Consider the following 57531-nt stretch of genomic DNA (forward strand, 5'->3'; position numbering starts at 1 on the left):
GCGGTGCTGCTCGGCGGCAACGTGCGGGTCGGCCTGGAAGACAATTTGTGGCTGGACAAAGGTGTGCTGGCGACAAATGGCCAATTGGTTGAGCGCGCCACGGAGATCCTCAGCCGCCTCGGTGCCCGGGTGCTCACACCGGCAGAAGGTCGCAAAAAAATGGGCCTGACCCAGCGCGGCTGAACCTCACCCTTTCTCCCTGTGAACATAATTTTTGTGGTGAGGGGATTTATCCCCGATCGGTGGCGAAGCCGCCCCAAAACCTGACAACCCGGGGCATCAGATAGACCGATAGCACAGGTTTTACGACTTCTTCGCCACCGATCGGGGATAAATCCCCTCGCCACGAGAACAGAGTTTCCACAGGGATCACCGAACTCTTCAGGACATCACCATGCGCTTTATCACCGAAATCAAAACTTTCGCCGCTCTGGGCAGCGGTGTCATCGGCAGTGGCTGGGTCGCCCGCGCCCTCGCCCACGGCCTCGACGTGGTGGCTTGGGACCCGGCGCCCGGCGCCGAAGCGGCATTGCGCAAACGCGTGGCCAATGCGTGGGGCGCGCTGGAGAAAAACGGCCTGGCGCCGGGTGCTTCGCAGGATCGTCTGCGCTTTGTCGCAACCATCGAGGAATGTGTGCGTGACGCCGATTTCATCCAGGAAAGCGCCCCGGAACGGCTGGAACTGAAGCTCGACCTGCACAGCAAGATCAGCGCCGCCGCCAAGCCCGATGCGCTGATCGGCTCCAGCACTTCAGGCCTGTTGCCCAGCGAGTTCTACGAGAGTTCGACGCACCCTGAACGCTGCGTGGTCGGGCATCCGTTCAACCCGGTTTATCTGTTGCCACTGGTCGAAGTCGTCGGCGGCAAAAATACCGCGCCGGAAGCGGTGCAAGCGGCGATGCAAGTCTACGAATCCCTCGGCATGCGCCCGTTGCATGTGCGCAAGGAAGTGCCGGGTTTCATCGCCGATCGCTTGCTTGAAGCGCTGTGGCGTGAGGCGTTGCACCTGGTCAACGACGGTGTCGCGACGACCGGCGAGATCGACGATGCAATCCGTTTTGGCGCTGGTCTGCGCTGGTCGTTCATGGGCACGTTCTTGACCTACACCCTGGCCGGCGGCGATGCCGGCATGCGCCACTTCATGTCGCAATTCGGTCCGGCGTTGCAGTTGCCGTGGACATATCTGCCAGCACCGGAGCTGACCGACAAGTTGATTGATGACGTGGTCGATGGCACCACTGATCAGCTCGGTCGGCACAGCATTTCGGCGCTGGAGCGCTATCGTGATGATTGTTTGCTGGCGGTGCTTGAGGCGGTGAAGACCACCAAAGAGAAGCACGGAATGAGTTTCAGCGAATAATCCGCCACCTGATCGTTCCCACGCTCTGCGTGGGAATGCAGCCCGGGAACGCTCCGCGTCCCAGAAGCGTGACGCAGAGCGTCACAGGAGGCGTTACCACGCAGAGCGTGGGAACGATCGCCGCCAGGAGAAACCATGCCCCACCTCACAACCTACCAAACCACCATCATCCCCGACTGGGTCGACTACAACGGCCACCTGCGCGATGCCTTCTACCTGCTGATCTTCAGCTACGCCACCGATGCGCTGATGGACCGCCTCGGCATGGACAGCAGCAACCGCGAGGCCAGCGGCCACTCGCTGTTCACCCTCGAACTGCACCTCAATTATCTGCACGAAGTGAAACTCGACACCGAGGTCGAAGTGCGCACACAAATCATCGGCCACGACAGCAAGCGCCTGCACCTCTACCACAGCCTGCACAAAATCGGCGATGAGCAAGCGCTGGCCGGCAATGAACAGATGCTTTTGCACGTCGACCTCGCCGGCCCGCGCTCGGCGCCGTTCAGCCCCGATACGTTGCATCGCTTGCAGACCATCGTCGCGGATCAGACCGACCTGCCCGCTCCCGCTTACATCGGCCGCGTGATCGCGCTGCCACCCGCTCGGTAAATCCCCCCATCGCCAAGGAGCCGCCATGAACACCGCCGTCGCTGTTGCCGATTTTCGTACTTATCCGTTGATCAGCGCGCTCGGTGGCGTGCAGGGTCTGGCGGATCGCGTTGTCATCGAATGGGCTGACGGTCGTGTCAGCCCGTTTCACCACGTATGGCTGCGCGACAATTGCCCATGTGATCAATGCGTCTACAGCGTCACTCGCGAACAGGTCTTCGAGAGCGTCGACGCCGCCGAGGATTTGCAACCGCTGGCCACGCGCATCGACTGGCAGGATGGTCACCTGAGCCGCCTCGATCCGGGCTGGCTGCGCGCTCATGCCTATGACGACGAATCCCGCGCCGAACGCCTGGCGGGCAAATCGCAGCCCCGTTTGTGGCACAGCGATCTGCAGTTGCCGGTGTTCGACTACACCGCGCTGATGAACGACAACGCCGCGCTGCTGCAATGGTTGCTCGCCGTGCGCGACATCGGCCTGACCCAAGTGCGCGGCGTGCCCACCGAGCCGGGCTCGCTGAAGCTCATCGCGCAGCGGATTTCCTTCATCCGCGAAAGCAACTTCGGCGTGCTGTTCAATGTGCAATCCAAAGCCGACGCCGACAGCAACGCCTACACCGCCTTCAACCTGCCATTGCACACGGATTTGCCGACTCGCGAGCTGCAACCGGGGCTGCAATTTCTGCATTGCCTGGTGAATGATGCCGAGGGTGGCGAGAGTATTTTCGTCGATGGTTTTGCGATCGCCGACGCCTTGCGTCTGGAGGATCCGCAGCTGTTTGAGGCCCTGTGTGAAATACCCGTGGAGTTCCGCAACAAGGACCGGCACAGCAACTATCGCTGCCTGGCGCCGGTCATCGCTTTGGATGCGCTGGGCCGGGTGGCGGAGATTCGCATGGCCAACTTTCTGCGCGGGGCGTTCGATACGTCGGTGGCACAGATGCCGCTGCTGTATCGCGCCTATCGGCGCTTTATTGCGATGACCCGCGAGCCGCGATTCCGGCTGATGCAGCGGCTCAAGCCGGGCGAATTGTGGTGCTTTGACAACCGCCGCACGCTGCATGCGCGCAATGCCTTTGATCCAGCCACCGGGGCGCGACATTTTCAGGGCTGCTATGTCGACCGGGATGAGTTGTTGTCGCGGATTCTGGTGTTGCAACGTTGAACCGCGTCATCGTTCTTCGCGAGCAGGCTCGCTCCCACTATTAACCGCATTCCCCTGAATGAACGCGGTCTTCTGTGGGAGCGAGCCTGCTCGCGAAAGCGCCAGCGGGAACAACAAATCTCTGGCTGATTCACAGGCAAAAAAAACTCCGATCAAGCCGTGACAGGATCGGAGCTGAGGAGGGTACTGTTGAGGAGCTGCCAGGCGAGGGTGACCAAACCTTCGTGAAGCGAGCTGGGGCCAGTGTGCCTAGTCGACAATCCAGTCGGTTAGCCGAAAACGACCTGTTCATAGTCGTCCCGGCCACCGCGACAAAACGCCCTTGCCGCGTCCGGTCGGGGCCACCAGAATCGAGCCAAGACCTCCGTTGCCACAGAAGGATTTGCGTAATGATGTACGCCGATTTGATTGACCAGGAAGATCTGTTGGGCCAGCTCAAGGCCTTGGGTATTCAGGTGCCGAGCGGTACCACCGCCGAGCAGGCCTGCGAGTGCGCGGTGCGGGGCCTGGATAATGTTCGCGCATTCGAACTGCGCAAGATGGTCAAGGACATGTACACCAGCGGCGCCAGCATTCAGCCGGCGGTGCGTCAGGCGATCGACAAGCAATTGTTGCCGGCCCTCTCGCAATACCAGCAGTCCCACAGCGCCTGAGAAAAGATCAAAAGATCGCAGCCTTCGGCAGCTCCTACAGGGGAACGTATTCCAAATGTAGGAGCTGCCGAAGGCTGCGATCTTTTGCTTTACAGCCTTACGCTGGCAAACGTCGACTCATTGCGCGCCTGACTCAGCGCCGACATCGGCCCCGACAGCGGCGACATCACGATGGCCTGCGGCAGTGGCAACATCGCCACTTGCTGGGTGGTGTTGGAGCCGACGCGCTCGTCACGCGGCGGAATGCCGAAGTACTCGCGATAGCACTTGGAGAAGTGCGGCGTGGAGACGAAACCACACACCGACGCCACTTCGATAATCGACATCGGCGTCTGCTTGAGCAGTTGCCGGGCGCGGATCAGGCGCAGCTTCAGGTAATAGCGTGACGGCGAGCAGTGCAGGTATTTCTGGAACAACCGCTCCAGCTGTCGACGCGACACCGCGACATACACCGCCAGTTCATCCAGATCGATCGGCTCTTCCAGATTGGCTTCCATCAACGCGACGATTTCCTGCAACTTCGGCTGGTTGGTGCCGAGCATGTGCTTGAGCGGCACACGCTGGTGATCCTGTTCGTTGCGAATGCGCTCGTAGACGAACATTTCCGAGATCGCTGCCGACAGTTCACGACCGTGATCGCGGCTGATCAGGTGCAGCATCATGTCCAGCGGCGCGGTACCGCCGGAACTGGTGAAGCGGTTACGGTCGAGGGTGAACAGACGTGTGCTCATGGCCACGCGCGGAAAAGCTTCCTGCATCGCCGCCAGACATTCCCAGTGCACGCTGCAATCGAAGCCATCGAGCAGACCGGCGCAGGCCAGCGCCCAACTACCGGTGCACACCGCGCCCAGACGCTTGGACTGGCGCGCCTGGCTTTGCAGCCACGAGACGTGTTCACGGGTTACGGTACGTTGAATGCCGATGCCGCCGCAGACAATCACCGTGTCCAGGGGCGGGGCTTTGTGCATGGAGGCGTCGGGAGTGATCTGCAAACCGTCACTGGCCCAGACCTGGCCGCCATCGACGGTGAGGGTGCTCCAGCGATACAGCTCGCGACCGGACAACTGGTTGGCCATGCGCAGCGGCTCAACGGCGGACGCCAGGGAAATCAGCGTGAAATTGTCCAGCAGCAGAAAGCCGATGGATTGAGGCGCACGGTTCTGGGGTTGGGCCCCGGAGTTGAACGACGTCATCGCGGTATCTCCTCACACAAAGCGGGTGGCGGCCTCAGGCGGAGGCTCTTGTTATTGCCCGCGTCTCACAGAGAAAGCAGGCTTTGTTATGACAGAGCAATTGCCGTGCCTGAAATTGGACGGCCATTCAATAACTCCTGAAAACGACCTCGCGACGCGTCTATACGAGACCTCGGAACACGCCATTTCGAAGTGCCATCAGATGCCGCGAGAGCCCTGCCGCGCAGCCCGTGAGCAGATCGGTAGCACTTGTGGGAACTGGCCTGCAGAGGATTTGCACAGAGTGTCACCGCAAGCACGGGCGACGGACGGTCAGGTAACGACTGACGAGTCACGACTGACAATGACGCTTGTCTGATTGCGACGCGCCAAAAGGTGGCGTGGCTGGATCGGGGTGTTCTTTTGTCGAGCAGTTTTGACTGGTCTGGCCCTATCGCTGGCAAGCCAGCTCCCACAGGGATTTGTGGTGTGAACCAAATGGCATCAACACTGAAGAACCTGTGGGAGCTGGCTTGCCAGCGATAAGGGCAACGCGGTTTCAGCACTCAACCGCGCTGACCGCCAAGCCACCGCGCGAAGTTTCCTTATATTTGTCATGCATATCGGCGCCGGTATCACGCATGGTGCGGATCACCCGGTCCAGCGAGATGAAGTGCTGACCGTCGCCACGCAGAGCAATTTGCGCCGCGTTGATCGCTTTCACTGCGGCAATCGCATTGCGCTCGATGCACGGCACTTGCACCAGCCCGCCGACCGGGTCGCAGGTCAGGCCAAGGTTGTGCTCCAGGCCGATTTCCGCCGCGTTGCACAACTGTTCAGGGGTGGCGCCAAGAATCTCGGCCAGCCCCGCCGCCGCCATCGCGCAAGCCGAACCGACCTCGCCCTGGCAACCGACCTCGGCCCCAGAGATCGACGCATTCTTTTTGCAAAGAATGCCCACCGCCGCCGCGCCGAGGAAATAGTCGACGACGTTGGCGTCAGTGACTGCCTCGCTGAATTTCATGAAGTAGTGCAGCACCGCCGGGATGATCCCCGCCGCGCCGTTGGTCGGTGCAGTGACCATGCGCCCGCCGGCAGCATTCTCTTCATTGACGGCCAGGGCGAACAGGTTGACCCACTCCATCGCGCTCAGGGTCGAGCCGATGACATTGGGTTTATTCAGCTCTTGCAGGCTGCGGTGCAACTTCGCCGCACGCCGCCGCACGTTCAGGCCGCCGGGCAGAATGCCTTCGTGCTTGAGGCCTTGTTCGACGCAATCCTGCATCGCCCGCCACAGTTTCATCAGCCCGGCACGGATCTCTTCTTCGCTGCGCCAGACCTTTTCGTTGGCCATCATCAGTTCGGCGACGCGCAGGTTGTGCGTTTTGCACAACTGCAGCAGCTCGACCGCACTGGAGAAGTCGTACGGCAATTCGGTGCGATCCAGATCGACCACACCGCTGGCCGCTTGCGCCTCATCAACGACGAAGCCGCCGCCGACTGAATAGTAGGTGTCACGATGCAGCTCACCGAATTCGCCTTCGGCAACCAGGGTCATGGCGTTGGGATGGAATGGCAGGTTTTCATCGATCAGGCGCATGTCCCGTGCCCAGATAAATGGCACCGCCAGACGACCATCCAGTAAAAGCGTATGGGTTTCGCGCAGCGCCTGAATGCGCGGGCCGATCTGCGCCGGGTCGATTGCGTCCGGCCACTCGCCCATCAGGCCCATGATCACCGCGTTGTCGCTGCCGTGACCGATGCCGGTGGCGGAAAGCGATCCGAACAACTGCACCTCGATGCGCCGCACCTGCTCCAGTTGATGCTTGCCGCGCAGCGACTCGACGAACAGTGCGGCGGCGCGCATCGGGCCGACGGTGTGGGAACTGGAAGGGCCGATGCCGATTTTGAACAGGTCGAAAACGCTGATAGCCATTGCTGCGAAGCTCCTGAGAATACCGGTCCGGGCGGCAAAAGCGCCCGCTGGCGGAGCTGCTACGCTCAAGCTGCGATCCGCCGAATGCCGGCATCATCGGGCTTTTGTCGGCGCGCACGGCGTCTGACACCGACGCAGTCATGTCCAGCAGCGTCGTCACGTTTTCGCCCCGCAAATACGCCGTTTTTATGCAGTCGAGCAGGTCATCGGGGGCGGAAAAAAGCTGTAAGCGACGTCACCGACACTGGAAGCGACCATCCCTGTACTGGATACGACCCTCCCTGTAGGCGTCAGATTTTCACTGGTACATGATCGGGATGACTCGATTGCAAGGCGCTGCGGTAGAGCTGTCTCAAAAACGCCACCAACCGCAACCCATAAGTGCGGTGGTCCACAGTCGGAACACTGCCAAAAAAAACACCAAGGAGTCCATCCATGAAAGGTTCCCCGTCGTTGTTGTTGGCCGCCCTGCTGAGTCTGCCGTTACTGGCGCAAGCCGCAGAACCGGCACAGTGCAGCCTCGTTAACTTCTCCGATGTCGGCTGGACCGACATCACCGCAACCACCGCCACCACTTCCGTTGTTCTCAACGCCCTCGGCTACAAGACCAAAACCACCATGATCTCCGTGCCCGTGACCTACAAGTCGCTGGCCGACGGCAAGAACATGGACGTGTTTCTCGGTAACTGGATGCCGACCATGGAGAACGACATCAAGCCGTATCGCGATGCCGGCACCGTCGACACCGTGCGCACCAACCTCAAGGGTGCCAAATACACCCTCGCCGTGCCGCAAGCCCTCTACGACAAAGGCCTGCATGACTTCGCCGACATCGCCAAATTCAAGAAAGAGCTCGACGGCAAGATCTACGGCATCGAGCCGGGCAACGACGGCAACCGGCTGATCCAGAGCATGATCGACAAGGACGCCTTCGGCCTGAAAACCGCTGGCTTCAAGATCGTCGAATCTTCCGAGGCCGGCATGCTCTCGCAAGTCGACCGGGCGCAGAAGCGCGACACCGCCGTGGTCTTCCTCGGCTGGGCACCGCACCCGATGAACAAGCGCTTCAAGATTCAATACCTGACCGGCGGCGACGAATTCTTCGGCCCCGATTTCGGCGCAGCCACCGTGGCGACCAACACCCGCAAGGGTTACGCCGAAGAATGCAGCAACGTCGGTCAGCTGTTGAAAAACCTGGAGTTCACCGTCGACATGGAAAGTGAACTGATGGGCAACATCCTCGACGACAAGATGAAGCCTGACGCGGCCGCCAAGGCCTGGCTGAAAAAGAATCCACAGGTGCTCGATACCTGGCTCGCTGGCGTGACCACCATTGACGGTAAACCAGGCCTGGAGGCCGTGAAAGCCAAGCTCGCGCCTTGATTTGAGGGCATCGCTTATGCCGGGCAGGCGTGCCTGCCCGGGCTGTTAATTTCCTTGCATGCGGACGTTCACTACCATGCTGATTGATCAGAAAATACCTTTAGGCCAGTACATCGCGGGCTTCGTCGAATGGTTGACGCAACACGGCGCCAACACCTTCGACGCAATCGCCGTGACACTGGAAACGATGATCCACGGCGTGACGTTTGCGCTGACCTGGTTCAACCCGTTGGTGCTGATTGGCCTGATTGCCATCATTGCCCATCTGATTCAACGCAAGTGGGGCCTGACCGCGTTCGTGGTCGCCTCGTTCCTGCTGATCCTCAACCTGGGTTACTGGCAGGAAACCATGGAAACCCTCGCCCAGGTGCTGTTCGCCACCCTGGTCTGCGTGTTGATCGGCGTGCCGCTGGGCATCGTCGCCGCGCACAAACCGATGTTCTACACCATGATGCGGCCGGTGCTCGATCTGATGCAGACCGTGCCGACCTTCGTTTACCTCATTCCTACCCTGACCCTCTTCGGGCTGGGTGTGGTACCGGGCCTGATCTCCACGGTGGTCTTCGCCATCGCGGCGCCGATCCGCCTGACCTACCTGGGCATCCGCGATGTCCCGCAAGAACTGATGGACGCCGGCAAGGCCTTCGGCTGCTCGCGTCGCCAATTGCTCTCAAGGATCGAATTGCCGCACGCCATGCCGAGCATCGCGGCGGGCATCACCCAGTGCATCATGCTGTCGCTGTCGATGGTGGTGATCGCGGCACTGGTCGGCGCCGACGGACTCGGCAAACCGGTGGTCAACGCACTGAACACTGCTGATATTGCGCTGGGCTTCGAAGCAGGCCTGGCAATCGTACTGCTGGCGATCATGCTCGACCGTATCTGCAAACAACCCGACGCTAAAGTAGGGGGTGACGCATGAGCATAATTCGCTTCGAAGACGTCGACGTAATCTTCTCCAAGGATCCGCGCGAGGCACTCAGGCTGCTCGATCAGGGCATGACCCGCAACGAGATCCTGAAGAAGACCGGGCAGATCGTCGGCGTGGAAAAAGCCACGCTGGACATCAACAAGGGCGAGATCTGCGTGCTGATGGGCCTGTCCGGCTCGGGCAAGTCGAGCCTGCTGCGCTGCATCAACGGCCTCAACACCGTGAGCCGCGGCAAGCTGTTCGTCGAGCATGAAAACCGCCAGATTGACATCGCGTCCTGCACGCCCGCCGAGCTGAAGATGATGCGCACCAAGCGCATTGCGATGGTGTTCCAGAAGTTTGCCCTGATGCCCTGGCTGACGGTGCGCGAGAACATCAGTTTCGGCCTGGAGATGCAGGGCCGACCGGAGAAGGAACGCAAGAAACTGGTCGACGAGAAACTCGAACTGGTCGGCCTGACCCAATGGCGCAACAAGAAGCCTGATGAGCTATCCGGCGGCATGCAGCAGCGCGTCGGCCTCGCCCGCGCGCTGGCCATGGACGCCGACATTCTGCTGATGGACGAACCGTTCTCGGCCCTCGACCCGTTGATCCGCCAGGGTCTGCAGGATGAACTGCTGGAGCTGCAACGCAAGCTGAGCAAGACCATCGTGTTTGTGAGCCACGACCTCGATGAAGCACTCAAATTGGGTAGCCGCATCGCGATCATGAAGGACGGTCGGATCATCCAGTACAGCGTGCCGGAGGAAATCGTCCTCAACCCGGCGGACGACTATGTGCGCACCTTCGTCGCCCACACCAATCCGCTCAACGTGCTCTGCGGCCGCAGCCTGATGCGCACGCTGGACAAGTGCAAACGCATCAACGGCTCGGTGTGCCTCGATCCGGGCGGCGACTCGTGGCTGGACCTGGCCGAAGGCAACACCATCAAAGGCGCACGCCAGAACGGCTCGGTGCTGAACCTGCAGAACTGGGCACCGGGGCAAGCGGTGGAAGGCCTGGAGCGCAAACCGACGCTGGTGGACTCGAACATCGGCATGCGTGACGCGCTGCAGATCCGTTATCAGACCGGCAACAAGCTGGTGCTGCACGATAACAATCATGTGGTGGGGATTCTGGGCGACAGCGAGTTGTATCACGCGTTGCTGGGCAAGAATCTGGGGTAAACCCCGCAGACACGAAAACGCCGCGAGACTATCGCGGCGTTTTTGTTTGAAGATCAAAAGATCGCAGCCTTCGGCAGCTCCTACAGGGGGAATGCGATCCATGTAGGAGCTGCCGAAGGCTGCGATCTTTTAAAGGAACAACGCGGTGCTTCAGACAGAAACACCGCGCTCTCACGGTTTAGCTATACACCCGGCCAAGGAGCTGCCGATGGCTTTCGAACTGATCGAGCACATCCCGGGTAATCTGCTCCGGGGTGAAGCCCATCAAGTCATAGTCCTGACTGCCATTGTGCAGATACACCTCAGCGCGGTAATAACGCTGACGCGCTTCATCTGATTGCGCCGATTCGGTCGGGGTTGCCAGATAACCATCCAGGCTCACTTCGTAGACGAAAGGGTTGCCCTCTTCCATCTCGACCCGCACGCCCATGCAACGCTTGGCTTTGCCCAGCAGCGTCTGCACTTCAATGCCCTGATTGCGCAATTGCGCTGCTGCATCTTCCAGCGCCGGGGTGACGTGTTTGTCCATGAAGCGCTGCACCACCGATTGGCTCGGCTGCAGATCCAGTTGCGTCAGACGCTCGCTGAAACCACGGCGTCCGCGCTCGGCAAGTTGTGCTTGCTCCTGTTCGATCTGCACGTCCTGGCGCATCGCCTTGTGCAGGCCGAACATGAAGCAGATCAGCACCACCGAGAACGGCAGGCCGGCCAGCACGACCATGGTCTGCATGGCTTCGAAGTTGCCAGCGAACAGCAGGCCGATGGTCACCAGCGTGATCACCACCGACCAGAAGATCCGCAGCCAGTGCGGCGCGTCTTCATCGACGTTGCCGCCCTTGCAGGAAAGATTCGCCATCATCACCGCGCCGGAGTCGGCCGGGGTCAGGAACAGCACGAAGCCGACGAAGATCGACACACCAATCACGACTTTCGACGCCGGGTAATGCTCAAGCAACTGATAGATCGCCATCGACGGCTGTTCCAGCGCCGTCTTGCCCAGTTCCACCGCGCCCTGATTCATCACCAGATCCAGCGCCGAGTTGCCGAAGATCGACAGCCACGCCAAGGTGAAGCCCAGCGGAATCAGCAGCACGCCAGCGACCAGTTCACGCACGCTGCGGCCACGGGAAATCCGTGCGATGAACATGCCCACGAATGGCGCCCAGGAAATCCACCAGGCCCAGTAGAACAGCGTCCACAGGCCCAGCCAGCGGTCGGACTTGGCGCTGTCGCCTTCATAGACGTACAGGTCGAAGGTCTTCAGCACCACGCCGTTGAGATAGTCGCCAATGTTCTGCACGAAGCCGTTGAGCAGATGCAAGGTCGGGCCGAACAGCAGGACGAAAATCAGCAGGCCGCTGAACAGCACGATGTTCAGGTTGGACAGACGACGGATGCCGTTTTCCACACCCGACACAGCGGCGATGGTCGCTACGGTGCTCATGACGATGATGACGATCAGCAGGTTGGTGTTGCTGTGCTCCATGCCGAACAGGTTTTCCAGCCCGGACGACACTTGCAGCGAGCCAATCCCCAGGTTGGTCACCAGGCCCAGCAGCGTTACGAACATGCCGAAGCCATCCACCGCGTGCCCGGCCGCGCCTTTGACCCAACGCTCGCCGACCAGCGGATACAGCGCCGAACGCAGGGCCAGCGGCTGGTTATGCCGATAGGCGAAATACGCCACGGCCAGGCCGACCAGTGCGTAGATCGCCCAGCCGTGCAGGCCCCAGTGCAGGAAAGTCAGTTGCACCGCTTGCCGCGCCGCCATATTCGTCGCCGAGGTGCCTTCCGGCGGATTGAAGTAGTGATCCAGCGGCTCGGACGCGCCGAAGTACAGCAGCGAAATGCCGATGCCCGACGAGAACAGCATCCCCGCCCAGGCGCCGTAGCTGAAATCCGGGGTGTCGTCCTTGCTGCCCAGTTTGAGTTTGCCGTACGAGGAAAACGCCAGACCGACCACGAACACCAGGTAGGCGGCGATCACCACCATGTAGTACCAGCCGAAGCTGCGCGACAACCAGGCCTGGGCCATGCCCAACATTCTGCCGGCCTCTTGCGGGGCGATGATCAGAATGGCGGTCAACAACAGAATCAGCGCGGTCGAGGTGTAGAACACCCAACCGTTGACCGTCACCTTCTCGGGCGGGGTCTTTATTAGCGAGGCAGAACTCATGGCACAAATGCTCCAGGCAGTGCGAGAGAAGAACACAAGGCATCACGGAACCCGACCAATCGGTTAGTTGGCAGCCGACCGGCGGGTGATATAAAGACACTCCGAAAAAAGCCCGAACCTGCCGAAATGGCGTTGCGTATTCGCTTTCGTGGCCAAAGGTGCCGGACGTTCATCCGAAACCTGACCCCGAGCGTCTTGCCCTTTCAATACGTCCTTCGAATCGCGAACCGCGCCATGCCCCACGCTGGTTTCGAGCCGTTTCAGGTGTCGGTTTTTATCGTCATTACACGTAGGAATTTTCTGTAGGCAGCGACGAATTGTCGCAGATCTTATTCTTTGTTGATTGAACGTTCAATCAAAACAAAATAGACTGGCCCTCAATCCGATCGGCGTCATTCGCCCCTCGGAAGGCCTAAGGAGATGTGCAAGATGCCCAAGGTCGGTATGCAACCCATCCGCCGCCAACAACTGATCGAAGCCACTTTGCAAGCGGTCGATCAGGTCGGAATGGGGGACGCCAGCATTGCGCTGATCGCCCGTTTGGCCGGTGTCTCGAATGGCATCATCAGTCATTACTTTCAGGACAAGAACGGCCTGATCGCCGCCACGATGCGGTACCTGATGACCGCCCTCAGCGAGAGCGTCACCGCGCGCCGTCAGGCGCTGGCAGATGACAACCCACGGGCGCATCTGCAGGTGATCATCGAAGGCAACTTCGACGCCAGCCAGGTCAATGGCCCGGCAATGAAAACCTGGTTGGCCTTCTGGGCCACCAGCATGCACCAGCCGTCTTTGCACAGGTTGCAGCGGATCAACGATCACCGTCTGTATTCCAACCTGTGCTGCCAGTTCCGCCGTGTGCTGCCGCTCGAAGATGCGCGCAGCGCCGCCCGGGGTCTGGCAGCGTTGATTGACGGCTTGTGGTTGCGCGGCGCGCTGTCGGGAGACGCTTTCGACACGGCGCAGGCGCAACAGATCGCTTACGAATACATGGATTTCCAATTGGCCAAGAAGGTGAGCTAGAGCACACAGAAAATGCTCGGCCCCTGAACTCCACCGCAGCGTCATCGCGGTGGTCAACGCCAACCACCAATGCACTTGCGAGGACACTATGGCCCGTTTCGAACTGCAAAAACTCTACATCGATGGCGCGTACACCGACGCCGGCAGCGACGCCACCTTCGAAGCCATCAACCCGGCGAACGGTGAAGTCCTCGCACTGGTGCAACGTGCGACCAAAGACGACGTCGAGCGCGCCGTGGTCAGCGCCGAAAAGGGCCAGAAAATCTGGGCCGCGATGACCGCCATGGAGCGTTCGCGCATCCTGCGTCGCGCCGTCGACATCCTGCGCGAGCGCAACGATGAACTGGCCGCGCTGGAAACCCTGGACACCGGCAAATCCTTCTCCGAAACCAAGTACGTCGACATCGTCACCGGCGCTGACGTGCTGGAATACTACGCAGGCCTGGTGCCCGCCATCGAAGGCGAGCAGATTCCGCTGCGTGACACCTCTTTCGTTTACACCCGTCGCGAGCCGCTGGGCGTGGTCGCCGGTATCGGCGCGTGGAACTACCCGATCCAGATCGCGCTGTGGAAATCCGCTCCAGCCCTGGCGGCCGGTAACGCGATGATCTTCAAGCCAAGCGAAGTCACCTCGCTGACCACCCTGAAACTGGCTGAGATCTACACCGAAGCCGGCGTGCCGAACGGCGTGTTCAACGTGCTGACCGGCAGCGGCCGCGAAGTCGGCACCTGGCTGACCGAGCACCCGCGCATCGAGAAAATCTCCTTCACCGGCGGCACCGACACTGGCAAGAAAGTCATGGCCAGCGCTTCGGCTTCGTCGCTCAAGGACGTGACCATGGAACTGGGCGGCAAGTCGCCGCTGATCATCTGCGACGACGCCGACCTCGATCGCGCCGCCGACACGGCGATGATGGCCAACTTCTACAGCTCCGGTCAGGTCTGCACCAACGGCACTCGCGTATTCGTACCGGCGCATCTGAAAGCCGCGTTCGAGGCCAAGATCGTTGAGCGCGTTGCGCGCATCCGCGTCGGCAACCCGGAAGACGAAAACACCAATTTCGGCCCGCTGGTCAGCTTCGCCCACATGGAAAGCGTGCTGGCCTACATCGAAAAAGGTAAGGAACAAGGTGCCCGCGTCCTGTGCGGCGGTGGTCGCCTGACCGACGGCGAATTCGCCAAAGGCGCATTCGTTGCGCCAACCGTGTTCACCGACTGCACCGACGACATGACCATCGTTCGTGAAGAGATCTTTGGCCCGGTGATGGCGATCCTCTCCTACGAAACCGAAGAAGAAGTGATCCGCCGCGCCAACGACACCGACTTCGGCCTGGCCGCCGGTATCGTCACCAAAGACCTGAACCGCGCCCACCGCGTGATTCATCAACTGGAAGCCGGTATCTGCTGGATCAACGCCTGGGGCGAGTCCGACGCAAAAATGCCGGTCGGCGGCTACAAGCAGTCGGGTGTTGGCCGTGAGAACGGGATCAGCTCGCTGAACAACTTCACCCGCATCAAATCGGTACAGGTCGAACTGGGCGATTACGTTTCGGTGTTCTGATCAGCTAGCTGATCAGCTGCAAGCGGCAAGTTTAAAGCTGCAAGTAAAAGCAGTTTGGGCTTGCCGCCCTCCCCGATTTCGAAGCCACCGCTCGCTGCTTTTCCTTGCAGCTAGAAGCTAGTGGCTTGTAGCTCCCGCAGGAGAATTTATGACTCAAGAATACGACTACATCATCATAGGCGCCGGCTCTGCAGGTAACACACTTGCGACCCGTCTGACTGAAGACGAAGGCGTCACCGTTCTGCTGCTCGAAGCCGGGGGGCCGGACTACCGCCTCGACTTCCGCACGCAGATGCCCGCCGCGCTGGCGTTCCCGCTGCAGGGTCGTCGCTACAACTGGGCTTACGAAACCGATCCAGAGCCACACATGGACGGTCGCCGTATGGAATGCGGTCGCGGCAAAGGCCTTGGCGGCTCTTCGCTGATCAACGGCATGTGCTACATCCGTGGCAACGCGATGGACTACGACGGCTGGGCGAAACTGCCGGGCCTGGAAGACTGGTCGTACCTCGATTGCCTGCCGTATTTCCGCAAAGCCGAAACCCGTGACATCGGCCCGAACGATTACCACGGTGGCGACGGCCCGGTCAGCGTGACCACGCCGAAAGCCGGCAACAACCCGCTGTTCCACGCCATGGTTGAAGCCGGCGTGCAGGCCGGTTACCCGCGTACCGAAGACCTCAACGGTTACCAGCAGGAAGGCTTCGGCCCGATGGACCGCACCGTAACGCCGAACGGCCGCCGTGCTTCCACCGCCCGTGGCTACCTCGACATTGCCAAAAAACGCTCGACCCTGACCATCGTCACCCACGCCCTGACCGACAAGATTCTCTTTGAAGGCAAGCGTGCGGTCGGCGTGCGTTACCTGATCGGCGACGCTGAAGAACGTGTTGAAGCCAAGGCGCGCAAGGAAGTCCTGTTGTGCTCCGGCGCCATCGCTTCGCCGCAGATTCTGCAGCGCTCCGGTGTCGGCCCGGCGAAATTGCTGGAAAGTCTCGACATCCCGGTGGTCCACGATCTGCCGGGCGTCGGTGAAAACCTGCAGGATCACCTCGAGCTGTACCTGCAATACGCCTGCACCCAACCGGTTTCGCTGTACCCGTCGCTGCTCTGGTACAACCAGCCGGCGATCGGTGCCGAGTGGCTGTTCAACGGCACCGGCATCGGCGCCAGCAACCAGTTCGAGGCCGGCGGTTTCATTCGTTCGCGTCCGGAATTCGAATGGCCGAACATCCAGTACCACTTCCTGCCGGTGGCGATTAACTACAACGGCAGCAACGGCGTGAAAGAACATGGTTTCCAGGCGCACATGGGCTCCATGCGCTCGCCGAGCCGTGGCCGCATCCAGGTCAAATCCAAGGATCCGCGCCAGCACCCGAGCATCCTCTTCAACTACATGGCCACCGAGCAGGACTGGCAGGAATTCCGCGACGGTATTCGCCTGACCCGCGAAATCATGCAGCAACCGGCTCTCGACGCCTTCCGTGGTCGCGAAATCAGCCCGGGCATCGAAGTGCAAACCGATGAGCAGCTCGACAAGTTCATCCGCGAGCACGCCGAAACCGCGTTCCACCCGTCCTGCTCGTGCAAGATGGGCACCGACGAGATGGCCGTGGTCGATGGCGAAGGTCGTGTGCACGGCATGCAGAGCCTGCGCGTGGTGGATGCCTCGATCATGCCGATCATCACCACCGGCAACCTCAATGCGCCGACGATCATGATGGCCGAGAAAATCGCCGACAGGATCCGTGGCCGCAAGCCGCTGCCGCGCAGCAATGCTGCCTACTACGTCGCTGGCGATGCGCCGGTGAAGGGCAAGCCGATGCGTGATATCACCCCGGCGGCTCAGTAAGACGTAATACCGCGTCACGGCTAATCGCTGGCAAGCCAGCTCCCACAGGGTTTTGCGTCGTTCACACATATTGTGTTCACCAAAAAACCTGTGGGAGCCTGGCTTGCCAGCGATGGGGCCCTCAGATTCAGCACAAATTCCCTCGCTGCACAGTAAATCCCCCTACACCCCCTCTTCACTTGATCCTACCCCCACGCAGGCCTACTCTAGACCTCGCGCAACCGTTTCACCCCTCCCCGCTGTCGCCATGCCGCTACTCCATTACAAGGAGGTTCCCGAATGTTCGATTTCCACCCCCAGCTCAAGCAGCGCTTTGCTGCCTTGCGCACGGGCGCTGAATTTTTTTCCCTGCGGTATGTGCGCGAGTCCGGGCAGTTTCTGTCGGTGCGCAAGAACGTCGCCGAACCGCCTAGCCTGAGTCGCGATGAAGGGGCGATGCTCACCGTCCGGGTCAATGGCGTCGAAGCCTATGCGGCGACCAATGACCTCTCGCAACAAGGCCTGCAAGCCGCTCTCGAGCGCGCCGAGCAACAGGCCCGCCGGCTCAAGCCGCACGCCTTGCTCGATCTGCGCGAGCAGCCGCTTTCCAGCGATCGCGCTGATTATTTTTCACCCAATCTCGAACAGCCCTTCCCGTCCCTGAGCGAATGCTTCGATCTGCTCGGCGCGGAATCCGCCTCGGTGCCCAAGGATAAGCGCCTGGTCAATTGGCAGGTAAGCATCGGCATCACCCATGTCGAGCAGATCTACCTGAGCAGCGCCGGCGCCGAATTGCGTCAGGCCCAGCGCTTCGTCTATCCGAGCCTCGACGTCACCGCCTACGACGGCAACGACAGCCAGACCCGCAGCCTCGGCCGCGAGAACTTCGGCCAGCAGGGTGGCGCCGACGTCATCAGCCGTTGCGGCCTGGTCGGTGCCGGTCCGCAAGTCGCCGATCAGGCCCTGCAACTGCTGCTCGCGCCGAACACCCCGCAAGGCCCGCGCGACTTGCTACTGATGCCCGATCAGATGATGCTGCAGATCCACGAGTCCATCGGTCATCCGCTGGAGCTCGACCGCATCCTCGGCGATGAGCGCAATTACGCCGGCACCAGTTTCGTCAAGACCAGCGATTTCGGCAGCCTGCAATACGGCTCGAATTTGCTCAACGTGACTTTCGACCCCGGCATCCCGGAAGAACTCGCCAGCTACGGCCATGACGACGACGGCACCGCGGCGAGCAAACAATTCCTGATTCGCGACGGCCTTTTACTGCGGCCGCTGGGCGGAGCGCTGTCGCAATATCGCGCCGGCCTCGATGGCGTTGCCAACAGCCGCGCCTGCGGTTGGAACCGGCCGCCGATCGACCGCATGGCCAACCTCAACATCGAACCGGGTGATCAAACGCTGGAGCAGATGATCGGCGGTATCGAGCACGGCATTCTGATGAGCACCAACCGTTCGTGGTCGATCGACGATGCGCGCAACAAATTCCAGTTCGGCTGCGAATGGGGCCAGTTGATCGAGAATGGTGAACTGAAAGGCGTGGTAAAAAACCCCAACTACCGGGCGATTTCCGCGCACTTCTGGAAGAGCCTGCGCGCCGTCGGCGATGCCAGCACCGTCAAGGTGCTGGGCACGCCGAACTGCGGCAAGGGCGAACCGAACCAGGTGATTCGCGTCGGCCATGCTTCGCCGGCCTGCGTATTCAGCAACATTGATGTGTTTGGGGGAGACGCCTGATGAGCATTTCGAAGCGTCAGTCCGACGCCTTCAAGGTCATGGTCAACTGGCTGCGCGACAGCGTGCGCGAGCCGGAACAGTTCACGCTCAGCTACGCCGCCGAAGCCTCGGCGTTCGTGCGCTTCAATCACGCCAAGGTGCGCCAGGCCGGGCAAGTGCAGCAGGCCAATGTCGGCCTGAAACTGATCAACGACGGTCGCCACGCCGACCTGCAGATCACCTTGTCCGGGGATCAGGAAGCCGATCTGCAACGGCTCGCCGAAGGCCTGCAACAATTGCGCGATACCTTGCCGCTGCTGCCGCAGGACCCGTACTTGCTGCTCAATCACAACAGCTGGCAGAGCACGCACGTACAAGCGCATCCGCTGCCGGACACCGAAGATGTCGTCGGGCAAATCTGCGCCGCCGCTGAAGGTCTCGATCTGGTCGGTTTTTATGCTGCCGGTCCGATCAGCCGTGGCTTTGCCAGCTCCGCTGGCGCGTTCGGCTGGCATGAAGCCAACAGCTTCAATTTCGACTTCAGCCTGTTCCACGAAAACGGCGAAGCGGTGAAGGCCAGCTATGCCGGCCACGATTGGAGCGACGAGGGCTTCGCCCGGCGTTTCGCCCAGGCACGCGAACAGCTTGAGTTTCTCGGCCGACCGTTACGCACCCTGGCACCGGGGCAGTACCGCGCCTATCTGGCACCGGCGGCACTGGAAGAAATCATGGGCATGCTCAGTTGGGGCGGGTTCTCGGCGCAGTCGATCGCCAGCAAGAGCAGCCCGTTGCAGAAGCTCTACGTCGGCGATCAGGCGTTCAGCCCGTTGCTGTCGCTGGATGAAAAAGTCAGCGAGTCCCTGAGCCCGGCGTTTTCCGCCGAGGGTTATCCGCGCAGCGATCTGCGTCTGATCATCGAGGGCAAGGCCGGCGATCAACTGGTGGGCTCGCGCAGCGCCGCCGAATATGGTCTGGCGGCGAACGGTGCGGGCGGCGGCGAGATGCCCAGTGCGTTGAACATGGCCGCCGGTGATCTGTCGCAGCAAGAGATCCTCAAGCAGTTGGGCACCGGGCTGTACATCAGCAACCTGTGGTATCTGAACTACTCGGATCAACCGGCGGCGCGCATGACCGGCATGACCCGTTTCGCGACCTTCTGGGTCGAGAACGGCGAAATCCAGGCGCCGGTCAGCACCATGCGCTTCGACGACAGCGCCTACAACCTGCTCGGTTCGCAGTTGGAAGCGTTGACCACCGAGCGTGAGCTGCTGCTCTCGGCGAGTACGTACAGCCAGCGCAATACCTCGTCATCGCTGTTGCCGGGGGCGCTGGTCAGCCGACTCACGCTGACGCTGTAAATGCAAAACCTGTGGGAGCGAGCCTGCTCGCGAAAGCGGTAGATCAATCGACATCAATGTTGAATGAAATGGCCTCTTCGCGAGCAGGCTCGCTCCCACACTGACCGCGCTCGACTCTGAATATGCACTGACACAAGAGGTTCCATGCCCAACCGCCCGCCTCTCGACGCCATCACCGCCCGCTGGTTGCCGTGGGTCGTCGCCATTGCGTTCTTCATGCAGTCCCTCGACGGGACCATCCTCAATACCGCGCTGCCGGCCATGGCCAGCGATCTGGCCGAAGACCCGTTGCGCATGCAGGGCGTGATCATCGCCTACATGCTTACCGTGGCCCTGCTGATCCCGGCCTCCGGCTGGATCGCCGACCGCTTCGGCACCAAGAAAATCTTCTTCGGCGCGATTCTGCTGTTCAGCTTGGGCTCGTTGCTATGCGCGTTATCCAGCAGCCTGAGCATGCTCATCGGTGCGCGGGTGATTCAGGGCCTCGGCGGTGCGCTGATGTTGCCGGTCGGGCGGCTGGTGGTGCTGCGTGCGTACCCGCGCTCGGAACTGGTGCGAATCATGGGTTTCATCACCATTCCCGGCCTGCTCGGCCCGCTGATCGGCCCGACCATGGGCGGCTGGATGGTGGAATACGTGACGTGGCACTGGATCTTCCTGATCAATCTGCCGGTCGGGGTGATCGGTTGCTACGCGGTGTGGAAATTCATCCCCGACCTGCGCGGCACGGAGCGCACCCGCTTCGATAGCCTCGGCTTTCTGCTGTTCGGCGCAGCGATGATCCTCATCACCATCGCCATGGAAGGTCTTGGCGAACTGCACCTGCCGCACCTGCGGGTGATGCTGCTGCTGTTCGCCGGCATGGCCTGTCTGGCGGCGTACTGGCTGCGCGCCGGGCACATCGAAAACCCGTTGTTCGCGCCGTCATTATTCAAGACCCGCACGTTCGCCGTCGGCATCCTCGGCAACCTGTTCGCGCGACTGGGCAGCGGCGCTTTACCGTTCCTGGTGCCACTGCTGTTGCAAGTGGCGTTGGGCTATTCGCCTTCGCAAGCCGGGATGAGCATGTTGCCGCTGGCCGCTGCGGCGATGGTCGCCAAGTGGGTCGCGCGGCCGCTGATCGAACGCCTCGGCTATCGCATCGTCCTCACCGGCAACACCCTGGCGTTGGGGATCATGCTGGCGAGCATGGGTCTGGTCAGCGAGCAGACGCCGTACTGGCTGCTGCTGTGCCTGCTGGCGGTGCTGGGGGCAATCAACTCGCTGCAATTCACAGCGATGAATACGGTGACGCTGATCGACCTCGACGATGCCAGCGCCAGCAGCGGCAACAGTTTGCTGTCGGTGGTCGCGCAGTTGTCGCTGAGCCTCGGCGTCGCTTGCGCCGGCGCGCTGCTTGGTGGCTTCACTGCGAAGGTCGGCAACGATGGCGTGGAAACCGTACTCGGCGCCTTCCAACTGACCTTCGTCACGGTCGGCGTGATGGCGATGCTGGCGGCGACGATCTTCTCGCAGTTGTCCAAGGAAGACGGGCGCCGGGCGAAACGTCCACAAGAACACATCGAACACTGATTCTGCTGAAGGACTCCCTGTAGGAGCTGCCGAAGGCTGCGATCTTTTGATCTTGTTTTTTAAAGCAAAATCAAAAGATCGCAGCCTTCGGCAGCTCCTACAGGGGAGTGTGGTCCCTCACACAGACTGATCTCCAGTCAGAGAAACTCTGGGGCTGTTCGTCCAGAACTGTCGAGGAAACCGGCATGGGGCTGCTACACTGCGCGACATTTTGTTTTGCAGGCCAGTCCCGTGACCACCATCGCCACCGCTTTTAATACTCTGCCGCTGTCCGCCGCCATGCTGGCTAACCTCGAATCACTCGGTTATGCCCAGATGACGCCGATCCAGGCGCAGAGCTTGCCGGTGATCCTCAAGGGGATGGACCTGATCGCCCAGGCCAAGACCGGCAGCGGCAAGACCGCCGCGTTCGGCATCGGCTTGCTCAACCCGATCAACCCGCGCTACTTCGGGTGCCAGGCGCTGGTGATCTGCCCGACCCGCGAGCTGGCCGACCAGGTGGCCAAGGAAGTCCGCCGTCTGGCCCGCGCCGAAGACAACATCAAGGTCCTGACCCTGTGCGGTGGCGTGTCGTTCGGCCCGCAGATCGCTTCGCTGGAGCACGGCGCGCACATCATCGTCGGCACCCCGGGGCGCATTCAGCAGCATTTGCGCAAGGGTTCGCTGGTGCTCGATGGCCTGAACACGCTGATCCTCGACGAAGCCGACCGCATGCTCGACATGGGCTTCTACGACGCCATCGAAGACATCATCATCAAGACCCCGGAGCGCCGCCAGACCCTGCTGTTCTCCGCGACCTACCCGGTGGGCATCAAGCAACTGGCGTCGAAATTCATGCGCGATCCGCAGACCGTCAAGGCTGAAGCCTTCCACGACGACACGCAGATCGAGCAGCGCTTCTACGAGATTTCCCCGGAAGAGCGCATGAGCGCGGTGACCAAAGTCCTGCACCACTTCCGTCCGGCGTCCTGCGTGGCGTTCTGCTTCACCAAGCAGCAAGTGCAGGAAACCGTCGATCACCTGACCGCCAAAGGCATTTCCGCTGTTGGCCTGCACGGCGATCTGGAACAGCGTGACCGCGATCAGGTGCTGGCAATGTTCGCCAACCGCAGCACCTCGGTGCTGGTTGCCACCGACGTCGCGGCCCGTGGTCTGGATATCGATGCGCTGGACATGGTGATCAACGTCGAGCTGGCGCGCGATTCGGAAATCCACATCCACCGCGTCGGCCGTACCGGTCGCGCGGGCGAGAAAGGCATCGCCATCAGCCTGGTCGCGCCGTCCGAAGCTCATCGTGCGCAAGCCATCGAACAACTGCAGAAAGCGCCGCTGAACTGGGATCAGATCGACAACCTCAAGTCCCAGGGCCTGGCGCCGCTGCAACCGCCGATGACCACCCTGTGCATAGGCGCTGGCCGCAAAGACAAAGTGCGCCCGGGCGACATTCTTGGCGCACTGACCGGCGAAGCGGGCATTCCCGGTGCGCAGGTCGGCAAGATCGCGATCTTCGATTTCCAGGCCTACGTCGCTGTCGAGCGCACCGTGGCCATGCAGGCCTTGCAGCGCTTGAATGACGGCAAGATCAAGGGCCGCTCGTTGCGCGTGCGTATTCTCTGACCTGATCGTTCCCACGCTCTGCGTGGGAATGCATCCCGTGACGCTCCGCGTCACATAACAACGGACGCAGAGCGTCCATGGCGGCATTCCCACGCAGAGCGTGGGAACGATCATTGTGTGAGGACACCGTTTTGCGCTCTACCGAAGTCGTGATCATTGGCGCTGGCGCGGCCGGCTTGATGTGTGCCCTGACCGCCGCCGGGCGCGGGCGTCAGGTGTTGCTGCTCGACCACGCGAACAAGGCCGGCAAGAAAATCCTCATGTCCGGCGGCGGTCGCTGCAATTTCACCAACATGTACACCGAACCGAGCAATTTCCTCTCGCAGAATCCGCATTTCTGCAAATCGGCGCTGGCGCGTTACACCCAGTGGGATTTCATCGGCCTGGTCGGCAAACACGGCGTGCCGTACCACGAGAAGAAACTCGGCCAGCTGTTCTGCGATAACAAATCCAGCGACATCCTCGGCATGCTGCTTGATGAATGCGATCAGGCCGGCGTCGAGCTGCACCTGGACACTTCGATCCAGACCATCGAAAAAACCGACAGTGGTTATCTGCTCGACACCACCCTCGGTCAGGTCCAGTGCCAATCGCTGGTGATCGCCACCGGCGGCCTGTCGATTCCGACCCTGGGCGCTACCGGTTTCGGTTACCAGGTCGCCAAACAGTTCGGCCATGAACTGCTGCCGACCCGCGCCGGCCTGGTGCCATTCACCATTACCGACCAGCTCAAGGAGTTGTGCACAGAGCTGTCCGGCACCTCGGTGGATTGTCTGGTCAGCTGCAACGAGCAGAGCTTTCGCGAGAACATCCTGTTCACCCATCGTGGCCTCAGTGGCCCGGCGATCTTGCAGATCAGTTCGTTCTGGGAGCCCGGCGACACGGTGGAGATCAACCTGCTGCCGGATCACGACGCGGCGAGCTGGTTGCAACAGCAAGTCGCCGAGCGTCCGAACAGCGAGTTGAAAACTTTGCTTGGCGAGATCTTCACCAAGAAGATGGCCAATCTGCTGGCGGACAACTGGTTTGTCTCCAAACCGATGAAGCAGTACACCCACGCCGAACTGGCGGAGATTGCCGAGAAGCTTGGCAGCTGGAAAGTCGTGCCGGCGGGGACCGAAGGCTATCGCACGGCTGAGGTGACTCTGGGTGGCGTCGACACTCGCGAGGTGTCGTCCAAGACCATGGAATCGCTGAAAAGCCCGGGCCTGTACTTCATTGGTGAAGTGCTCGACGTCACCGGGCATCTGGGCGGCTTCAATTTCCAGTGGGCCTGGGCCTCGGGCTACGCTGCTGCGCAGTTCGTCTGACCGGAACAACACTCCCCGTGTAGGAGCTGCCGAAGGCTGCGATCTTTTGATCTTGCTTTTACAGATCAAAGTCAAAAGATCGCAGCCTTCGGCTGCTCCTACAGGGGGCGGCGGGCGATCAAGGAACACTTTTTGCTGTCAGATGTGCTCGGCGCCATTGCGTCGGCGTCATTACTGGCTCAATTTAGCGGCATCGCCTCGGAAGGCCTTCGCACTTCATGTCCTCGACCTCGTTTCGTCAGTCTTTGCGGCGCCTTTGGGCGCTGGATAAATTCAGTTACAGCGTGCGGGTATTCATCGCCCTGACCGGCAGCATGGCGCTGTGCTGGTATCAGGATGAAATGGGCCTGCTGATCCCGTTGTTCCTCGGCATCATCGCCAGCGCCCTCGCCGAAACCGACGACAGTTGGCAGGGTCGTCTCAACGCCCTCGCGGTGACACTGGTGTGTTTCAGCATCGCCGCGCTGTCGGTGGAATTGCTGTTTCCCTACCCGATCATTTTCGCCGTGGCCCTGGCGCTGGCCAGTTTCGGCCTGACCATGCTCGGTGCGCTGGGCGAGCGCTACGGCGCGATCGCTTCGGCGACGCTTATTCTGTCGGTGTACACGATGATCGGCGTTGATCAGCGCGGCGGCGCGGTCACTGACTTCTGGCACGAACCGATGCTGCTGGTCGCTGGCGCGGCGTGGTACGGCCTGCTCTCGGTGCTGTGGCAGGCGCTGTTTTCCAATCAACCGGTGCAGCAGAGTCTGGCGCGGCTGTTCCGTGAACTGGGACTTTACCTGAAGCTGAAATCCTCGCTGTTCGAGCCGATCCGGCAGATGGACGTCGAAGCCCGCCGCCTCGAACTGGCGCAGCAGAATGGCCGCGTGGTCGCCGCACTGAACACGGCCAAGGAAATCATCCTGCACCGGGTCGGCAACGGTCGACCGGGCTCGAAAGTCAGCCGTTATCTGAAGCTGTATTTCCTCGCGCAGGACATTCACGAACGCGCCAGCTCTTCGCACTACCCGTATAACGCGCTGGCCGAGGCGTTCTTCCACAGCGACGTGCTGTTCCGCTGCCAGCGCCTGCTGCGCCAGCAAGGCAAGGCCTGCCGGGCCTTGGCCGAGTCAATCCAGATGCGCCAGCCGTTCATCTATGACGCCAGTTTCGCCGAAGCCCTGAACGACCTGCATGCCTCCCTCGAACACTTGCGCATCCAGAGCAATCCGGCATGGCGCGGCCTGCTGCGCTCGCTGCGCGCCTTGGCGGCCAACCTCGGCACCCTCGATCGCTTGCTCAGTGATGCCAGCAACCCCGATGCCTTGGCGGATGCCACCGACAGCAGCCTGCTCGACCGCTCACCGCGTAATCTCAAGGACGTGTGGATTCGCCTGCGTACGCAACTGACGCCGACTTCGCTGCTGTTCCGCCATGCTCTGCGCTTGCCGCTGGCACTGAGCATCGGCTACGGCATGGTGCACCTGATCCACCCGTCGCAAGGCTACTGGATCATCCTCACCACGCTGTTCGTCTGCCAGCCGAACTACGGCGCCACCCGGCGCAAACTCGGCCAGCGGATCATCGGCACGGCCATTGGCCTGACGGTGGCGTGGGCGCTGTTCGATCTGTTCCCCAACCCGGTGGTGCAATCGTGCTTCGCCATCGCTGCCGGGGTAGTGTTCTTCACCAACCGCACCACCCGCTACACCCTGGCGACGGCGGCGATCACGATCATGGTGCTGTTCTGCTTCAATCAGGTCGGCGACGGCTACGGGCTGTTCCTGCCACGGCTGTTCGATACCTTGCTCGGCAGCCTGATCGCAGGTCTGGCGGTGTTCCTGTTCCTGCCGGACTGGCAGGGTCGGCGCCTGAACAAAGTGCTGGCCAACACCCTGACCTGCAACAGCATCTACCTGCGCCAGATCATGCAGCAATACGCCGCCGGCAAAAGCGATGACCTCGCTTATCGCCTGGCCCGACGCAACGCCCATAACGCTGACGCGGCGCTGTCGACGACACTGGCGAACATGCTCATGGAGCCGGGGCATTTCCGTAAGGAGGCGGACGTTGGCTTCCGTTTCCTGGTGCTGTCGCACACGTTGCTCAGCTATTTGTCAGGGCTCGGCGCGCACCGCGAAACGCAGTTGCCAGCGGAGGTGCGCGAGCATCTGATCGAAGGCGCCGGGGTGAAACTGGCGACCAGCATCGACGAAATCGCCCAAGGCCTGGCGAGCAAGCAGCCGATTGCGATTCAGAGTGATGACGAGGAAGCGCTGGCCAATGAGCTGGAACAGATGCCGGATGAAATCGATGAAGGGCAACGGTTGGTGCAGACGCAGCTGGCGCTGATTTGCCGGCAGTTGGGGCCGCTTCGGACGTTGGCGGCGCATTTGATCAAAGAAGTCTAGCTACAAGTTTCAAGCTGCAAGCTGCAAGCTGCAAGCTTCAAATTAGAAGCCGGGTTGCGTTCGGCATGTAGCTTGTAGCTCCCCCACTACATTCCATGCCGCCGCAATAACTTCTCATAAGTCCCGTCAGCCTTCATCGCCTCGATCGCTCGATCAAACCCGGCGACGATCTGCTCATGCTGCGGGTTCTTCAGGCTGACCAGAATATGCAGGCTGTTCTCACTCAACGGCTTGGGTAAAAACTCCACCGAATTGCGTACCTTGGCCGATTCCCGTGCCAGGTAATACTTGGCCACGTACTCATCCTCCAGGGTCAGCTTGACCCTATCCGCCGCGAGCATGCGCACGCCCATGGCGAAGTTGTGCACAGGGACTTTCTGCATCGCCGTATCCGCATCGAAAGGGGCGGAATAGGCATACCCGCGCACCACGGCAATCGGGTAAGTGTGCAGTTGCTCGAGATTGCTGTAGTCGATGGGTGCGTCTTTGCGCTTGAGGAAGCGGATGCGGTTGATCAGGTACTCACCGGAAAACTGACCGATCTGTGTGCGTTCGTCGTTGTACCAGGCATTGACCAGTACGTCGTAACGCCCCTCGCCAATCCCCAGCAATGCTCGCGCCCACGGCACTTGTTCGTAACCGCTGGCATAACCGGCGCGAGCCAGTGCGGTGCTGACAATGTCGGTGGCCAGTCCACCGTTGACCAGTGCATCGTCGGTAAACGGCGGCCAATTATCGAACGCCAGCCGCAGCTTCTGCGCCGCAGCATCCTGGCCCAGCACCAGCAGTCCGATCAAAGCAACGGCTTGAAGCAATCGCAGCATGCTTGAACATCCTCAGCGGGCAACCGCCCGACGTGGTTTCACGTCAAAACCAAAGGCCCCTTACCGGCAAAACCCAAGCATTGAACATTAGCTCATGGGAACCAGTGCGCAGTGCTCTTGAGCAGATTACACAAAGTCTCGGCGGCCGCGAGAAAGGAATGGTGGCATTTTGACCTTTATCACAGACTGTTGCGCCATACAGACATATGGCGCAGCTGCGCTTAGTATCGGGCGACATGGTCAAGGAATCGAAAAATGACAATCGAGTGGATCTGCAAACATCATCGCGATTTGGGCAAAGAGCAGTTGTACGCCTCGTTGAAGCTGCGCTCTGATGTATTCGTGGTCGAACAGAAATGCGCCTACCCGGATCTCGACGGCCAGGATCTGGAGGGCGATACCCATCACCTGATGGGCTGGGAGGATGATCAGTTGATGGCTTACCTGCGCCTGCTGGATCCGGAATCCCAGGGCGGCGACGTGGTGATTGGCCGCGTGGTGACCGCGCCCGCCGGCCGTGGCAAAGGGCTGGGCCACGCGATGATGGAACAGGCGCTGAAGCAGGCCGAAAAGCACTGGCCGCAGGTGCCGATCTATTTGTCAGCGCAGGCGCATCTGCAGGGGTATTACGGCAAGTACGGGTTTGTCGTGGTGGGTGAGGAATATCTTGAGGACGACATTCCACATATCGGCATGCGTCGTTCTTGAGGGCCTCATCGCTGGCAAGCCAGCTCCCACAGGTTCATCGCTCGTTCACGAAAACCGTGTTCGCTGGAGATCCCTGTGGGAGCTGGCTTGCCAGCGATTGCGTCAGTTCAGGCGCGGCTGGATTCAGGGGTATTCAAGCACCGCTTTTATCTGCCGCAAATTGCGCTCGATCCATCCCCGATCAATCGCTCCCCACTCACGAATCCGATAGCGCCCGGCATGATTGCGTGCGCCCTCTTCCTGTTCGAACTCGCAGATGATGTCCAGATCAGCCAGCGCGGCAATCGTGTCCTGCGCCGTGCGTCGCGGCATGCCAGTGACTTCGGTCAGCGTCGGCACACTCGGCGCCAGGCCGCTATCGATCAGATAAGCCACGTACAAACGGCGATAGAAACTGCTTTTGGTCTTGCTTACGTCCATCTAAACACTCCCACCGTTAAAAGATCGCAGCCTTCGGCAGCTCCTACAGAAGATCGCATTTCAACTGCAGGAGCTGCCGAAGGCTGCGATCTTTTGATCTTTACTGCATATCCCGCCACGTCAGGTACACACGCAGATCGAACTCGATCTGGTGATACCCCGGCAGCATGTGCTCGCACAGTTTATAGAACGCCTTGTTGTGCTCCGATTCCTTGAAGTGCGCCAGCTCGTGCACCACGATCATCTTCAGAAAATCCGGCGCGGCGTCCTTGAACAGCGCGGCGATGCGGATTTCCTTGTTGGCCTTGAGCTTGCCGCCCTGCACCCGTGACACCGTGGTGTGCAGACCGAGGGCGCGGTGGGTCAGGTCGAGGCGGTTGTCGAACAGCACTTTGTCGATGGCCGGCGCATTGCGCATGTACTGCTGTTTGAGATCCAGCGCGTAGCTGTACAAGGCCTTGTCGCTCTGCACGTCGTGTCGCCCTGAATAGCGCTGATTCAGGTATTCACCCAGGCGCCCTTCGGCAATCAGTTGGCGCACCTGATCCTGCAATTGCGCGGGGTAGGCCTGGAGGTACTTCAACACAGTCATGGACAAGCGACGCGGTTCGAAAAAGGTCCGCCAGTGTAGCGAATTCAACCGGGCAGCGCGCTCCAGTCAAAGGGTTCGACGAAGCTGACCGCGTCTTCGGCGATCAACGGCCGCGCGACGAGGAAGCCCTGCACGTATTCGCAGCCATGGGCTTGCAGCCACTGATATTGCTCGAGGGTTTCCACTCCTTCGGCGATCACCAGCAGACCGTATTGCTTGCACAGGTCGATGACCATGCGCACCAGCGCCGCATCACGTGGCGAGTCCGGCAGGCGCGCGATCAAGTGGCGGTCGAGCTTCAGCGTGTCCAGTTCCAGATCGCGCAGATGCGCCAGCGAACACGGCCCCGAACCAAAATCATCCAGCGCCACGCGCACCCCGAGATGACGCAGCAGCCGCAGTTGCTTGCGGGTTTCGTCCGGGTCTTGCATCAACGCTTCTTCGGTGACTTCGACTTCCAGTTGCCGCGGTTGCAGCGCATGGCGTTCCATGACTTGACGCAATTCAGTGACCAGATTCGGCAGGCCGAACTGGGTATTGCTCAGGCTCACGCCAAGCACCAGATCTTCAGCGAACAAGGTTTCCCAGGCTTTGCGCTGACCGGCGCCACGGTGATAGATCCAGCTGCCGAGGCGACTGATCAAGCGCGCCTCTTCCAGCAATGGCAGAAACAACCCCGGCGGCACATCGCCGACGCTCGGATGCTGCCAGCGCAGCAACGCCTCGAACCCACGGATCTGTCCGCTGCCGATCGCCACCTGCGGCTGATAGACCAGATTGAAATCGCGGTTTTCGATGGCCTCGCGCACGCTGTCTTCAAGCATCAGACGCGAGCGTGCGCGGCCGTTCATTTCAGGGTCATAGAAACGATATTGCTGACGCCCGGCGCGCTTGGCCTCGTACATAGCGATGTCCGAGGCGCGCAGCAAGCCGTCGAGATTGCGCCCGCAGTCAGGATAGGTGGCGATGCCGATACTGGCGCCAAGGACGATATCCAGACCTTCGATCTGCTGACACACCGATACCCGTTCGATGAGTTTTTCGGCAATCTTCGCCGCTTGCTCGGGGAATTCCAGATCCAGCAGCGCGGTGAATTCATCGCCGCCCATGCGCGCGAGAATATCGAACGGCCGCAGGCACGCTTTCAATTGCTCGGAAACCCAGCGCAACACGCGATCGCCGGCATCGTGGCCGAGGGAATCGTTGACCCGTTTGAAGCCGTCGAGATCGAGGTAGAGCAACACCCAACTGCTGTCGCTGCGTTCGCCGCGCAACAGCAGGTTTTCCACGGTCTGGTAGAACCCGCGCCGGTTGAGCAGCCCGGTCAGCGGATCGGTTACCGCCTGGAATTCCAGTTGCTGGTGCAAGTGACGCACCACCGACATGTCCAGCACCGTCACCACCATCGCATGCTGCTCCGAGGGCAGCGGCGCGCAGGACAAGGCCACCGGCACTTGCTGCCCGGGCGCCGTGCGCAGCAACGCATCATGCAGGCGCAGGGTTTCACCGCGTTGGTAGCCGGCGTAGAACTCGGAATCGGCCCACAGGGGAATGTGTGGCTTCTGCAGGAAATCGAGAAACTCCTTGCCTTCCAGATCCTTCACCGGCGCATTGAGCAACCGCGAAATCGCCGGATTGGCGAAGCGGATCACGCCGTCCTCGCTCAACACCAGAATGCCTTCGGCGGCGTTGTCCAGCACCGAGGCATTGAAGGCGCGCGCCACTTCCAGGTCATGACTCAGGCGTTGCAAGGCACGGCGATTGCGCTGGTGCTCGAGCAGCGCCTGAACCTTGGGCTTGAGGATTTGCGGATCGAACGGCTTGAACAGGTAATCCACCGCGCCGCTGGCATAGCCCTTGATCACGGCGTCCTGAGATTGCTCGTTGGCGGTGAGGAAAATGATCGGCGTCAGGCGCGTACGCTGGCTGCCGCGCATCAACCGTGCGACCTCGAAACCGTCCATGCCGGGCATCTGCACATCAAGCAGGACCAGGTCGATGTCGTGTTCGAGCAAAAGGTTCAGCGCCTCGAAACCGGAGGCGGCGGTCATCACGTGCCAATCCTGACGCTGCAGCAAAGCGCGCATGCTGATCAGATTTTCGGGGTAATCATCGACGATCAAAAGGACCGAGCTGCCTTCACCTGGCTGGGGTTGCGCGCATTCCATGCTGCTTCTCTTATCGGGACCGGTTGCCGGCAAAACCATAGACGTACTGAGCCTTCACTCTAGACGCGGATGCCGCAAAGCAGAAGCTGTCGTCACGCCATCATTTGGCCAATGTTCCGTCGAGCCGACTAACGGTCACCGCCAGAGGCCCCGAAAACCGGGCGAGATGGCATTTCGACAGGATGTTGACGTCAAGTAATCGCCGGACGGGCATTAACAAAAATTGCCGCTACGCTTATAAAGACGCCCGAAAACGCGCGGGCTAGAGCTTCTGGCACCGGCGTTCCGGATGAATTGATTGGAAGAACCGTCATGATCGACCTCGCAACCTGGAACCTCAGCGTTCCTGTTGGCAGCCCGCCGTACACCGTTGAAACCTCGAAACTGGTGGATGGCTTCAAGGATCAGTACTTCCATTCCGATACCGGCACCCTGTTCTTCTGGTCCCCGGTGACTGGCTCGAAAACCGAAAACGCCATCTACCCGCGTACCGAACTGCGCGAAACCTACAGCAACGGCACCCTGCGCAACTGGTACTACCCGGACGCCGACAACCTGCTGCGCGCCACCCTCGCGGTGAACAAGGTGCCGAGCTCGGGCAAGATCGTCATTGGCCAGATCCACGCGTACGAAAGCCAGCGGCCGATGGTCAAGCTCGAATACCAGTACAAGGAAAAAACCCAGACCGGCAATCTGGTGATCAAAGTTCGCATGCGCCCGGACGACGCCGAAAGCCGCGTCATCACCCTCGCCACCGGCGTCAAGCTTGATCGCGAATTCAACTACCTCATCCACTTGAGCCCCGGCGGTGCCCTGGGTGTGAGTGCGGCGGGGTATCAATGGGACTCCCAGATCAGCGCGACCTGGCGCGACAAGCCGCTGTACTTCAAGGCCGGCGTGTATGTGCAGGACAACACCGGCTATACCAGTGAGGGTGGGCAGGTGACGTTTACCAAACTGGATATTGATCACGACAAGTAACGCAAATCCTACTGTAGGAGCAGCCTTCGGCAGCTCCTACCTTTAAACAGCGCTGTTTAGAGCTGTCAGCGGTTGCTTCCGGATGCCTACAACAGCTTGCGTCGTTGCCTACCACTACGCCAGAATTCGCCGGCTTGTGCGCCTGGCGGGCCATCGGTAACTTGATTCGTGTCACTGATTCCCAGTGATCGGGTTTAGTAGCCCGTGGTTTCAAGCGTGATGCACAAGCATCTGTCAGTCGGGGATTTCGATTCCTGCGCTTGATGGCAGCTGTGCGCAGGGCACCTTCGGGTGCGCCGGCTTGCTCGAAACCCCGGTCTACTAACCTGCGTACAGTTGCCTCCACTTTGATTAGTAGCCAGAGCGGAGGCACTCCAATCAGGTTTCGAGCAAATGACTAAATCAACGCCACACCCGCCAGTCACCGACCCGGCCTCGCCATACGAATCCCTCGACTCAAAAAAACTCAACGACGCCGCCGAGCGCGCCCTCGACCACTACCTCAACCCCGCCGTCCTTATCATGGCGAGCACCAACGAACCCGAGCCCATGTACTTCGCAAACCCGAAATACAACACCGAATCCCTGCTGGCCAACGCCAGCGAAACCTTGGGCTCAGCCAGCGTCATGCTCAACAACTTCGCCGCGATGCTCGACCACTCGCATCGCAAAACAGCGCTGGGGATCGCGCAGGTCGTCATGCTCGGTGAACTGGCAGTGAATCAGGCACTGGATCACGTTGAACTGAACGAGTAGTCACTGATAAAGGACTCTTCGTCGACGAGCTCACCGTCAATCCAGCAGTCATGCCCACGCTTGAAGAGATAGCGGAAATATTTGTTTAATTACGCCCACAAAAAAACCCGCCTCTCGGCGGGTTTCTTTTTAATCAGCTCAACGCTCAGGCTCAGTTGACCTTCGCGTTCAGCTCACCCTTCAGATAACGCTGGTACATCGCTTCCAGCGAGATCGGTTTGATCTTCGAGGCATTACCGGCAGTACCGAACGCTTCATAACGAGCGATACATACATCGCGCATTGCAGTCACGGTTGCGCCGAAGAATTTACGTGGGTCGAATTCGCTCGGGTTGGTGGCCATCAGGCGACGCATGGCGCCAGTGGAGGCCAGGCGCAGGTCGGTGTCGATGTTGACCTTGCGCACGCCGTGCTTGATGCCTTCGACGATTTCTTCAACCGGTACGCCGTAGGTTTCTTTGATGTCGCCGCCGTACTGGTTGATGATCGCCAGCCACTCTTGCGGAACCGAAGACGAACCGTGCATCACCAGGTGGGTATTCGGGATGCGCTTGTGGATTTCCTTGATGCGGTCGATCGCCAGCACGTCGCCGGTTGGTGGCTTGGTGAACTTGTAGGCGCCGTGGCTGGTGCCGATGGCGATGGCCAGGGCGTCGACCTGGGTGCGCTTGACGAAGTCAGCGGCTTCTTCCGGGTCGGTCAGCATCTGGCTGTGATCCAGAACGCCTTCGGCACCGATGCCGTCTTCTTCACCGGCCATGCCGGTTTCCAGCGAACCCAGGCAACCCAGTTCGCCTTCTACCGAAACGCCGCAGGCGTGGGCCATGGCCACGGTTTGTTGGGTAACGCGGACGTTGTAGTCGTAGTCGGTCGGGGTCTTGCCGTCTTCGCCCAGCGAGCCGTCCATCATCACCGAGCTGAAGCCCAGTTGAATCGAGCGCTGGCAAACGTCAGGGCTGGTGCCATGGTCCTGGTGCATGCACACCGGGATGTGCGGGAATTCTTCGATCGCCGCCAGGATCAGGTGACGCAGGAATGGTGCGCCGGCGTATTTGCGGGCGCCGGCCGAAGCCTGGACGATCACCGGGGAGTCAGTCTTGTCAGCGGCTTCCATGATGGCGCGCATCTGCTCAAGGTTGTTGACGTTGAAGGCTGGAACGCCGTAGCCGAACTCGGCTGCGTGGTCCAGCATCTGGCGCATGCTGATAAGTGCCATTGTGTGTGTCTCTCCCGGTTGAGGGTCGTTGATCGTGCCAGCCTGCCGGAGCGGCGGCGGCTATTCAAGTTAATGCAGATCGGGGGTTGAGGCCCGACCTGGTGATTCGGTGTTACCAAAACTGTGTGAACAACAGAGACCCCCTGTGGGAGCGAGCCTGCTCGCGAAAGCGGTCTGACAGACACTGCATCATCGACGGCAAGATTGCTTTCGCGAGCAGGCTCGCTCCCACATTTGGATCTCTGTACACCAATTCAATCGTGTTACTCGGCCTTGCAACCACGGCCGATCAGGTCATTGGTGGCGACCCAGTACACCAGGCCTTCGTCACCCTTGACGTGAAACGCCAGCATGCCATCGCTGTACAGCGTGCCAGAGGCGCCCGGCTCTTCTTTCAGGCGATAGACCTGATCACCGCCGCCGAGGCGAACGTCGACTTCCTTCTGGCCGGCATCGGCGTAACGCCACAACACCTTGGCCTGACTGTCGCAGGTCCAGGTCGTCCAGTCGTCTGCCGGGGCCGACGACTGAAACAGGTTCAACTGCGCGCAACCACCCAACAATGTCAACGCCGCAACGGCGATCAAGCCTTTCATCCGTGTTCCTCGACTGACGGCGCACGCCGCCAGCCCTGAGTTAAAGAGTCAGACCCGTCAAGGACAACCATGTTCCTTGACCGGGGTTTGCGTCTCGTATTTGTCCAGGCCGTCCGGGCCCGAGCGCTTGTTCAGCACCGGGTTGGTTTCGGCCTGCCAGTCGGCCTGATAACAGCCCTTCTGCGGTTCGCTCGGCGCCGGCGTGGCTTCGGCCTTCGGGTTACTCCCGCAGGCCGCCAGCGTACCGGTCAGCAACAACAGCGCTAACGACTTGACCATGAAAACACTCCTTTGCCTGGCCAAACGGGCGGCCTCAGGCCTTGGCCCGGCTTTCCAGGACTTCAACGGCTGGCAGCACCTTGCCCTCGACGAATTCGAGGAACGCGCCACCACCGGTGGAAATGTAGGAGATCTGCTCAGCCACGCCATATTTATCGATCGCCGCCAGGGTGTCGCCACCGCCCGCGATGGAGAATGCCGAGCTTTCGGCGATAGCCTGGGCCAGCACTTTGGTGCCGTTGCCGAACTGATCGAACTCGAACACGCCAACCGGGCCGTTCCACAGAATGGTTTTCGACGATTTCAGCAGCTCGGCGAAATTGGCTGCAGTTTGCGGACCGATGTCGAGAATCATGTCGTCAGCCGCCACGTCAGCGATCAGCTTGACGGTCGCTTCAGCGCTTTCGGCAAATTCCTTGGCGACCACAACGTCAACCGGCAACGGCACGCTGACTTTCGCCGCGATTTCACGCGCGGTGTCGAGCAGGTCCGGTTCATACAGCGACTTGCCGACCGGGTGACCAGCCGCCGCGAGGAAGGTGTTGGCGATGCCGCCGCCGACGATCAGTTGATCGCAGATCTGGCTCAGGCTGTTCAGCACGTCGAGTTTGGTCGACACCTTGGAGCCGGCAACGATGGCTGCCATTGGCTTGGCCGGCGCGCCGAGGGCTTTGCCCAGTGCATCCAGCTCAGCGGCCAGCAACGGGCCGGCGGCAGCGACTTTGGCGAACTTGGCTACACCATGGGTCGAACCCTCGGCGCGGTGAGCAGTACCGAAAGCATCCATCACGAACACATCGCACAGGGCTGCGTATTGCTGGGCCAGGTCGTCGGCGTTCTTCTTCTCGCCCTTGTTGAAGCGTACGTTTTCGAACAGCACGATGTCGCCAGCCTTGACCTCCACGCCACCGAGGTAGTCAGCCACCAGCGGCACTTCACGGCCCAGCGCTTTGCTCAGGTAGTCGGCGACAGGTTTCAGGCTGTTTTCGGCGGAGAACTCGCCTTCGGTCGGACGGCCCAGGTGCGAGCAGACCATCACCGCCGCGCCTTTTTCCAGGGCCAGCTTGATGGTCGGCAGCGAAGCCAGGATGCGCGCGTCGCTAGTGACAACACCGTCCTTGACGGGGACGTTGAGGTCTTCGCGGATCAATACGCGCTTACCTTGCAGATCGAGGTCGGACATCTTCAACACGGTCATGGGTCGCACTTCCTACGGTTTTTTTGAAGTTGCTGTTTGCAGATAGTGGTCTGCTACGTCCAGCATTCGGTTGGCAAAACCCCACTCGTTGTCGAACCAGGCCAGGATGTTCACCAGTTTGGGGCCGGAAACTCGGGTCTGGCTGGCATCGACGATGGCCGAATGTGGGTCATGGTTGAAATCACAGCTGGCGTGCGGCAACTCGGTATAGGCCAGAAGGCCTTTGAGCGGGCCGCTGGTGGCGGCTTCGCGCAGGATCCGGTTGACCTCATTGGCGTCAGTCGCGGTGGCGGTCTGCATCGTGATGTCGAGGCAGGACACGTTGACTGTCGGCACGCGCACGGCTTTGGCCTGAATTCGCCCGACAAGTTCCGGCAGCAGGCGCTCGATACCGCGTGCCAGACCAGTGGACACCGGGATCACCGACTGGAACGCCGAACGCGTGCGGCGCAGGTCTTCGTGGTGATAGGCGTCGATCACTGGCTGATCGTTCATCGCCGAGTGAATCGTGGTGATCGACACGTAATCGAGGCCGATCGCCTGATCGAGCAGACGCAGCAGCGGCACGCCGCAGTTGGTGGTGCAGGAAGCGTTGGACACCAGCAGTTCGTCGCCGGTCAGGCAGTCCTGATTGACGCCGTAGACGATGGTGGCGTCGACATCCGCTTCGCTGGCCATCGGCTGCGAGAACAGCACACGCGGCGCGCCGGCATCAAGAAATCGCTGGCCATCGGCACGGGTGTGGTAAGCGCCGGAGCACTCAAGCACCAGATCGACGCCCAGCGACGCCCAATCGATGCCTTCGGGGGTGGCACTGCGCAGGACCTTCACGCAGTCTCCATTGATATGCAGACAATCGCCCTCAACCCGCACTTCGCCGGGAAAGCGGCCGTGGGTGGAGTCGAAGCGTGTCAGGTATTCGATGCTGGCCATGTCGGCCAGATCGTTGATCGCGACAATTTCAAACCCGGCCTTCGCGCCGCGCTCGAACAACGCCCGCAAGACGCAACGACCAATGCGGCCGTAGCCGTTGAGTGCAACTTTGTAGGGACGCGGTTGAGGCATGGGGTTCTCGATAGATTCGCTAACAACACAACCCCATGTAGGAGCTGACGAGTGAAACGAGGCTGCGATCTTTTGATCTTGTTTTTAAGATCAAGATCAAAAGATCGCAGCCTTCGGCAGCTCCTACAGGGGAACGCGGCGGCCAGGGCCACCGCATTCGTACTGCTTAGTCTTCCAGCAGCTCTTCAGCCTGACCGAGGATGTTTTCCAGGGTGAAGCCGAACTCTTCGAACAATGCCGAAGCCGGCGCCGACTCACCGTAGGTGGTCATGCCGATCACGCGACCTTCCAGACCCACGTACTTGAACCAGAAGTCGGCATGAGCCGCTTCGATCGCGATACGCGCGCTGACCTGCAACGGCAGGACGGCTTGCTTGTAGCCAGCATCCTGAGCATCGAACGCGCTGGTGCAAGGCATCGAAACCACGCGAACCTTGCGGCCCTGCTCGGTCAGTTTGTCGAAGGCTTGTACGGCCAGACCGACTTCCGAACCGGTGGCGATCAGGATCAGCTCAGGCTCGCCTGCGCAGTCCTTGAGCACATAACCACCACGGCTGATGTTGGCAATCTGGCCAGCATCGCGTTCCTGGTGCTGCAGGTTCTGCCGCGAGAAGATCAGCGCCGACGGGCCGTCCTTGCGCTCCAGAGCGTTTTTCCAGGCCACTGCCGATTCCACGGCATCGGCTGGACGCCAGGTGTCGAGGTTCGGCGTGCTGCGCAGACTGGTCAATTGCTCGATCGGCTGGTGCGTCGGGCCGTCTTCGCCCAGACCGATGGAGTCGTGGGTGTAGACGTGGATCACGCGTTTCTTCATCAGTGCCGACATACGTACGGCGTTGCGTGCGTATTCCATGAACATCAGGAAGGTCGCGCCGTAAGGCACCAGACCGCCGTGCAGGGCGACGCCGTTCATGATCGCGGTCATGCCGAACTCGCGCACGCCGTAGTACATGTAGTTGCCGCTGGCGTCTTCAGCGCTGACGCCTTTGCAGCCTTTCCACAGGGTCAGGTTGGAGCCGGCGAGGTCAGCCGAACCGCCGAGCATTTCCGGCAGCAGCGGACCAAAGGCGTTCAGGGTGTTCTGGCTGGCTTTGCGGCTGGCGATGGTTTCGCCCTTGGCGGCGACTTCGGCGATATAGGCCGAGGCTTTTTCCGAGAAGTCGGCCGGCAGTTCGCCGCTCAGACGACGAATCAGCTCGTTGGCTTCAGTCGGGAATGCAGCGGAGTAAGCGGCGAAACGCTGGTCCCACTCGGCTTCGACCGCGCGGCCAGCTTCTTTGGCATCCCACTCGGCATAGATGTCGGCAGGGATTTCGAACGGGCCGTAGTTCCAGTTCAATGCCTGACGGGTCAGGGCGATTTCTGCGTCACCCAATGGGGCGCCGTGGCAATCTTCCTTGCCCTGCTTGTTCGGCGAACCGAAACCGATGGTGGTCTTGCAGCAGATCAGGGTCGGCTGGGCGCTCTTGCGCGCGGTTTCAATGGCGGTCTTGATCTCTTCCGGATCGTGGCCGTCGACGTTGCGGATCACCTGCCAGTTGTAGGCTTCGAAACGCTTCGGCGTGTCATCGGTGAACCAGCCTTCGACTTCACCGTCGATGGAAATGCCGTTGTCATCGTAGAAGGCAATCAGCTTGCCCAGGCCCAGCGTGCCGGCCAGGGAGGCGACTTCGTGGGAAATGCCTTCCATCATGCAGCCATCACCGAGGAACACGTAGGTGTGGTGGTCAACGATGTTGTGGCCGGGACGGTTGAACTGCGCGCCCATGACTTTTTCAGCCAGAGCGAAACCGACGGCGTTGGCCAGACCCTGACCCAGCGGGCCGGTGGTGGTTTCGACGCCCGGGGTGTAACCGAATTCCGGGTGGCCTGGAGTGCGGCTGTGCAGTTGACGGAACTGCTTGAGGTCGTCGATCGACAGGTCGTAGCCGGTCAGGTGCAGCAGCGAGTAGATCAACATCGAGCCGTGGCCGTTGGACAGCACGAAGCGGTCACGGTCGGCGAACGACGGGTTGCTCGGGTTGTGCTTGAGGTAGTCGCGCCACAGCACTTCGGCAATATCTGCCATACCCATAGGGGCACCGGGATGGCCGCTGTTGGCTTTTTGCACGGCATCCATGCTGAGGGCACGAATAGCGTTGGCACGCTCACGACGGCTAGGCATCGCTGATCTCCTGGGTGTGAATAGACTGAAACGGAAAAAAGGAGGGCATTTTCCCTCACCCATGCGCCTCGGGGCAATGACAGATAGTCATCGGCAGGCGTTTTTCCAATCGATAGCACAGGTTTCGCTTGGTGAAACCTTTCCGCTATTCGTTTGTAGAGACTGCCGTCCGCCGAGAAGTGCCATTTATCGAGCAATATCAAAACTTTTTGATATTGACCTTGCGGTGCCTTGTCCCCGTCTCTAGACTGCCAGCCCTATGAACTTACGCGTGCCTTCCATTCGCCATGACGATTGCGACGAGCTGGCGGCCCTGTGCAAGGCCGGCGGCGATCCGCTGCGGCTGAATGTATTGCGCGCGCTGGCCAACGATTCGTTTGGCGTGCTGGAGCTGGCGCAGATTTTCGGCATCGGCCAGTCGGGCATGAGCCACCACCTCAAGGTGCTGGCGCAAGCCGATCTGGTGGCGACACGCCGTGAGGGCAACGCGATTTTTTATCGTCGCGCCCTGCCCCACAGCGGATTGCTCGGGGGCAAGCTGCACGCGGCATTGCTGGAAGAAGTCGACGATCTGGATCTGCCTGATGAAGTGCAAGCACGCATCGAGCAGGTTCATGGTCAGCGTGCCGCCGCCAGCCGGGACTTTTTCGCCCGGGTCGCGGAGAAATTCCGTGCCCAGCAAGATTTGATCGCAGGCCTGCCGCAGTACCGTGACAGCGTGCTGGCCCTGCTCGACAAACTGAACTTCGATGGTGCAGCCACGGCCATTGAAGTCGGCCCCGGCGATGGTGCTTTTCTGCCGGAACTGGCCCGTCGTTTCGGCACCGTAACCGCGCTGGACAACAGCCCGGCGATGCTCGAACTGGCGCGTCAGGTGTGTGAACGTGAACAGCTGGCTAACGTCAGCCTGCAATTGGCCGATGCATTGAACGGCACAAGCCTCAAGGCCCATTGCGTGGTGTTGAACATGGTCCTGCACCATTTCGCCGCTCCGGCCGATGCGCTCAGGCACATGGCCGATCTGCTGCAACCGGGCGGTAGCCTGCTCGTGACAGAGTTATGTAGCCACAACCAGAGTTGGGCCAGGGAGGCCTGCGGTGATCTCTGGTTGGGGTTTGAACAGGACGATCTGGCCCGTTGGGCCACCGCTGCGGGACTCGTTCCCGGGGAAAGCCTCTATGTAGGCTTACGTAATGGTTTCCAGATCCAGGTTCGCCACTTTCAGCGACCGGCTGGCGACACTCACCATCGGTAAATTCAGGAAAACATCGAGATGAGCGAATACTCCCTCTTCACCTCCGAGTCCGTGTCTGAAGGACATCCGGACAAAATCGCCGACCAGATTTCCGATGCGGTGCTGGACGCCATTATTGCCCAGGACAAACACGCTCGCGTGGCCGTGGAAACCCTGGTCAAGACCGGCGTCGCCATCGTTGCCGGTGAAGTGACCACCAGCGCCTGGGTCGACCTGGAGCAGATCGTTCGTGACGTGATTTGCGACATCGGCTACACCAGCTCCGAAGTCGGCTTCGACGGCGCGACCTGCGGCGTGATGAACATCATCGGCAAGCAGTCCCCTGACATCAACCAGGGTGTCGACCGCGCCAAGCCTGAAGATCAGGGCGCCGGCGACCAGGGCCTGATGTTCGGCTACGCCAGCAACGAAACCGACGTGCTGATGCCAGCGCCGATCACCTTCTCGCACCAGCTGGTGCAGCGTCAGGCTGAAGCACGCAAGTCGGGCCTGCTGCCGTGGCTGCGTCCGGACGCCAAGTCGCAAGTGACCTGCCGTTACGAAGGCGGCAAGGTTGTTGGCATCGACGCTGTTGTTCTGTCGACCCAGCACAACCCGGAAGTGTCGTACAAAGACCTGCGCGAAGGCGTGATGGAGCTGATCGTCAAGCACGTACTGCCTGCCGAACTGCTGAGCAAGGACACCCAGTTCCACATCAACCCGACCGGCCAGTTCATCATTGGCGGCCCGGTAGGTGACTGCGGTCTGACCGGCCGCAAGATCATCGTCGACAGCTACGGCGGCATGGCCCGTCACGGCGGCGGCGCGTTCTCCGGCAAGGACCCTTCGAAGGTTGACCGTTCGGCTGCCTACGCTGGCCGTTACGTAGCCAAGAACATCGTTGCGGCCGGCCTGGCCGAGCGTTGCGAGATTCAGGTTTCCTACGCGATCGGTGTGGCCCAGCCTACGTCGATCTCGCTGAACACCTTCGGCACCGGCAAGATCAGCGATGACAAGATCATCAAACTGGTGCGTGAAGTGTTCGACCTGCGTCCATACGCGATCACCACCATGCTCGACCTGCTGCACCCGATGTACCAGGAAACCGCAGCCTACGGCCACTTCGGTCGTGCGCCGCAGACCAAGACCGTTGGCGAAGACAGCTTCACCACGTTCACCTGGGAAAAAACCGACCGCGCCGACGCCCTGCGTTCCGCCGCTGGCCTGTAATACCCTGGCTGCAAGAAAGCCCCGCACGGTTCGCGCCGTGCGGGGCTTTTTCATGCCTGACAGATTTTTGAGATCCCTGTGGGAGCGAGCCTGCTCGCGAAGGCGCCCGCCCATGCAACGTCAATTCAGAATCCGGAAACACCTCGAAAAACACCCCCGGTAACGCATTTCGAATCCTCACCTACCCTTCAAATATTACCCCCGAGCAAGGACGCTCAACGATGCTATTCACACTGCGCCTGTCGCTGGCCTTCCTGCTGGCACTCATCACCCTTGTCAGCCAAGCCAACTGTCCGAACTGGGATCGTTCCCAAGCCCAACGCGAAATCACCACCCTGCAAAACCAGATCGACCAATGGGACGACGCCTATCACCGCGAAGGCCGTTCATTGATCAGCGACGAACTCTATGACCAGTCCCGACTGCGGCTGAAAGAATGGCAAGCCTGTTTCAACCAGCCCTCATCCCCGCAGCCGTTGCGCACCGCGTCCGGCACGGTCACCCACCCCATCGCCCACACCGGCCTGGACAAGCTGCACAAAGCCGAAGACGTCGCCCACTGGTTGCGCGATCGCCAGAACGTCTGGGTGCAACCCAAGGTCGACGGCGTGGCTGTCACGCTGATCTACCACAATGGGATATTGCAGCAGGCGATCAGTCGCGGCGACGGTGTCAATGGCCAGGACTGGACAGCCTCCGCGCGCAGGATTGCAGCCATTCCGCAACGTTTGAGGCAGCCACGGGATCTGCTGGTACAGGGCGAACTCTATTGGCGCCTGAGCGCGCATGTTCAATCACAGTCCGGCAGCGTCAATGCCCGCGCCACCGTTGCCGGGCTGATGGGGCGCAAATCCCTCGATGCCGAACAGGCCGCCGGGATCGGTCTGTTTGTCTGGGACTGGCCGCAAGGTCCTGTGCGGCTGCCGGAAAGATTGTCCGAACTTCAGACATTGGGGTTCGCCACAACCGAGCCCTATACCCAGCCCGTCACCCGATTCGAAGACGCGCAAAAATGGCGCGAGCACTGGTATCGCTCGCCACTGCCCTTTGCCAGCGACGGCGTGGTGCTGCGCCAGAGCCAACGGCCACCCGCCGAACGCTGGCAGGCTCGCGCGCCGTATTGGGCGATCGCCTGGAAATACCCTTTCGCCCAGGCATTGGCCGAAGTGCGCAAGGTCAATTTCAAGATCGGCCGCACCGGGCGGATCACGCCGGTGCTGGAACTGCTGCCGGTCAGACTCGATGACCGCGAAATCAAACGGGTCAGCGTCAGCTCACTCAAGCGCTGGCAAACCCTCGACATCCGTCCCGGCGATCAGGTGGCAATCAGTCTGGCCGGGCTGACCATTCCGCGCCTCGACAGTGTCGTGCTGCGCACCAGCGAACGGGCGGACATCAACATCCCCGATGCTGGCGACTACCACGCCCTGAGCTGCTGGCAACCGACGCCGGGGTGTGAAAGCCAGTTTCTCGCGCGTCTGACCTGGCTCAGTGGCAAGCAGGGCCTGGCCATGCAGCATGTCGGTCGCGGCACTTGGGAGAAACTTTTGGAAACAGGCCGTCTGAAACACCTGCTGGATTGGCTGACCCTCGATGCGTCAGAGCTTGCTAACATTGCCGGCCTCGGCGAGCGCAGCAGCGCACGGCTGATCGACAGTTTTCAGGGCGCGCGGCAAAAGCCGTTCGCTCGATGGTTGAAAGCGCTGGGCATGCCGCCGACCGGACAGGCACAACTGGACGATTCGTGGCAGGCCCTGGCACAACGCGACACTGAACAATGGCAGGCAGAAGCCGGTATCGGCCCGGGACGCGCGGCGCAACTGAGCGCATTCTTTCGCGACCCGCAGGTACTGGCTTTGAGTGACACCCTGAAAGCCGCCGGAATCGACGGCTTCTGAACCTGCAATCCCCGCCCTGCGGGAACCCAACGGCCGGCCAGACGCTCCAACAGCGCAGTGCCCTCCAACCCCGATTGCCTTTGCACATGGAGCTTTTATGAAATTTCTCGCACCGCTCGCCCTGCTTACTCTTTGCGGCGTCATGGCCGCCCCGGTCATGGCCGAAGAAGACGGCCCGGGCCTGACCGGTTGCGCTGCCAAGAAGCAGGGCATCATCAATCAGATCGAACAGGCCAAGTCGCGCGGCAACATGGAGCAGCAGGCAGGCCTTGAAACCGCACTGCGCGAAGTGAACGAACACTGCACCGACGCCGGGCTGAAGAAAGAGCGTGAGAACAAGGTGCTTGAGGCCAAGCATGAAGTCAGCCAGCGTCAGGCGGACCTCGACAAGGCCATGAAGAAGGGCGATCCGGAGAAGATCAACAAGCGCAAGGAAAAGCTCGCCGAGTCGCGCAAGGAACTGCAGGAAGCGCTGGACGAGATCGATAAGTAACCCAAGCCCTGTGGTGAGGGGATTTATCCCCGTCCGGCGGCGAAGCCGTCGCAAATTCGACTGGTCGGGTCCGACTGAAAAAACTCGGTTATATGGTTTTGGGGCTGCTTCGCAGCCCATCGGGGATAAATCCCCTCGCCACAAGGTACTCAGCAGCCTCAGGAATCAATGATCGCGAAACTCTTTATGGCAAGCACTGCAGGCATCCTCGACTTTCTGCACTGCCGGTCCGAGATTGCTGGCCTTGTACGGCTGAACCTGACTGGCGACCACCAGTTCACCGGTAGCCGCTTCGAGGGCGCGGGCCAGTTCCTGAAAACGCGCCTGTTTCTGCCAGACATCGTCCTTGGCGCTGGTGTGATCTTCCTCGCGCACCTGCGGAAAATGCTTCCACGGTTCATGGGCCAACGCATCAAGTCTGACCGCGCCCTCGGCAAATTTCGGTCCGTCGAAGGCAATGCGCCCGCGCAACATGCCGCCGAGGTCTTCGCTGGTCTTGAGCATCTGCTTGAAGATGGCCTTGCGCTGGCCCAGCGGCGAATTCGGGTCGACGCCGCCACAGGCGGACAAGGTCAGACAGGCCAGCAATACAACAGCAATTGGTTTCAGAGTCATGATGGCTTCAGGTCGCGGAAATCGGCGGCCAGTATCCTCGGCTCACCGCCAAACACCAATAGCCCTATTAAAAATACGGGTTGGTCGAGCGCATGGAGCTCTCGGCCAACCGGCACAGGAATCACTCCATGAACAGCCGCTTCACGGCCTGGCGTCACCCGCTTATCGTCACCCTTCCACTGCTCGCCATCCTCGCCGGTTGCACAGGCGGCGACAGCGCCAAACCAAAAACCCATGCGCTGGCCACCTATTCCAGCGCGACCTGGGAAGCCTTGCCCGCTGTCTCCGACAGCGATCTGGTCGCCGGTTTCGGTTCCTGGCGCAGCGCGTGCACACGACTCAAAGCCGACGCAGTCTGGGGGCCGACCTGCGCTGCGGCGGCGAATGTGCCGCAAAGTGCCGCCGAGATTCGTGCATTCCTCAAGCAGAATCTCGATGTCTACGGCCTGCGCGCCGAGAACGACAACCCCAACGGCCTGATCACTGGCTACTACGAACCGGTGTACCCCGGCAGCCTGACGCCAACCGCAACGGCGAACGTGCCGGTGTATGGCGTGCCGGAAGACATGATCATCGTCTCGCTCGACAGCATCTACCCGGAGTTGAAAGGCAAGCGCCTGCGCGGCCGCCTCGAAGGACGCGTGCTCAAGCCTTACGACGACGCGGCGACCATTGAATCCAAAGGCGTGAAAGCGCCAGTGGTCGCGTATCTGACTGATCCGATGAATCTGCAATTTCTGCAGATCCAGGGCTCGGGCCGGATCCAGACCGAGGACGGCAAACAGTTGCGCATCGCCTACGCCGATCAGAATGGCCACCCGTACCGACCGATCGGTCGCTGGCTCGTCGAGCAAGGCGAGCTGAAGAAAGAAGACGTGACCATGACCACGATCAGCAACTGGGCCAAGGCCAACCCCACGCGCATTCCAGAACTGCTGGCCAGCAACCCGAGCTACGTATTCTTCACCCGCAACCCGGACAGCAACGAAGGCCCACGCGGCTCGCTGAACGTGCCATTGACCGCCGGCTACAGCGCGGCAGTGGATCGCAAAGTAATTCCGTTGGGCAGTCTGTTATGGCTGTCGACCACCAAACCGGATGGCACCCCGCTGGTGCGCCCGGTCGCGGCGCAGGACACCGGCGGCGCGATTGCCGGCGAGGTGCGCGCGGATCTGTTCTGGGGCACCGGCGATGCGGCCGGGCAACTGGCCGGGGACATGAAACAGCAGGGGCAGATCTGGATGCTCTGGCCTAAAGGAAAAGAGTTGCCGCAAGTGCCGCAGGTGGCTGACAAACCCTAAAGGCAAAAGATCGCAGCCTTCGGCAGCTCCTACAGGAGTATGCATTCCTCTGTAGGAGCTGCCGCAGGCTGCGATCTTTTGAGCCTGCTTTCAGATCGACACAAAGAAAAACGAAGCAATCAGCCCCATCCCGATAAACCACACCACCGAACGCAGTGCAGCCCAGTCAGCCAGGTAGCAAATGATGTACAGCAGGCGGCTGGTGATAAACAGCACGGCCAGCACATTGACCGTCACCAGCTCCGCAGTGCCGACCAGATGCGCAACGATCACCGCAGCGGCAAACGCGGGCGTTACTTCAAAGCTGTTCAGTTGCGCGGCGTGGGCGCGACGGGCGACGCCATCGACGCTGTCGAGAAAGTCCCGTGGATCGTAATTGTCCTTGAGGCGGAAACCGCCGGTGGCCTTCGCCACGATCGTGCACACGTACGGCAGGAAAATCGCGATCAACACACACCACAGAGCCACTGTCATAACGTCGTCCTTTTTTCGATTGGAGAAATTGGCGAGCGGTCAGAACTTCATCACCAGCATGCCGATCAGCACCTGCCCACAGGCTAAGAGCAGCGCCCGGCCGAAAGGTTCTTTCAGGCGGATATTTCACGACAGCGTCTACGGTGAACATCCGAATCCGGAACCGATTAGTCAGATTATTGATTCGCCATGTGTCAGCAGCTGTTTATACTGCAACCCACCACGCCGTACTCAGTTGCACACCAAAAAACTCCAATAAAAGCTGCCTGCTCCGCTTTCTTCGAAAACGGTCGCTGGCACGCGTATGCCTGATCAAAGCGTCAAGACTACCGACAGAGACCTTGCGCATGCCCCTCGCTTTACTTGCACTCGCCGTTGCCGCATTCGGCATCGGCACCACCGAATTCGTCATCATGGGCCTGCTGCCCGACGTTGCCCGCGATCTGGCGGTGAGCATTCCTCATGCCGGGCTGCTGATCACCGGTTACGCCCTGGGCGTGGTGTTCGGCGCACCGATCCTGGCGATCGGCACCGCCAATATGCCGCGCAAAGCGACACTGCTGGGCATGACGCTGATGTTCATCCTCGGCAACGTGCTCTGCGCGCTCGCGCCGAACTACACGACGCTGATGGCGGCGCGCGTGGTCACGGCGCTGTGTCATGGCGCGTTTTTCGGCATTGGCTCGGTGGTTGCCGCCGGCCTGGTTGCGCCGAACAAACGCGCGCAAGCCATTGCCATGATGTTCACCGGCCTGACCCTGGCCAACGTGCTTGGCGTGCCACTCGGCACAGCGCTGGGCCAATACGCTGGCTGGCGCTCGACCTTCTGGGCGGTGTCGGTGATTGGCATTGTGGCGGCGTTGGCGCAATGGTTGTGGTTGCCCAAACACATCGCGATGGACAAGGCCAATCTCGCCAGCGAATTCAAGGTGCTGGGCAAGGCCAACGTCTTGTTGGCGCTGGGCATGAGCGTGCTGGCCTCGACCAGCCTGTTCAGCGTGTTCACGTATATCGCACCGATCCTGCAAGACATCACTGGCGTCAGCCCCCACGGCGTGACGGTGATGCTGCTGTTGTTCGGCGTCGGCCTGACAGCGGGCAGCATGCTCGGCGGGCGTCTGGCCGATAGCCGCTTGCTGCCGTCACTGGTCGGCGTGGCACTGGCAGTCGTGGTGATTCTCGCAGCGTTCAGCCAGACCAGCCGTGCGGTGATTCCGGCGGCGATCACTCTGGTGCTATGGGGGATTTTCGCTTTTGCGCTGTGCCCGATTCTGCAGCTGCTGATCATCGATCAGGCGCATGAAGCGCCGAACCTCGGTTCGACGCTGAACCAGAGCGCGTTCAACCTTGGCAATGCCGCAGGCGCCTGGATTGGCGGGCTGGTGGTGTCCAGCGGCGCGGATCTGGCGGATCTGCCGTGGACCGGGGCGCTGGTCGGCGTGCTGACGGTGCTGACGGCGCTGTTGTTCATTTACCTGCAACGTCGGCAGGCGAGTGCGGTCAATGTGACTGGCTGAGACCTCTATTTATCCCCCTTGGGCTGCGCAGCAGCCCCAAAACCTTCAATCGGGTTTTGTCAGGAATAATCGATAAACCGGATTGCGACGGCTTCGCCGCCGAGCGGGGATAAATCCCCTCGCCACAATGAACTGTGGTGTGTCCCATGTCGCTGTTCGCCCATCAAACCCCTGCGTCCAACCTCCGGTCGCGCTCCATTCACCCTTCATCCAAAGGACCCCGGATGCTTGAACTTGTCGCCGCTTTCATCTGCCTCACCACTCTCCTGACCTTCGTCAATTTCCGCTTTATCGGCCTGCCGCCGACCATCGGCGTGATGGTTACCGCCCTGCTGTTCTCACTGCTCCTGCAAGGCCTCAGCGTCCTCGGCTTTCCCGGCCTCGAAGATCGCGTGCAGCAACTGATCGGCCAGATCGATTTCGGCGATCTGCTGATGAACTGGATGCTCTCGTTCCTGCTGTTCGCCGGCGCCCTGCACGTCAACTTGAATGACTTGCGCAGCTACCGCTGGCCGATCGGCCTGCTGGCGACCTTCGGCGTGTTGATCGCCACCGTGGTGATCGGCAGCCTGGCCTTCTACATTTTTGCCCTGTTCGGCTGGCACGTGAGTTTCCTCTACTGCCTGTTGTTCGGCGCGCTGATCTCACCGACCGACCCGATTGCGGTACTCGGCGTGTTGCGTACCGCCAACGCTTCGAAGCCACTGAAAACCACCATCGTCGGCGAATCACTGTTCAACGACGGCACGGCGGTGGTGGTCTTCACCGTGCTGCTGGGCATCGCGCAACTGGGCGAAACCCCGACCGTCAGCGCCACGGCCATGCTCTTCGTCCATGAGGCCATTGGCGGCGTGTTGTTCGGCGGGCTGATCGGTTATCTGGTCTATCGGATGATCAAAAGCGTCGAGCAGCACCAGATCACCGTGATGCTGACCCTGGCCCTGGTGATCGGCGGTTCGGCGATGTCCACCGAACTGCACGTCTCGGCGCCGATTGCGATGGTGGTGGCCGGTCTGATCATCGGCAACCTCGGGCGCAATCTGGCGATGAACGACATGACCCGTCGCTATCTGGACGGTTTCTGGGTTTTCCCAAAGGGGTCAGAAAATCCTCAATTCTTGTCACATCGAGAGGGGGCGTACAACGCCACTTGAGCTGACAATCCCCCTCTATTCCTGCCAGGCTGACTACACTAACCGCCATACCTGCAACACCCTTCAAACCCCAAACTATCTAGGTCGTGGTCACTGCCCAGCCAAGACGCCTGACACATTCCCCCCGAGCCTTCCATCGGACAGGTGATCCTAGGTGAAACATCCTGCTGGAAAACACCCCCTACAAGTGTATATTCATACAGTAGTGCTTTATGGCAGAGACTATGGAAGACCCTAGGCATAATGCTGGAAAGGTGCTTATATCGATGATTGATGTCATGTAGCCACCAACAAGGATGGGGAATTAGCTTGGCCACTCTTACCGATAAAGAAATAGACGCCCTGAAAATCGTGAATTTTATATTTCACGTGGTACATCACCGGGCCGACGATCCCATACTTTTTGACGACACGCCCCTAGGGACATTCGAGCCGTTCTTCATTGAACGTATCAAAGAAACTCTAAAAGGCAATAAGTTCTCTTTCGCTGAAATATCCCAGGTCAAGGCAAAGCTGAAAGGGTGGGAGAAAGGCGAGTCTGATTTTGTCGACGTTTCTAAGAGCCTAGCACGTCAATTTCACCGACTTGGTGATAGACGGATGAAATCAGGGGTGCTAATTGTTATTGGGTTGGTTACAGGAAACAAGAAATTCTACTCGCTTATTAAATATGACTCTGAAAAGGTAGTAACATTCCAGACGCAGGGAGCTAAAGCCATACTCCAAGCTGTAACTAATAACTTTACGGAGTCACCAAAAGCTCTTCAAAAGTCCGCGCTAATTGATTTGGATTCGCATGACTCCGAGGTAGTAATCATCGACAAGATGAGTCGCTCCGGAATTAGCGATTTTTTCAAAGAATTCCTAGGTGTGGAGCGCCTGCGAAACTCCAAGGAAATGACAGCGGATTTTGTCAAAGCGATAAAAAAGACTGTCAGAGCGCATTTAAGCGACCTACCGCCCGCCATCACCTCTAAGGTTGCTGAAAAAGTTATTGAGATAGCGAAGAAGCGCAAGGAGTTTGAGGTCGAAGAGTTTTTCACCGACTTTTTTGGCATCAATGGCGGAGATGAAATTAGAGAAACTTTCAACAAAGATTTGGAAGATCTCAACCTGACAGGTGAGGTATTTGCTTATGATAACGATGAACTACCAACCAATGAAGCGAAAAAATACGTAACAAGCGAAGGCATAACCATCAATATGCCTGCACGGGCAAAGGGAAGTTTAACTATTGAAAACAAAAAGGATGAAACTGTCATTACTATTCGTACAAGTCGTTTGCGTGAATCATGAAACAGCTAGCGCTAGAACTTCGCAGTTTCTTTGAGCGACTTACTGCGTCGGGTGGTTCTGCGCAGGTCGAAACCGCAACTGTTCTTCGAATTGATGAAGTAAGCGTTACTTCCTCCGATTTTGTCCGAGAATTGAAAGATCTTACCTTGCGCCTTGGCTCTGAGGGCATCGGAACGATAGAGCTTTTCGGAGAGGTGTCCGATAGCATCGACATCAAGGATTTCGATTTAGCGGATGTAGAGAATGACAGACTAACGGTCATCCTGGAAAAACCAGCGAATGATGGCTGGTGTTATTTTCTCACCATTAAAGGTTTCGAAAATTGGCTGAGGACAAATCAATTTTCAACACAGAACTCACAGAAAAAGATGTGTGTATGGGTTGCAGGAGAAACTTTTGAGTTTTCTACTCATCAGTTTTTAGTGAAAGAAATTGGTGGGGATAAAAATTTACCGACCGCCACTCAACATCCTGAAAAGCCTTGGAAGACGGTACGGGATCTTACCCACTCCCTTACCCCTCAATCGCTTGAGCCATGGCTGCTCACTGCTGAGCCAATTTCTGAAAGCGACCCTTTTTCGGCCTGGAAACGCGTGGCGGTGGAAAAGCTTTCATTTTGCTTGCCTGCTGAGATTCGCAAGGAAGATGATGAGACTCACGTAATATTCCGAGGCGGGCGCTCGCTCCCCATACCTATAGACCAGCCTATTAACTGGGCTGATATCGAGTTTGAAACACTTCACGACACCTGCCAGTGGATCTACTCTACCCCTAGGGAGTCTGAAACGAAATTTCAACTTTTCAACAACCACATTGCTATCAACTGGATTAGTGGGACAACATGGCCATCTGGCTCAACGACGCTATTAAAAAATAGTCTCTCCGGGGCCAAGGAAGCGTTCGCCTTTCATCTCCAGGATCAAAGCAAAGAGGCTGTCAAAAGCCTGGGGGATCTGCGCAAGGGTTTGCAGGAAGAGGTTAATAAGACACAAACTGCGACAAGGGATTTAATATCAGCTCTCTGGCGTGATTTCGCGGTGGCGGGTGTTGTCTTAGCTCTCAAGACTCCGATAGCGACTACAGGCGTAGCCGATACAGCAACCACTATTCTTTATCTCGGCGTTTCTGTGCTTCTCATATTAAGCATAGTTATCAACACTCTATCAACCTTGCGTTTTAACAGCCTTGCTGACAGCAGTCGAGAAGGATGGCGGAAGAAGATCTACAACTTCATGTCTGCGGACGACTGGAAGCGTTTGGTTGAAAAACCTATATCCTCCGGACGTACAGTTTACTGGCTTGCTTGGGCTGTGTGTTTCTGTCTGTACGCAGCGATTGTCCATTACTTCCTATCACTTGCGGCACCTAGTTTTGTAGCGAGTTACATCAATTATTATTTTTTCTGCGCGTGGAACTACATTTCAGCCTTTTTTTCATAAAGCTATAATACAACTACGGTTGGCTTTTTATGGTTGCAGGCTGAGGTAAGAGTTGTAGTCACCTTTGTCCGTATCCCGTTGCTCAGCGTAATGTCCCCAGATAGGGTCATTAAGCCTAAAAATGACGGTTAATGTGCCGTATTGGGGACATTAAATTTGCATCTCAGAGCACCCTACCACTAGGTCTCGACTCTAATTGGCAGTTAACTTTCTGATTCGCTGGGCTCTTGGCGAGCCCAGCGCAAGCTAGCTATCGACATGAATTGCCTAATAGCCAGCGCTCCACGTTCATTTCTGGCTTTCGACCCAGGTAAGGTCAGCGCTGCCTCTACCTTGGCACGACTCGCTTCGTACATTGCAAATGCGTTGAACTTAGAATCAAGCAGCACCAAAAGCACAATATCGAAGGGCTGTCGTAGATCAATTGCACCCATACGGCCAGTAATCTTTAGCGGGTTCAGGATACAGCGGCCCTTGATCTGGATTCTCGCGACGCCATCTTCCAGCGTCTCTGTAGCGTCGTAACCTGCTTGCCTTGCTGGATGTAGTGACAGCCCGAGTCTAGTAGCAGCTTCGTACTCTGCCACCTCGCCGGTCACGCCCAGCGGCTTGCCGGTGAGGCGATAGAATCTACGCGCGAGCACCTTGGCTTCTTTCAGAATCTCTAGGATTTCATCCTGTATTAATGCAGCCTGGTGAGGTTCCTGGCCATGACTGAGCTCAGTCATCTGCAAATGCCTCGAGCGCAGCGAGCAGCTTGGCTAGCTCAGTCAGGTTGGCTGCAGTCACGATGTCATATTCTCCTCGACTACTCAGCCGATACACCTCTCGTGCCTTTTTAACGCGCTCGAGAAGAGGGACGACGATGCCTGATGCCCGCTCTAGGAAGTCATTAATGTCCGCACGTGTTTGGGGAATTTTATAACCCTTAACGGCGCTAGAGATGATTACCCCCGCATCGCGAAGTTTTGCAACGCCACTGGAGCGAATTCTCTGGTCGTTGACCTCTCCGAAGCCACTATCTTTGAGGTGGGCAATGATCTCTGCAGTTGGCACGTAGTCTTTGGTGACGAATTCGCTCTGAAATCTCAGGAATCGTAAAATGCTTAGCTGCAGGTGCTCATTCTCATCAGGATGCTCCTCAACGCGCTCGCTAAAATGGTCTGCTTGGCGTAAAGCTTCCTGGTGTATTTGATAGTCTGCATATCCAGCCTCATTCGTTGGTGGCGGCAGAAGAGACTGGTACTTGGATGGCCACTCCAGCATTCCAAGAGTCAGGCTGCGGAGGATCTTCTTATAGGCAAGAACTGCTTCTTCCGATGCTTTCTCCTCGTAAATCTGAGCCACTGAGCCAGCAAAAAAATCTGCGACCTGAACCAAAACGTTGTCCTTACTGGCTACCGCCTGGAAGGCATCCTTATCGCCAAATAGGTCGTCGATGAACCGTTCTGCAACGTAGCTTTTGAGGCTCTCCTGAAATTCCAGGCCACCATGCTCGTCTACGATCATCTGAAGGTCTGGGTATGCGCGGAACAAACGATCATAGAGCAACCCGTTCACGTATTTTATGAACGAGGTTTTGATACGGAGGCCACCGTCTTTGTGAATTCGGGATTTATCAACGACAGTGAAATAGAGCTTGAATGGCAGCTCGGCTAGCTCGTTGAGGATTCGGGCACGGCGATCTGAATCCTTCGGCTTTAGATTGCTGGATTTGATCTCACCTGTTTGAAAATGACGCATGCGGAGTGCTTCAGCTTGGGTATAAGCAGCTTCCAGGTCTTTCTCTGCCACCAGAATGGAGCACACGATGAAGAAGCCCGAGCTTCCTCCCTTTGACGTATCAAGGTCGGAATTCCCGGACTCATCCACGAAGGCATATGTTCTGTCCATGAGCATGCTCCATCAACAACGTACTGAGCGCGGTGGGTCGCCCAATGGCAAGGTGGTGAACTTAGTTCGTCGCAGTGGTAGTGCCTGGAGCGGGGCCTTCGCTGAACGTGTAGTTGATGACCACGTCATTTCGGATCAAGACGTCGAGAGTTTTCTGAGTGCCTGTAGTCGTAACCTTCATGGTAACCACGTAGCTTTGAGCATGGGCTGAGCCATTGGTGTAAGTGTAGATCCACTTCTCGTCAGTCTCGCTGACTGCGCTCTTAGCGTAGGGCTCACCAAACAGCGACTTCAACTCAGTAGTCGTCGTTTTACCTTTGGTGATGCTCGCTACACTGGCCGACGGAAAGTCTCGCCCTGCGGTGTAGTGGGACGTAGCGCAACCGCCAAGTGCGACACAGATCCCCATTACTGCGATGAGCTTTTTCATATCCATCCTTGATCGTAGGAAGCTCCAAATCTAGCTGGCATCGAGGCTAAAAGCCATCACCAAGGTGATCAGCTACTTTCGTGCATTCGCAGATAATGCTTTGCACATGTAGCAAGCCGAGCCAGGGCAAAGCCTCCTGAACTGCTCCGTCTGAGAAATCAGAAGCGGCGCAGAGCCTCGTTGGTTTGCTGCATAGCCCTGCAGCTCAAAAAAGCCTGATGCAGTTGTTGTCAGCAAATGAAAACGAGCGATTCCCTGCTCGGCGCCTATTGCTTCAATGACTCGAAGCACCTCAGCCCCAACCCCTTTCGATCTGTACGCCGGCTCTACGACCATGGAGCGCAGCAATCCATCTGTCCCATGCGTTTCAAACCCTCCCCATCCAACAGTCTCACCATTCCGTGAGAACTCAAAAAAGGTTCGGCCTGGAAGATCAATATCGTCTGCTGGAAGGTCAGCAGATTTCAGCGCATCGCGAAATCGCTGCGACTGCCCTCCGGCTATTTTCGTTGCCTGGATCATCATCTCCTTGCCCATCCCCTTATCTCCTTGGTGCCGCTTTGTAGGAACTGTCACGGCTCAAGCCGAAGCAGCAGCCATCATACTCGCTTTACCAAATATTCGCCAAAGCGTATATTCGATTTTCCATATGCATCGAGTTTAACCATGAGCCCTGCTATCAAAGTGCTTTTCGTGTGCGCTGCCAACTCAGCCCGCTCCCTGCTTGCAGAGGCTTTGCTGCGGCACACCGACCCGCGCTTCGAGGCCTTCAGCGCAGGATCTGAACCGTCTGAGGTTGATCCGCGCACGACTCAGGCATTGGAGGCAGTTGGAGTAGACGCAACGGGCCTGCGCAGCAAGTCCCTCAGCGAATTTCAAGCTGATCGATTCGATTACGTAATCACTCTTTGTGATAAATCCGCAAGCGAGTGCCTACCAATGCCCGGCGCAGGTGAAGTCATTGCATGGGATTTTCCTGACCCAGTAACTAGCGATGATCCTGGCGCATTTCGCCACTCGCTCCACGACATCCACGAGCGCATCAAGCTCTTCGTTTTGGTCAAGACCAAACACCTGGAGGATCTATGACAGAACCCTTGAACCCCACCACCTTATTCAAGTGCCTGGCGGATGACACCCGAGCAAAAATTTCGCTGCTTGTCGTGAGTGAAGGTGAGCTGTGTGTATGCGAGCTAACGGCAGCACTCGACCTGAGTCAGCCGAAGATTTCTCGTCATTTGGCGCTGCTGCGCTCTGCCGGTTTGTTGTTGGATCGTCGCCAAGGCCAATGGGTGTACTACCGACTGAATCCTGATTTGCCCGCGTGGGTGACTGCAGTTTTGAAGGAAGTGGTAGACGCCAATCAGCAATGGCTGGAAACCGAGGCTAAGCGCCTCTGCGGCATGAACGACCGTCCGATCAACCAAGCCGTGTGTAGCTGATTCACGCCCAACCGGATTAATGAAATGCTGATTGCCGTATTGATCTTTATCGCCACCATCGTCCTTGTCATCTGGCAGCCCAAGGGGCTGGGGGTGGGCTGGAGTGCGATGTTCGGTGCCATCGTGGCGTTGCTGGCAGGTGTCGTTACCCTTGCCGACATACCGGAGGTTTGGCGCATAGTCTGGAACGCTACCGGAACGTTCATCGCGGTCATTATTATTAGTCTGTTGCTTGATGAGGCAGGCTTCTTCAAATGGGCTGCGCTGCATGTCGCCCGATGGGGAGGCGGGAGCACCCGCAAGCTGTTCGCATTTATCGTCCTGCTGGGCGCAGCGGTGTCGGCCCTGTTCGCCAATGACGGAGCAGCATTGATCCTCACACCCATTGTGATCGCGATGTTGCTGGCGCTGCGTTTTTCTCCTGCTGCTACGTTGGCATTCGTTATGGCAGCCGGTTTTATCGCCGATACGGCGAGCTTACCGCTGGTGGTTTCCAACCTGGTCAACATCGTTTCTGCCGACTACTTCGATATCGGCTTCAACGAATATGCTTCGATCATGGTGCCGGTAAACATCGTCAGCGTGGCGGCGACGTTAGCCATGCTGCTGTGGTTTTTCCGCAAAGATTTACCAAAGACCTATGACCTCAACCAACTGGACAATCCGGACGAGGCAATCCACGACCGGGCCACTTTTGTAGCCGGTTGGTGGGTGCTGGCACTACTGCTGATCGGCTTCTTTGTCATTGAGCCATTGGGGGTGCCAATCAGCGCCATTGCAGCGGTCTGTGCATTCATTCTTTACGTCATCGCGGCTCGTGGTCACGCCATCAACACAAGCAAGGTGCTCAAAGAGGCGCCATGGCAGGTGGTGATTTTTTCTTTGGGTATGTACCTGGTTGTTTATGGCCTGAAGAACGCCGGCCTGACCGACCACATCGCGCAGATCCTGAACGTGTTCGCCGGTTATGGCGTTTGGGGCGCGTCCCTTGGTACAGGGCTGCTAACAGCGTTGCTGTCTTCGATCATGAACAACATGCCCACCGTTTTGGTAGGCGCCTTATCCATTCATGCCGCCGAAGTCGATGGTGTTGTCCAGCAAGCGATGGTTTACGCCAACATCATCGGCTGCGACCTGGGCCCGAAGATCACCCCAATTGGGAGCTTGGCAACTCTGTTGTGGCTGCACGTGCTCGCCCGGAAAAATA

50 protein-coding genes and 1 pseudogene (2 of these 51 only partly in view) are annotated in these 57531 nt (G+C 59.3%); 32 read left to right on the forward strand and 19 right to left on the reverse strand.

Features of this window, described 5'->3' with window-relative positions:
• The 5 genes from FEE99_RS01375 to FEE99_RS01395 form a co-directional block, all read left to right on the forward strand.
• Positions 1–183: the end of a BKACE family enzyme gene (locus FEE99_RS01375; protein WP_041476760.1), read on the forward strand. 705 nt of this gene lie to the left of the window's left edge; 183 of the gene's 888 nt are visible here — the last part of the coding sequence; its start codon lies beyond the left edge, outside the window; it ends in the stop codon at positions 181–183.
• 211 nt (positions 184–394) lie between these two features.
• The gene (locus FEE99_RS01380; protein WP_041476761.1) at positions 395–1360 is read left to right on the forward strand and encodes an L-carnitine dehydrogenase; all 966 of its coding nucleotides are present in this window, start codon (positions 395–397) and stop codon (positions 1358–1360) included.
• 135 nt (positions 1361–1495) lie between these two features.
• Positions 1496–1972, forward strand: a complete 477-nt coding sequence (locus FEE99_RS01385) for a thioesterase family protein (RefSeq protein ID WP_041476762.1) — start codon at positions 1496–1498, stop codon at positions 1970–1972.
• A gap of 25 nt (positions 1973–1997) precedes the next feature.
• Positions 1998–3137: a gamma-butyrobetaine dioxygenase gene (locus tag FEE99_RS01390; RefSeq protein WP_041476763.1), complete on the forward strand. Its 1140-nt coding sequence runs from the start codon at positions 1998–2000 to the stop codon at positions 3135–3137.
• A 389-nt stretch (positions 3138–3526) separates the two neighbouring features.
• On the forward strand, positions 3527–3790 hold the full coding sequence (locus FEE99_RS01395) for a hypothetical protein (RefSeq protein ID WP_041476764.1): 264 nt from the start codon (positions 3527–3529) through the stop codon (positions 3788–3790).
• An 89-nt stretch (positions 3791–3879) separates the two neighbouring features.
• Here the strand turns inward: FEE99_RS01395 and gbdR are convergent, their stop codons facing one another.
• The gene (gbdR, locus tag FEE99_RS01400) at positions 3880–4983 is read right to left on the reverse strand and encodes a choline metabolism transcriptional regulator GbdR (RefSeq protein WP_007949927.1); all 1104 of its coding nucleotides are present in this window, start codon (positions 4981–4983) and stop codon (positions 3880–3882) included.
• A 538-nt stretch (positions 4984–5521) separates the two neighbouring features.
• The gene (locus FEE99_RS01405; RefSeq protein ID WP_041476765.1) at positions 5522–6898 is read right to left on the reverse strand and encodes an L-serine ammonia-lyase; all 1377 of its coding nucleotides are present in this window, start codon (positions 6896–6898) and stop codon (positions 5522–5524) included.
• A 435-nt stretch (positions 6899–7333) separates the two neighbouring features.
• Between FEE99_RS01405 and FEE99_RS01410 the strand changes: the two genes are divergently transcribed.
• The 3 genes from FEE99_RS01410 (at position 7334) to choV (ending at position 10378) form a co-directional block, all read left to right on the forward strand.
• The gene (locus FEE99_RS01410) at positions 7334–8281 is read left to right on the forward strand and encodes a choline ABC transporter substrate-binding protein (RefSeq protein WP_041476766.1); all 948 of its coding nucleotides are present in this window, start codon (positions 7334–7336) and stop codon (positions 8279–8281) included.
• A gap of 76 nt (positions 8282–8357) precedes the next feature.
• Positions 8358–9203 carry a choline ABC transporter permease subunit gene (gene choW, locus FEE99_RS01415; RefSeq protein ID WP_016772805.1) on the forward strand — a complete coding sequence of 282 codons (846 nt, stop codon included), beginning with the start codon at positions 8358–8360 and terminating at the stop codon, positions 9201–9203.
• A complete protein-coding gene (choV, locus tag FEE99_RS01420) occupies positions 9200–10378 on the forward strand; it encodes a choline ABC transporter ATP-binding protein (protein ID WP_041476767.1) in 1179 nt (392 codons plus the stop codon). The genes choW and choV overlap by 4 nt, the downstream gene beginning before the upstream one ends.
• Positions 10379–10556: 178 nt before the next feature.
• On the opposite strand, the gene FEE99_RS01425 is transcribed toward choV, so the two are convergent.
• Entirely contained in the window at positions 10557–12497 is a 1941-nt protein-coding gene (locus FEE99_RS01425; RefSeq protein WP_223630511.1) for a BCCT family transporter, read from the reverse strand.
• Positions 12498–12983: 486 nt separating this feature from the next.
• Here FEE99_RS01425 and betI point away from each other — a divergent pair, with 486 nt between their 5' ends.
• The 9 genes from betI to yccS all read left to right on the forward strand — a co-directional run bounded on the left by betI (position 12984) and on the right by yccS (position 26941).
• Positions 12984–13577, forward strand: a complete 594-nt coding sequence (gene betI, locus FEE99_RS01430) for a transcriptional regulator BetI (RefSeq protein WP_041476768.1) — start codon at positions 12984–12986, stop codon at positions 13575–13577.
• 88 nt (positions 13578–13665) lie between these two features.
• Positions 13666–15138, forward strand: a complete 1473-nt coding sequence (betB, locus tag FEE99_RS01435; RefSeq protein ID WP_039757620.1) for a betaine-aldehyde dehydrogenase — start codon at positions 13666–13668, stop codon at positions 15136–15138.
• Positions 15139–15286: 148 nt separating this feature from the next.
• Entirely contained in the window at positions 15287–16990 is a 1704-nt protein-coding gene (gene betA / locus FEE99_RS01440) for a choline dehydrogenase (protein ID WP_041476769.1), read from the forward strand.
• Between the two features lie 279 nt (positions 16991–17269).
• The gene (locus FEE99_RS01445) at positions 17270–18712 is read left to right on the forward strand and encodes a TldD/PmbA family protein (protein WP_041476770.1); all 1443 of its coding nucleotides are present in this window, start codon (positions 17270–17272) and stop codon (positions 18710–18712) included.
• A complete protein-coding gene (locus tag FEE99_RS01450) occupies positions 18712–20049 on the forward strand; it encodes a TldD/PmbA family protein (protein WP_041476771.1) in 1338 nt (445 codons plus the stop codon). Before FEE99_RS01445 ends, FEE99_RS01450 begins: the two co-directional genes overlap by 1 nt.
• Before the next feature lie 144 nt (positions 20050–20193).
• The gene (mdtD, locus tag FEE99_RS01455; RefSeq protein ID WP_041476772.1) at positions 20194–21621 is read left to right on the forward strand and encodes a multidrug transporter subunit MdtD; all 1428 of its coding nucleotides are present in this window, start codon (positions 20194–20196) and stop codon (positions 21619–21621) included.
• 231 nt (positions 21622–21852) lie between these two features.
• Positions 21853–23238 carry an ATP-dependent RNA helicase DbpA gene (dbpA, locus tag FEE99_RS01460; RefSeq protein ID WP_024014613.1) on the forward strand — a complete coding sequence of 462 codons (1386 nt, stop codon included), beginning with the start codon at positions 21853–21855 and terminating at the stop codon, positions 23236–23238.
• Between the two features lie 131 nt (positions 23239–23369).
• Positions 23370–24548, forward strand: coding sequence for a BaiN/RdsA family NAD(P)/FAD-dependent oxidoreductase (locus FEE99_RS01465; RefSeq protein WP_041476773.1), 1179 nt, complete (start codon positions 23370–23372; stop codon positions 24546–24548).
• 218 nt (positions 24549–24766) lie between these two features.
• Positions 24767–26941, forward strand: coding sequence for a YccS family putative transporter (gene yccS, locus FEE99_RS01470; RefSeq protein ID WP_041476774.1), 2175 nt, complete (start codon positions 24767–24769; stop codon positions 26939–26941).
• 86 nt (positions 26942–27027) lie between these two features.
• Here yccS and FEE99_RS01475 read toward each other — a convergent pair whose 3' ends face one another.
• Positions 27028–27765 (reverse strand): substrate-binding periplasmic protein, encoded by a 738-nt coding sequence (locus FEE99_RS01475; RefSeq protein WP_041476775.1) that lies wholly within the window; start codon positions 27763–27765, stop codon positions 27028–27030.
• Between the two features lie 255 nt (positions 27766–28020).
• Here FEE99_RS01475 and FEE99_RS01480 point away from each other — a divergent pair, with 255 nt between their 5' ends.
• Positions 28021–28473 carry a GNAT family N-acetyltransferase gene (locus tag FEE99_RS01480; protein WP_041476776.1) on the forward strand — a complete coding sequence of 151 codons (453 nt, stop codon included), beginning with the start codon at positions 28021–28023 and terminating at the stop codon, positions 28471–28473.
• A gap of 123 nt (positions 28474–28596) precedes the next feature.
• Here FEE99_RS01480 and FEE99_RS01485 read toward each other — a convergent pair whose 3' ends face one another.
• The 3 genes from FEE99_RS01485 to FEE99_RS01495 form a co-directional block, all read right to left on the reverse strand.
• Entirely contained in the window at positions 28597–28893 is a 297-nt protein-coding gene (locus tag FEE99_RS01485) for a winged helix-turn-helix domain-containing protein (RefSeq protein WP_016772794.1), read from the reverse strand.
• 100 nt (positions 28894–28993) lie between these two features.
• On the reverse strand, positions 28994–29485 hold the full coding sequence (locus FEE99_RS01490; RefSeq protein ID WP_041476958.1) for a YgjP-like metallopeptidase domain-containing protein: 492 nt from the start codon (positions 29483–29485) through the stop codon (positions 28994–28996).
• Between the two features lie 44 nt (positions 29486–29529).
• Positions 29530–31653 carry a putative bifunctional diguanylate cyclase/phosphodiesterase gene (locus tag FEE99_RS01495; protein ID WP_041476777.1) on the reverse strand — a complete coding sequence of 708 codons (2124 nt, stop codon included), beginning with the start codon at positions 31651–31653 and terminating at the stop codon, positions 29530–29532.
• 312 nt (positions 31654–31965) lie between these two features.
• Between FEE99_RS01495 and FEE99_RS01500 the strand changes: the two genes are divergently transcribed.
• Together FEE99_RS01500 and FEE99_RS01505 are read left to right on the forward strand one after the other, a co-directional pair.
• Positions 31966–32634: a polysaccharide lyase family 7 protein gene (locus FEE99_RS01500; protein WP_016772792.1), complete on the forward strand. Its 669-nt coding sequence runs from the start codon at positions 31966–31968 to the stop codon at positions 32632–32634.
• Between the two features lie 393 nt (positions 32635–33027).
• The gene (locus FEE99_RS01505) at positions 33028–33390 is read left to right on the forward strand and encodes a DUF6124 family protein (protein ID WP_041476778.1); all 363 of its coding nucleotides are present in this window, start codon (positions 33028–33030) and stop codon (positions 33388–33390) included.
• A gap of 151 nt (positions 33391–33541) precedes the next feature.
• On the opposite strand, the gene fba is transcribed toward FEE99_RS01505, so the two are convergent.
• From fba to tkt, 6 genes are all read right to left on the reverse strand, one after another.
• On the reverse strand, positions 33542–34606 hold the full coding sequence (fba, locus tag FEE99_RS01510) for a class II fructose-bisphosphate aldolase (RefSeq protein ID WP_008081027.1): 1065 nt from the start codon (positions 34604–34606) through the stop codon (positions 33542–33544).
• A gap of 263 nt (positions 34607–34869) precedes the next feature.
• Positions 34870–35202, reverse strand: a complete 333-nt coding sequence (locus FEE99_RS01515) for an MliC family protein (protein ID WP_041476779.1) — start codon at positions 35200–35202, stop codon at positions 34870–34872.
• A 57-nt stretch (positions 35203–35259) separates the two neighbouring features.
• Complete coding sequence (locus FEE99_RS01520) at positions 35260–35481, reverse strand: hypothetical protein (RefSeq protein ID WP_041476780.1); 222 nt, start codon at positions 35479–35481, stop codon at positions 35260–35262.
• Between the two features lie 34 nt (positions 35482–35515).
• Positions 35516–36679: a phosphoglycerate kinase gene (locus FEE99_RS01525; protein ID WP_016772785.1), complete on the reverse strand. Its 1164-nt coding sequence runs from the start codon at positions 36677–36679 to the stop codon at positions 35516–35518.
• Between the two features lie 12 nt (positions 36680–36691).
• Positions 36692–37744 carry an erythrose-4-phosphate dehydrogenase gene (gene epd / locus FEE99_RS01530; protein ID WP_041476781.1) on the reverse strand — a complete coding sequence of 351 codons (1053 nt, stop codon included), beginning with the start codon at positions 37742–37744 and terminating at the stop codon, positions 36692–36694.
• Between the two features lie 166 nt (positions 37745–37910).
• Positions 37911–39908 carry a transketolase gene (gene tkt / locus FEE99_RS01535; RefSeq protein ID WP_041476782.1) on the reverse strand — a complete coding sequence of 666 codons (1998 nt, stop codon included), beginning with the start codon at positions 39906–39908 and terminating at the stop codon, positions 37911–37913.
• A 259-nt stretch (positions 39909–40167) separates the two neighbouring features.
• Between tkt and FEE99_RS01540 the strand changes: the two genes are divergently transcribed.
• The 4 genes from FEE99_RS01540 (at position 40168) to FEE99_RS01555 (ending at position 44763) form a co-directional block, all read left to right on the forward strand.
• Positions 40168–41163, forward strand: coding sequence for an ArsR/SmtB family transcription factor (locus tag FEE99_RS01540; protein ID WP_041476783.1), 996 nt, complete (start codon positions 40168–40170; stop codon positions 41161–41163).
• A gap of 18 nt (positions 41164–41181) precedes the next feature.
• The gene (metK, locus tag FEE99_RS01545) at positions 41182–42372 is read left to right on the forward strand and encodes a methionine adenosyltransferase (protein WP_024014624.1); all 1191 of its coding nucleotides are present in this window, start codon (positions 41182–41184) and stop codon (positions 42370–42372) included.
• 221 nt (positions 42373–42593) lie between these two features.
• Positions 42594–44270 (forward strand): NAD-dependent DNA ligase LigB, encoded by a 1677-nt coding sequence (gene ligB / locus FEE99_RS01550; protein ID WP_041476784.1) that lies wholly within the window; start codon positions 42594–42596, stop codon positions 44268–44270.
• Positions 44271–44367: 97 nt separating this feature from the next.
• Complete coding sequence (locus FEE99_RS01555) at positions 44368–44763, forward strand: DUF1090 domain-containing protein (protein WP_016772779.1); 396 nt, start codon at positions 44368–44370, stop codon at positions 44761–44763.
• 165 nt (positions 44764–44928) lie between these two features.
• Here the strand turns inward: FEE99_RS01555 and FEE99_RS01560 are convergent, their stop codons facing one another.
• On the reverse strand, positions 44929–45378 hold the full coding sequence (locus FEE99_RS01560; RefSeq protein ID WP_056786463.1) for a c-type cytochrome: 450 nt from the start codon (positions 45376–45378) through the stop codon (positions 44929–44931).
• 128 nt (positions 45379–45506) lie between these two features.
• On the opposite strand from FEE99_RS01560, the gene mltA reads away from it, so the two are divergent.
• Positions 45507–46679, forward strand: coding sequence for a murein transglycosylase A (gene mltA / locus FEE99_RS01565; protein ID WP_041476786.1), 1173 nt, complete (start codon positions 45507–45509; stop codon positions 46677–46679).
• Between the two features lie 90 nt (positions 46680–46769).
• Here the strand turns inward: mltA and FEE99_RS01570 are convergent, their stop codons facing one another.
• Positions 46770–47153, reverse strand: coding sequence for an MAPEG family protein (locus FEE99_RS01570; RefSeq protein ID WP_024014628.1), 384 nt, complete (start codon positions 47151–47153; stop codon positions 46770–46772).
• 347 nt (positions 47154–47500) lie between these two features.
• Between FEE99_RS01570 and FEE99_RS01575 the strand changes: the two genes are divergently transcribed.
• From FEE99_RS01575 to FEE99_RS01590, 4 genes and pseudogenes are all read left to right on the forward strand, one after another.
• Positions 47501–48670, forward strand: coding sequence for an MFS transporter (locus FEE99_RS01575; RefSeq protein ID WP_041476787.1), 1170 nt, complete (start codon positions 47501–47503; stop codon positions 48668–48670).
• Positions 48671–48894: 224 nt separating this feature from the next.
• Positions 48895–49755, forward strand: a pseudogene (locus FEE99_RS01580) (cation:proton antiporter); the annotation flags it as partial.
• Positions 49756–50133: 378 nt separating this feature from the next.
• Positions 50134–51120, forward strand: coding sequence for a nucleoid-associated protein (locus tag FEE99_RS01585; RefSeq protein ID WP_064361252.1), 987 nt, complete (start codon positions 50134–50136; stop codon positions 51118–51120).
• The gene (locus FEE99_RS01590) at positions 51117–52559 is read left to right on the forward strand and encodes a hypothetical protein (protein WP_064361253.1); all 1443 of its coding nucleotides are present in this window, start codon (positions 51117–51119) and stop codon (positions 52557–52559) included. The genes FEE99_RS01585 and FEE99_RS01590 overlap by 4 nt, the downstream gene beginning before the upstream one ends.
• A gap of 203 nt (positions 52560–52762) precedes the next feature.
• On the opposite strand, the gene FEE99_RS01595 is transcribed toward FEE99_RS01590, so the two are convergent.
• The 4 genes from FEE99_RS01595 to arsN2 form a co-directional block, all read right to left on the reverse strand.
• Positions 52763–53287 (reverse strand): hypothetical protein, encoded by a 525-nt coding sequence (locus FEE99_RS01595; RefSeq protein WP_064361254.1) that lies wholly within the window; start codon positions 53285–53287, stop codon positions 52763–52765.
• Positions 53280–54452: a DUF3800 domain-containing protein gene (locus tag FEE99_RS01600; RefSeq protein ID WP_064361255.1), complete on the reverse strand. Its 1173-nt coding sequence runs from the start codon at positions 54450–54452 to the stop codon at positions 53280–53282. Before FEE99_RS01600 ends, FEE99_RS01595 begins: the two co-directional genes overlap by 8 nt.
• A 61-nt stretch (positions 54453–54513) precedes the next feature.
• Complete coding sequence (locus FEE99_RS01605) at positions 54514–54882, reverse strand: hypothetical protein (RefSeq protein WP_038443869.1); 369 nt, start codon at positions 54880–54882, stop codon at positions 54514–54516.
• A 72-nt stretch (positions 54883–54954) separates the two neighbouring features.
• Positions 54955–55419: an arsenic resistance N-acetyltransferase ArsN2 gene (gene arsN2 / locus FEE99_RS01610; protein ID WP_038443867.1), complete on the reverse strand. Its 465-nt coding sequence runs from the start codon at positions 55417–55419 to the stop codon at positions 54955–54957.
• A gap of 129 nt (positions 55420–55548) precedes the next feature.
• Between arsN2 and FEE99_RS01615 the strand changes: the two genes are divergently transcribed.
• The 3 genes in view from FEE99_RS01615 to FEE99_RS01625 are tightly spaced (at most 24 nt apart) and all read left to right on the forward strand, a layout consistent with a single transcriptional unit that may run on beyond the window.
• A complete protein-coding gene (locus tag FEE99_RS01615) occupies positions 55549–55971 on the forward strand; it encodes an arsenate reductase ArsC (protein WP_038443865.1) in 423 nt (140 codons plus the stop codon).
• A complete protein-coding gene (locus FEE99_RS01620) occupies positions 55968–56324 on the forward strand; it encodes a metalloregulator ArsR/SmtB family transcription factor (RefSeq protein WP_032894886.1) in 357 nt (118 codons plus the stop codon). Before FEE99_RS01615 ends, FEE99_RS01620 begins: the two co-directional genes overlap by 4 nt.
• 24 nt (positions 56325–56348) lie before the next feature.
• Positions 56349–57531, forward strand: partial view of an arsenic transporter gene (locus tag FEE99_RS01625; protein WP_007247284.1) — the 5' portion only. It continues 101 nt past the right edge of the window; 1183 of the gene's 1284 nt are visible here — the first part of the coding sequence; the start codon lies at positions 56349–56351; its stop codon lies beyond the right edge, outside the window.

The sequence above is a fragment of the Pseudomonas sp. ef1 genome (assembly GCF_007293365.2).
Classification (GTDB): Bacteria; Pseudomonadota; Gammaproteobacteria; order Pseudomonadales; family Pseudomonadaceae; genus Aquipseudomonas; species Aquipseudomonas siliginis.

What these genes read in the sequence shown, in the direction of transcription:
- FEE99_RS01380 (WP_041476761.1), top strand. Translation starts at nt 395, where the DNA reads ATGCGCTTTATCACCGAAATCAAAACTTTCGCCGCTCTGGGCAGCGGT.
- FEE99_RS01385 (WP_041476762.1), top strand. Translation starts at nt 1,496, where the DNA reads ATGCCCCACCTCACAACCTACCAAACCACCATCATCCCCGACTGGGTC.
- FEE99_RS01390 (WP_041476763.1), top strand. Translation starts at nt 1,998, where the DNA reads ATGAACACCGCCGTCGCTGTTGCCGATTTTCGTACTTATCCGTTGATC.
- FEE99_RS01395 (WP_041476764.1), top strand. Translation starts at nt 3,527, where the DNA reads ATGATGTACGCCGATTTGATTGACCAGGAAGATCTGTTGGGCCAGCTC.
- gbdR (WP_007949927.1), bottom strand. Translation starts at nt 4,983, where the DNA reads ATGACGTCGTTCAACTCCGGGGCCCAACCCCAGAACCGTGCGCCTCAA.
- FEE99_RS01405 (WP_041476765.1), bottom strand. Translation starts at nt 6,898, where the DNA reads ATGGCTATCAGCGTTTTCGACCTGTTCAAAATCGGCATCGGCCCTTCC.
- FEE99_RS01410 (WP_041476766.1), top strand. Translation starts at nt 7,334, where the DNA reads ATGAAAGGTTCCCCGTCGTTGTTGTTGGCCGCCCTGCTGAGTCTGCCG.
- choW (WP_016772805.1), top strand. Translation starts at nt 8,358, where the DNA reads ATGCTGATTGATCAGAAAATACCTTTAGGCCAGTACATCGCGGGCTTC.
- choV (WP_041476767.1), top strand. Translation starts at nt 9,200, where the DNA reads ATGAGCATAATTCGCTTCGAAGACGTCGACGTAATCTTCTCCAAGGAT.
- betI (WP_041476768.1), top strand. Translation starts at nt 12,984, where the DNA reads ATGCCCAAGGTCGGTATGCAACCCATCCGCCGCCAACAACTGATCGAA.
- betB (WP_039757620.1), top strand. Translation starts at nt 13,666, where the DNA reads ATGGCCCGTTTCGAACTGCAAAAACTCTACATCGATGGCGCGTACACC.
- betA (WP_041476769.1), top strand. Translation starts at nt 15,287, where the DNA reads ATGACTCAAGAATACGACTACATCATCATAGGCGCCGGCTCTGCAGGT.
- FEE99_RS01445 (WP_041476770.1), top strand. Translation starts at nt 17,270, where the DNA reads ATGTTCGATTTCCACCCCCAGCTCAAGCAGCGCTTTGCTGCCTTGCGC.
- FEE99_RS01450 (WP_041476771.1), top strand. Translation starts at nt 18,712, where the DNA reads ATGAGCATTTCGAAGCGTCAGTCCGACGCCTTCAAGGTCATGGTCAAC.
- mdtD (WP_041476772.1), top strand. Translation starts at nt 20,194, where the DNA reads ATGCCCAACCGCCCGCCTCTCGACGCCATCACCGCCCGCTGGTTGCCG.
- yccS (WP_041476774.1), top strand. Translation starts at nt 24,767, where the DNA reads ATGTCCTCGACCTCGTTTCGTCAGTCTTTGCGGCGCCTTTGGGCGCTG.
- FEE99_RS01475 (WP_041476775.1), bottom strand. Translation starts at nt 27,765, where the DNA reads ATGCTGCGATTGCTTCAAGCCGTTGCTTTGATCGGACTGCTGGTGCTG.
- FEE99_RS01480 (WP_041476776.1), top strand. Translation starts at nt 28,021, where the DNA reads ATGACAATCGAGTGGATCTGCAAACATCATCGCGATTTGGGCAAAGAG.
- FEE99_RS01485 (WP_016772794.1), bottom strand. Translation starts at nt 28,893, where the DNA reads ATGGACGTAAGCAAGACCAAAAGCAGTTTCTATCGCCGTTTGTACGTG.
- FEE99_RS01490 (WP_041476958.1), bottom strand. Translation starts at nt 29,485, where the DNA reads ATGACTGTGTTGAAGTACCTCCAGGCCTACCCCGCGCAATTGCAGGAT.
- FEE99_RS01495 (WP_041476777.1), bottom strand. Translation starts at nt 31,653, where the DNA reads ATGGAATGCGCGCAACCCCAGCCAGGTGAAGGCAGCTCGGTCCTTTTG.
- FEE99_RS01500 (WP_016772792.1), top strand. Translation starts at nt 31,966, where the DNA reads ATGATCGACCTCGCAACCTGGAACCTCAGCGTTCCTGTTGGCAGCCCG.
- FEE99_RS01505 (WP_041476778.1), top strand. Translation starts at nt 33,028, where the DNA reads ATGACTAAATCAACGCCACACCCGCCAGTCACCGACCCGGCCTCGCCA.
- fba (WP_008081027.1), bottom strand. Translation starts at nt 34,606, where the DNA reads ATGGCACTTATCAGCATGCGCCAGATGCTGGACCACGCAGCCGAGTTC.
- FEE99_RS01515 (WP_041476779.1), bottom strand. Translation starts at nt 35,202, where the DNA reads ATGAAAGGCTTGATCGCCGTTGCGGCGTTGACATTGTTGGGTGGTTGC.
- FEE99_RS01520 (WP_041476780.1), bottom strand. Translation starts at nt 35,481, where the DNA reads ATGGTCAAGTCGTTAGCGCTGTTGTTGCTGACCGGTACGCTGGCGGCC.
- FEE99_RS01525 (WP_016772785.1), bottom strand. Translation starts at nt 36,679, where the DNA reads ATGACCGTGTTGAAGATGTCCGACCTCGATCTGCAAGGTAAGCGCGTA.
- epd (WP_041476781.1), bottom strand. Translation starts at nt 37,744, where the DNA reads ATGCCTCAACCGCGTCCCTACAAAGTTGCACTCAACGGCTACGGCCGC.
- tkt (WP_041476782.1), bottom strand. Translation starts at nt 39,908, where the DNA reads ATGCCTAGCCGTCGTGAGCGTGCCAACGCTATTCGTGCCCTCAGCATG.
- FEE99_RS01540 (WP_041476783.1), top strand. Translation starts at nt 40,168, where the DNA reads ATGAACTTACGCGTGCCTTCCATTCGCCATGACGATTGCGACGAGCTG.
- metK (WP_024014624.1), top strand. Translation starts at nt 41,182, where the DNA reads ATGAGCGAATACTCCCTCTTCACCTCCGAGTCCGTGTCTGAAGGACAT.
- ligB (WP_041476784.1), top strand. Translation starts at nt 42,594, where the DNA reads ATGCTATTCACACTGCGCCTGTCGCTGGCCTTCCTGCTGGCACTCATC.
- FEE99_RS01555 (WP_016772779.1), top strand. Translation starts at nt 44,368, where the DNA reads ATGAAATTTCTCGCACCGCTCGCCCTGCTTACTCTTTGCGGCGTCATG.
- FEE99_RS01560 (WP_056786463.1), bottom strand. Translation starts at nt 45,378, where the DNA reads ATGACTCTGAAACCAATTGCTGTTGTATTGCTGGCCTGTCTGACCTTG.
- mltA (WP_041476786.1), top strand. Translation starts at nt 45,507, where the DNA reads ATGAACAGCCGCTTCACGGCCTGGCGTCACCCGCTTATCGTCACCCTT.
- FEE99_RS01570 (WP_024014628.1), bottom strand. Translation starts at nt 47,153, where the DNA reads ATGACAGTGGCTCTGTGGTGTGTGTTGATCGCGATTTTCCTGCCGTAC.
- FEE99_RS01575 (WP_041476787.1), top strand. Translation starts at nt 47,501, where the DNA reads ATGCCCCTCGCTTTACTTGCACTCGCCGTTGCCGCATTCGGCATCGGC.
- FEE99_RS01590 (WP_064361253.1), top strand. Translation starts at nt 51,117, where the DNA reads ATGAAACAGCTAGCGCTAGAACTTCGCAGTTTCTTTGAGCGACTTACT.
- FEE99_RS01595 (WP_064361254.1), bottom strand. Translation starts at nt 53,287, where the DNA reads ATGACTGAGCTCAGTCATGGCCAGGAACCTCACCAGGCTGCATTAATA.
- FEE99_RS01600 (WP_064361255.1), bottom strand. Translation starts at nt 54,452, where the DNA reads ATGGACAGAACATATGCCTTCGTGGATGAGTCCGGGAATTCCGACCTT.
- FEE99_RS01605 (WP_038443869.1), bottom strand. Translation starts at nt 54,882, where the DNA reads ATGAAAAAGCTCATCGCAGTAATGGGGATCTGTGTCGCACTTGGCGGT.
- arsN2 (WP_038443867.1), bottom strand. Translation starts at nt 55,419, where the DNA reads ATGGGCAAGGAGATGATGATCCAGGCAACGAAAATAGCCGGAGGGCAG.
- FEE99_RS01615 (WP_038443865.1), top strand. Translation starts at nt 55,549, where the DNA reads ATGAGCCCTGCTATCAAAGTGCTTTTCGTGTGCGCTGCCAACTCAGCC.
- FEE99_RS01620 (WP_032894886.1), top strand. Translation starts at nt 55,968, where the DNA reads ATGACAGAACCCTTGAACCCCACCACCTTATTCAAGTGCCTGGCGGAT.